Below are 57,671 nucleotides of genomic sequence, written 5' to 3'. Positions count from 1 at the left end.
GACGAGCGTGTAGTGGACGCGGGCGCGCGCCGGGACGGGGACGCCGGGGGCGTGGTAGCGGCGGTAGTACGTGCGGGCCCTGCGCAGGAACGCGGCCCGGCTGCGGCGCGGGAGACGGTCACGGCGGGCGAACACCACGATCAGGTGGTCCACCATCCGCCGGAACAACAGCGGCCGCCAGCGGGCGAGTTCGGGCCGGCCGGCCACGTACGCGAAGACCCGGTCGTACTGCTCGAAGATGTCGAAGTGCCGGACGCTGACCGTGCCGAGGATGCCGCCCCGCCGGCGCTGCCGGTAGTGCACGCACACCCGGTCCAGGGTCGCGATCGACTCAGCCGTCATCAGGACCGGGTAGGTCCACGGCGTGTCCTCGTAGTGGCCGGACGGGAAGGCGAAGCCCTCCGCCTCGACGAACTCCCGCCGGTACGCCTTGTTCCAGGCCACCATCAGCAGCCGCAGCAGGCCCGGCCGGTCCGCCAGCCGGAACGGGGCCGGGCCCTCTTCGCGGAGGTGCCCGGCGGCCTGGTTGCGGACCTCCTCGCCGGTCCAGTAGGTGCGCGCGTAGTCGTAGACCAGGACGTCCGGCTCGCCGGTCTCCTTCAGCCGGTCGGCGATGGCGTGCAGGCTGTCGGGGGTGAGGCTGTCGTCGCTGTCCAGGAAGATCAGGTAGTCGCCGGTCGCCTCCGCCATGCCGGCGTTGCGGGCGGGCCCCAGGCCCCGGTTCTGCGTGAGACGCACCGGGCGCACGCGCGGGTCGCGGGCCGCGAATTCGTCGATGATCGCTCCGCAGCCGTCCGGCGAGCAGTCGTCCACGGCGATCAGTTCCAGATCGGGATACGACTGTGTGAGCACCGATTCCAGGCACTCGTGCAGGTACGCCTGCACCTTGTACACGGGGACAATGACACTGAACCTGGGCAAGGGACATCCATCGATCGGTGCGGGCGTTCGGCCCGGGAACGGCCGATGGAGTGACTTGGTTACGGGTCCTACGGCATACGGGGGACCGTCCGTGAACGACCGGGGGCGGGCCGGTTCCGGACCGGCCCGCCCCCTCAAGCACGGTGCGCCTGCCGCTACTTGACGGCGCCCGCCATCACGCCGGACACGAACTGCCGCTGGAACGCGAAGAACACGACCAGCGGGATCACCATGGAGATGAACGCGCCGGGTGCCAGGACGTCGATGTTGTTGACGAACTGGCGTACCTGCGTCTGCAGGGCGACGGTGATCGGCTGGCTGTCGGCGTCCGTGAAGATCAGCGCGACCAGCATGTCGTTCCACACCCACAGGAACTGGAAGATGCCGAGCGCGGCGATCGCCGGACCGCCCAGCGGCATCACGACGCGGAAGAACAGCCGCAGTTCACCGGCGCCGTCCAGCCGGGCCGCCTCCAGAAGCTCCCGCGGGATCTCCGCGAAGAAGTTGCGCAGCAGGAACACCGCGAACGGCAGCCCGAAGCCGACGTGGAAGAGGATCACGCCGATCAGGGAGCCGAAGATGCCGATGGTGCCGAAGAGTTCGGCGATCGGGATCAGCGCCACCTGCACCGGCACGACCAGCAGACCGACCACGCCGAGGAACCACCAGTCGCGGCCCGGGAACTCCATCCACGCGAACGCGTAGCCCGCGAGCGCGCCGATCATGACGACCAGGACCGTCGCCGGGACCGTGATCAGCACGGTGTTGAGGATCGAGTCGGTGATGTCGCTGTTGCCCAGCAACTTGTCGTAGCTGTCGAAGGTGAGTTGGGAGGGCTTGCTGAAGACCTCCCACCAGCCGCTCGCGGACATCTCCTCCGGCGGCCGCAGCGACGACAGCAGCAGCCCGATCGTCGGGACCAGCCAGAACAGGCCCACCACGATCAGGAACACCCGCACCAGCCCGCCGCTGATGAAGGACGCGAGCCGGGCGCCGAGGGACTCCTTGCCCTTGACGACGGTGAGGGGCGGGGGAGCTGCCTCGGTGAGCCTGCCGGTATCCGCGCTCATCGCCTGACCTCCCGCCTGAGCCGACGAACGTTGAACCACATCACCGGGATCACCAGCAGCAGCAGGAACACCGAGATCGCGCTCGCGATGCCCGGCTGGTCCTCGGAGAAGCCCTTGCGGTACAGCTCCAGGGCGAGGACGTTCGCGTCGTCCTGGGAGGAGCCCGGGGCGATGATGAAGACCAGGTCGAAGATCTTCAGGACGTTGATCATCAGGGTGACGGCGACGACCGCGAGGACGGGCGCCAGCAACGGCACCGTGATCTTGCGGAACACCTGCCACTCGTTGGCGCCGTCGACCCGGGCCGCCTCCAGCAGATCGCGCGGGATGCCCGCGAGCCCCGCCGCGATCAGCACCATCGCGAAACCGGCCCACATCCAGATGTACGACCCGATGATGGACGGGGTGACGAGGGAGGGGCCGAGCCAGTCCAGGCCGTTGTACGGCTCCTTGAAGTTGTCCGCCGGGAGCTTCAGCCGGGCCCCGTCGGCCGCGGCCGGCAGCGTGAACGTGCCGTCGTCGGCCGCCTTCGTGGAGGCCACGACCTTGCCGTCCTTGACGGCCTCGATCTTCATCCCGGCATAGCCCAGCTCGGCCGGGTCGACCCCGCCGAGCGTGCCGACGCCCTTGCCGCGGGTGAAGTCCTGCCAGGTGGTGCCGGTGACCTTGCCGGATTCCGTCTTCGCCTCGGCGGCCCTGCTCGCGCCGTCCGGCATCTGGTCGGGGGCGACACCGACCAGGGGCAGGTCGACGGGGGTCCCTGCGCTGACGGTGGCCTTGGTGATGAAACCGCCGCCCGGCGCCGCTTCGAGGGGCGACTCACGGCCCGGGTGGGCCTTCGGGAACGCCGACGCCTGCGCGAAGGTGTCGTGGACGCCCACCCACACCGCGTTCGCGACGCCCTTGTCCGGGTCCTGGTCGTAGACGAGCCGGAAGATGATGCCGGCGGCCAGCATCGAGATCGCCATCGGCATGAAGACGACCAGCTTGAACGCCGTGCCCCAGCGCACCCGTTCGGTCAGCACCGCGAAGATCAGCCCGAGCGCGGTCGCGACGGTTGGGGCGAACACCACCCAGATGATGTTGTTCTTCAGGGCGGTGCGGATGCCGTCGTCCGTGAACAGGGCCTCGTAGTTGTCGAAACCGGCGAAGCCGTCGCCGGACTGGTCGTAGAAGCTGCGGATCACCGAGTACCCGATCGGGTACACCACGAGCGCGCCGAGCAGCACCAGGGCGGGCAGCAGGAAGAGCACCGCAACGGTCCTGCGGGTACCGGTCACGCTGCCCCGCGACTTGGGTGCGGCGGGGGGCGCGGTGCCCCCTGCCGCTTCCGCGGACGCCACGGCGTCAGTTTCCGTACGCCGCGGCCGCGTCGGCCTCCAGCCTCTGCTGGGTGCCCGCGATGTCCGTCGGGTTCTTCAGGAAGTCCTGAAGGGCCTTCCACTCGCCCTTGCCGGGAGTTCCGCCGAAGGCCTGCGGGGCCTGGTCGGACATGTCGAAGCGGAAGTCGTCACCGGAGTCGATGAGCGCCTTGGCGATCTTCCGCTGCACCTCGTTCGGATACGCCGAGTTCTCCACGTTCTTGTTCGGCGAGAGGTAGCCGCCGAGCTTCGCCTGGATCGTCGCCGCGTCCGGGGAGGCGAGCCAGGTGGCCAGCGCCTGCGCCGCCTTCGAGTCCTGGAGGATGACGGCCGCGTCGCCGCCGGAGACGACCGGCGCGGTGTCACCGACGGTCGGGAACGGGAACACCTTCGCGTCCGTGCCGACCGCGGCCTTGGCCTGGACGATGTTGACCTGCGCGAAGTCGCCCTCGTAGACCATGGCGGCCTTCGGCTGGTCGCCACCGGTGAAGACCTGGGTGACGGAGGTCGGGAAGTCCGTCTGGAGCGCGCCGTCGGCACCGCCCGCCACATAGTCCTTCTTGCCCCACACCTGGGCGAGCGTGGTGAGCGCGTCCTTCACGGACGCGTCGGTCCACTTGATCTCGTGCTTCGCCAGCTGGTCGTACTTCTCCGGACCGGCCTGCGAGAGATAGACGTTCTCGAACCAGTCCGTGAGGGTCCAGCCGTCCGCGCCGCCCACCGAGAACGGTGTGACACCGGAGTCGTAGACGGTCTGCGCGGTCGTGAGCAGTTCGTCCCACGTCTTGGGCTCGGCGGCCCCCGCGTTCTCGAAGACCTGGGCGTTGTACCAGATCAGGGACTTGTTGGCGGCCTTGTAGTAGACGCCGTACTGCTTGTCGTCGACCTTGCCGATGTCCTGCCAGCCCGCCGAGTAGTTCTGCTGCAACTCCTTGACCGCGTCGGCGCCCAGCGGCTTGGCCCACTTCTTGTCCACGGCCTGCTTGATGGCGCCGGGCTGCGGAAGCATCGCGACGTCCGGCGGCTGGCCGCCCGCGACCTTCGAGCCGAGGAAGTTGATGATCGGGTCCTGCGCGGGCACGAAGGTGACCTTGGCGCCGGTGCGCTTCTCGAACTCCGCGAGGACCTTCTTGAAGTTCTCCTGCTCGGCACCGGTCCACACGGCGGCGACCTCGAGGGATTCGCCGTTCAGCCGGGGAAGGGTGACGGTGCTCGCGGACTCCTCGGAGCCGCCCTGTTCATTGCCGCTGTCCTTGTCGTCCCCACCGCACGCGGTGAGCGAGAGGGCGAGGGCGCCCGCGCATACGGCTGCTGCGGTTCTGGCGGCCCTGTGTGTCCGGTTCTTGCTGCTCGTGCTGCGCATCACTGCCCCGTTCTTCGTGCCTCGTCGAACGTTCGAGCGCTGTCCCGTGCGATCTGGTCTACGCCCTGCCATGGGGGGCGGCAAGACCGCGTCCGCTGTCAACCGGGAGATCGTGACCGCGTCGTGACCAGGTGTGCTGCGTCGGGGTGAGCGTCGCTGGGGGCTGCCCCCAGACTCCTGCTATCGGCTTGGACGGCCTCGTCCTCAAACTCCCCCAGAGGGGGCACCCCCGGACAGGCTGAAATGTGCGGACCGGCGTCACAGGAGTGACGGCACCTCGGTCGCCGAGACCTCGCGCGCCGCCCGCTCCACGGCACTGGCCAGCAACGCCAGATCCGTAGGGCCGTTGCCCAGCTCCCGCACCTGACGCCGGGCCGGCGGATCGCCCATCCGGTGCCACTCCAGGGGCACGACCGTCGGCCGCAGCGTCGCCGTCCGCGGAATGCGTCCGGTGACCCGGCCGCCCTGGAACGGCATCACCCGTCCGTCCGCCCAGGCCAGCCGACCGCGCCCCGGCGCCGGTTCGTCCGGCCCCGCGGCGACCGCGTCCAACGTCACCCGCAGGGTCGCCCGGCGGGCCGTCTCCGACTCCGCCGTACGGCCGCCGACCGCGGCGGCGGCCACCAGGTGCACGCCGAGCCGCTCGCCCTCGCGGGCCACGGCCTCCAGTGCGCGCACCACCGAGCCGGCCGCCGGCCTGCCCGGCGAGCCCAACGCGGGCGAGACCAGGGCGTCCAGGTCGTCCACCACCACCACGAGCCGGGGCAGCGGCGGCACCGCCTCGGCCTGCCGGCGCCCGGCTCCCGGGCGCAGCCGCATGGTGGAGCTCGGCGGGCTCTCCAGGTCCCCGGTGTGGTCACCGGCTCCGGACCCGGCGCCGGATCCGGCCGCCGCCGCGCGCTGCGTGACCATCCGGCCCGTCAGCGCCCGCCCCGTGTGCCACTCGGTGAAGTCGGACCGCCCGAGGAGCTCGGCCCGCCGCTTCAGCTCGGCGGTCAGCGACTGGGCGAACTCCCGCATGCGGACCGGGTCGTTGGCGGTCAGGTGGGTGGTGACATGCGGTATGTCGGTGCACGCCCGCAGCCCGTCGCCGTGCCCGCCGCCCGCGCCGACGCTGTCCCGGCCGTCGATCAGCACGACGCCCAGCCGGTCCGGCCGCTCGGCCGCGGCGAGCGACGCGACGACGGCCCGCAGCAGCTCCGTACGCCCGCTTCCGGGCGGTCCCTCGATCAGCAGATGCGGCCCGTCCGCCCCGAGGTCCGCGCCGACCGGGCCGCGCGGTCCGGCCCCGAGCACGGCGCACGCGCGCCCGCCGAGGGCCTGGGGGTCGTCGGCCGCGTCCGCCCACCGCGCCATCAGCGAGGCGGGCGTGGCACGCGCCAGCCCCAACTCGTCGAGCAGCCGCGTCGCCTGGGGCAACGGCACGGACACGCGTGCGTGCCGCTCCCCGAAGCCGCCCGCCGTGCGCAACGGCGCCAGTGCCCGCGCGAACCGCTCCGCCCAGGCGAGCGAGACGGCGTCCACCGCGGCGACGGTGCCGTGTCCGACCGGGCCGCGGGCGGCGGTCCCGGAGGGCTCGTGCTGCCGGGCGGCGCCGTCCTGCGGCTGTTCGCGGTCGGCGGCGACCTGTTCGGCCGTCCCGCCGCGCGCCACCCGCATCAGCCGCAGCGCCGTCGCCACATCACCGCTGAGCAGCGCGACCGCGCCGCACTCCCGGAACGTCGGGGACACCGTGCACGCCGCCTCGTACGTCTCGGTCACCGGCGACGCGGGCGACGCCGAAGCCGTCTCCGCCAGGCACACGACATGTATGCCGGCCCGCGGTCCCTCCAGCGCCAGCCGTGCCACCGCCTCGCGCACATCGGCGCCCCCGGGATCGCCGTCCACGACGACCACGGTGTACGGCCCCGCGAACCCGTCCGTCACATCGGCCGGGTCGTCGTCCCGCGCCCACGAGGGCCGCCGCGCTCCCCGCTGACCGGGGAGTCGGCCGTCGGGTGCGGCGGGGACCCCGGCGCCCCCGCCTTCCGCCGTCACGTCCTGAAGCCGCCGCAGCAGCTCCTCCGTACGGGCCGTCGCCTGTTCCCGGTCGTAGGCGAGCAGCAGACGGCAGTCCTGGCCGTGCCCGGGGCGGACATGCGGGAGCCAGCCCAGCCAGGCCCACTGGGCGGTGCGCTCCTCCAGGGGGCGGGCGCGGTCCACGCTGAGCAGGACCACTTCCAGGGCATCGGGCGAGTGCAGCGCGGCGAGCTGGGCGAGCACCGCGCGGGCCAGCCCGGCGAGCCGATCGCGCGGACCGGCCAGGCCCAGCGCGCCGACCTCCCGCAGATCGGCGGTCACGGGGACGGCGGGCAGCAGGCCCGAGCCGTCGGGCGCCGAACGGTCGGCCGTACCGAGCCGCACCGTGAGCGCCTCCGCGTGACCCGGTGCGCGCTCCCACAGCCGGGGGCCGGGCCCCAGGGCCGTCAGCAGCAGCGACGCCGGGTCCGGCCAGGTCTCGGGCTGCCGGGGGCCGTTGGCCGTCGCGGGCCCGCCGGACGCCACCGGCTCGTCAACGTCGTACGCCCCGTCCCGCTCCGCCCCCGGCTCCGCGCGCCCGCCGGCCAGTCGCCGCGCCCACGCCGTGAGCCCGCCCCGCCTGCGCACTCCCTGCGGTACGTCGGTGCCGCGCAGCGGAGTGCCCTTACGGGTGCCGCCGGTCGCCGCGCCCTCGGCGGCGGTGGGAGCCGCGGGGGAGACGGGGGTACCGATCCTGCCCGGCGCCGGGGTGCCTTCACGGGTGCCGCCGGGCGCCGCGCCCTCTGGGGCGGTGGCGGCCGCAGGGGAGACAGGGGTACCGAACGTGCCCAGCCCGAAGCCCGTGCCGTGGGTGTCGCCGCCGCGCGGTGCCGGGAACTGCCGCTCGGCCCCGCCGTGCCGTTCGATCCGCGGTGCGCCGCCCTGGACCGGGACGATCGGCGGCTCGACGGGATCGTGTTCCTGGGCGGCCGACCGGTCAGCCGAGGGCGCGGCCGTATCGCCGCCGTCCGCCACACGCGCGTGGCGAACGGCCGGGTCCGCGGGCACCGGCGCACGGGCGCCACCGTCCTCGTCGCCCCCGCCGGGGACGCGTACATGCCCCTCGCCGTCCGGTTCCGTCCGCACCCGCGCGCCCGGGCCGCCGGCCGGGGTCAGCCGCAGGGCCGACTCGCCGATCCGCAGCAGGGCGCCCGGCGCGAACCGCACCGGGCGGGTGGTCAGCCGGGCGCCGTCCAGCGTGGTGCCGTTCGTCGAGCCGAGGTCGGCGACCGAGACCCGGCCGTCGCCGGCGACCGTGACCGCGCAGTGCAGCCGGGAGACGTCCGGGTCGTCGAGCGGGACGTCGGCGTCGGCCGAGCGGCCGATGCGGATCTCGCCGCCGTGCAGCAGATGGACGCCGCCCGCGTCCGGGCCCGCCACCACATGGAGCTGGGTGGGGGCGTCGTCCAGCTCGGGGTGGGGTTCCGGGGCCGCCGGGGCGCCCAGGGACAGCACCGCGCCGTCCGTCAGCGGGGGCTCACCGAGGGTGCTGCGCCGGTCGTCGAGCCGCTCCGCGCCCGCGTACAGCACGACCGGACCGCCGCCGCGGTCGGCCTCGCCCGTCCGGGAGGCGCCCGCGTCGCCGGCCACCGCCGACGCGAGCGCCGACGCCACCGCGGCCAGGGCCGTGCCGGCCGGTGCCGTGACCAGCACGTCGCAGCTCGCGGAGCGGCCACGCGCCGGGGCAGGCGGGGCCAGCGGGTCTACGACGGTCAGCCGGATCTGCATCGGCGTCAGCGGTCCCTTCTACGCGGGCGCGGGCACAGGGCCACCCCACACGAGCACATCGGCCAGTACTCCAGGCATCCTCGCACCTGCCACTGACAACGCGCCCCCCGCCCGAAGGCAAGTGATCTTGATTGGTCGGCTCTGCCCGCAAAAGTGCCTGACAGTTGACCTGTGGGCGATCGCTTGAGATCGGTCACGTCCGCTTGCGGCAACCACGAGACTGAGCCGAGCGTCTTTCCTTCGAACATGTACGGGAAGCCGTACGTAAGACGCACAGAATGACGACAGACCGGTGCCCGGGGGCACGGCACTACAGTGGGTCGGAACGTAGACAAGCAGCAGGGAGCGCGACGTGCGGCCGGTAGGCAGCAAGTACATCCTCGAGGAGCCGCTGGGCCGCGGCGCCACGGGGACCGTCTGGCGAGCCCGCCAGCGGGAGACCGCGGGTGCCGAGGCGGCCGTGCCGGGGCAGCCCGGCGAGACGGTCGCGATCAAGGTGCTCAAGGAGGAGCTCGCCAGTGACGCGGACATCGTCATGCGGTTCCTGCGCGAGCGGTCCGTTCTGCTCAGGCTGACCCACCCCAACATCGTCCGGGTCCGTGACCTGGTCGTCGAGGGCGAGCTGCTGGCCCTGGTCATGGACCTCGTCGAGGGCCCCGACCTGCACCGCTACCTGCGCGAGAACGGCCCCTTCACCCCGGTCGCCGCATCCCTGCTCACGGCACAGATCGCCGACGCGCTGGCCGCCAGCCACGCCGACGGCGTCGTCCACCGCGACCTCAAGCCCGCCAACGTCCTGCTCCAGCAGAACGGCGGCCAGATGCACCCCCTGCTGACCGACTTCGGCATCGCCCGCCTCGCCGACTCCCCGGGTCTGACCCGCACCCACGAATTCGTCGGCACGCCCGCGTACGTCGCGCCCGAGTCCGCCGAGGGCCGCCCGCAGACGTCCGCCGTCGACATCTACGGCGCCGGCATCCTCATGTACGAGCTGGTCACGGGACGCCCGCCGTTCGGCGGCGGCTCCGCCCTGGAAGTGCTGCACCAGCACCTGAGCGCCGAGCCGCGCCGCCCCTCCACGGTTCCCGACCCGCTGTGGACCGTCATCGAGCGCTGTCTGCGCAAGAACCCCGACGAACGGCCCAGCGCCGAGAACCTCGCGCGCGGCCTGCGCGTCGTCGCCGAAGGCATCGGCGTGCACGCCAACTCCGCGCAGATCGCCGCCGCCGAGGGCGTCGCCGCGCTGCTCGCCCCGGACCCGGCCCCGGCCACCGTGCCCGGCTCGGCCGACCCCACGCAGGTGATGCAGCACGGCGCGGGCTCGTTCGACCCGAACGCCGCGACCAACGTCCTGCCGCACACCGGCGCCCCCGGCGCCGCCGACCCCACGGCCGTCCTGCCGCACACCGGTGGCCCCGGCGCCGCGGACCCCACCGCCGTCATGCCGCCGATGCCGCAGGGACAGCCCGGCGGGCCCGGCCCCGAGGATCCGCACCCCTGGCAGAACCAGCTGCGCGCCGCCCGGGACCGCAACGAACAGACGCAGGTCCAGTACCTCGACCCCAACCAGGACCCGCTGCGCCGCCGCCCACAGCGCCAGGTGGCCCGCCCGCAGCAGCAGCCCCCGCAGCGCCCGCCGCAGCGCGGGCAGCAGGGCGGTTACGGCCAGCCGCAGCAGCACCAGCCGCAGCCGTACGCCCCGCCGCGCCAGCCGCAGCAGCCCCAGCGGTACGCCCCGCCGCCTCCGCAGGCCCCGCAGCGCGAGCCGCGTCAGCCGCGCCAGCGCGGCGCCAACCCGATGCGGATCCCCGGCCTGGGCTGTCTCAAGGGGTGCCTGTTCACGATCGTCATCCTGTTCGTCGCGGGCTGGCTGGTCTGGGAACTGAGCCCGCTGCAGGAGTGGATCGGCACCGGCAAGAGCTACTGGGAGCAGCTCTCCGCCTGGGTCGGCACCGTGACCGGCTGGATCGGCGACCTCGGCAGCAACTCCGGCGGAGGCACGGGCGGAGGCTCCGGCACCGGCTGACCGAGCCCCACGGTGTCGGCCGGTTTGGTTACTTGTCGACATCTGGCGGGTGATTTCCGCCTCCACAGTGAAGGTTGGCTCTTCGGACGCGTAGTTTTAGCGACACAACGCGTCGGTAGGAGCAGTCTTGGCACGGAAGATCGGCAGCCGGTACACCGCCAACCAGATCCTGGGGCGGGGCAGCGCCGGCACGGTGTGGCTGGGCGAGGGTCCCGAGGGGCCCGTCGCCATCAAGCTGCTGCGTGAGGATCTCGCGTCCGACCAGGAACTCGTCGGACGCTTCGTGCAGGAGCGCACGGCCCTGCTCGGCCTGGAGCACCCGAACGTCGTCTCCGTGCGCGACCTGGTGGTCGACGGCAACGACCTGGCGCTCGTCATGGACCTGGTCCGCGGCACCGACCTGCGCACCCGGCTCGACCGGGACCGGCGGCTCGCGCCCGAGGCCGCGGTGGCGATCGTCGCGGACGTCGCGGACGGGCTGGCGGCGGCACACGCCGCCGGCGTCGTGCACCGCGACGTCAAGCCGGAGAACGTCCTGCTGGACATGCAGGGCCCGCTCGGACCGGGCGGCTCCCACCCCGCTCTCCTGACCGACTTCGGTGTGGCGAAACTCATCGACTCGCCCCGCCGCACCCGCGCGACGAAGATCATCGGCACCCCGGACTACCTGGCACCGGAGATCGTCGAGGGCCTGCCACCCCGCGCCGCCGTCGACATCTACGCGCTCGCCACCGTCCTGTACGAGCTGCTGGCGGGCTTCACACCGTTCGGCGGCGGCCACCCGGGCGCGGTGCTGCGCCGCCATGTCACGGAGACCGTGGCACCGCTGCCGGGCATCCCCGACGAGCTGTGGCAGCTGATCGTGCAGTGCCTGGCGAAGGCGCCGGCCTCCCGGCTGCGGGCCTCGGAGCTCGGCACCCGGCTGCGGGAGCTGCTGCCGCTGGTCGCCGGGATGCCGCCGCTGGACGTGGACGAGCCCGACGCGGAACCGGCCGAGGACGAGACTCCGGCCGCCGAGGAGGCCGCCCCGCGGGACGAGGAGGTCCGGCGGCGGGGCGCGGTGCCGCTCGTGCCGGGCGCGAAGCCGGCCGACTCCAACCGGGACACGCATACGTCGATGAGGGTGCCGGCGCCTGATGAGCTGGCCGGCGGAGCACGCGGCACCGCCCGGGTCCCGAGGGCGGCGGGCGCCCCGCGGCCGGGTTCGGCACGGCACCGGGCGGTGGCACGGCGGCGCCGGGTGGCCCTGGGAGCGGCGGCGGTCGTGCTGGCGGCCGCGGCGGGCGTGGGGGCGTGGCTCGCCACCTCGGAGGACGACGCCGGGGCGACCCCGCAGGACATGAACAACACGGCCCCGGCGACGCCATGACCTGCCCCGGGGCGCACCGTCCGATGGCCCCGGGCGCCCCGGCCGCCGACGCCACCCGGACCTCGCCGCTTGGCGGAGCCGTTACGCTGGAGGCGTGGCAGTCGTCGATGTATCCGAAGAGCTCAAGTCCCTCTCCTCGACCATGGAGTCGATCGAGGCCGTTCTGGACCTCGACAAGCTGAGGGCAGACATCGCCGTGCTCGAGGAGCAGGCGGCCGCGCCGTCCCTGTGGGACAACCCGGACGAGGCGCAGAAGATCACCAGCAAGCTGAGCCACCTGCAGGCCGAGGTCAGGAAGGCCGAGGCGCTGCGGGGGCGGATCGACGATCTCGCCGTGCTCTTCGAGATGGCCGAGGAGGAGGACGACCCGGACGCCCGTGCCGAGGCCGAGTCCGAGCTCGCGGCCGTCAAGAAGGCGCTGGACGAGATGGAGGTCCGGACGCTGCTGAGCGGTGAGTACGACTCCCGCGAGGCGCTGGTCAACATCCGCGCCGAGGCGGGTGGCGTCGACGCCGCCGACTTCGCCGAGAAGCTGCAGCGGATGTATCTGCGCTGGGCGGAGCAGAAGGGCTACAAGACCGAGCTCATCGAGACGTCGTACGCGGAAGAAGCCGGCATCAAGTCGACCACGTTCTCCGTGCAGGTGCCGTACGCCTACGGCACCCTCTCGGTCGAGCAGGGCACCCACCGCCTCGTGCGTATCTCGCCCTTCGACAACCAGGGCCGCCGCCAGACGTCCTTCGCGGGCGTCGAGGTGCTGCCCGTGGTCGAGCAGACCGACCACATCGAGATCGACGAGTCCGAGCTGCGCGTGGACGTGTACCGGTCCTCCGGCCCCGGCGGCCAGGGCGTCAACACCACAGACTCCGCGGTGCGCCTCACCCACATCCCCACCGGCATCGTCGTCTCCTGCCAGAACGAGCGGTCGCAGATCCAGAACAAGGCCACCGCGATGAACGTCCTCCAGGCCAAGCTCCTCGAGCGGCGCCGCCAGGAGGAGCAGGCCAAGATGGACGCCCTCAAGGGCGACGGCGGCAACTCCTGGGGCAACCAGATGCGTTCGTACGTCCTGCACCCGTACCAGATGGTCAAGGACCTGCGCACGGAGTTCGAAGTCGGTAACCCCGAGGCCGTTTTCAACGGTGAGATCGACGGTTTCCTCGAGGCCGGAATTCGCTGGCGCAAGCAGCAGGAGAAGTAAGTTTGTCGACAAGGCAACTGCCGCCGACCAGGCGGTAGTTGCCTTTTCTGTGCCTGCATGTCTGGGTTTTACATCACACTCACAGCTTCCAACCCCTGGCAAAGAGCCCGTACTTGGACATCGCACGCGCAACGGCCTTGACGAAGACTTGAAAAATGGGAAGGGTAAAGCGTGGCATGCGTATCTCTGGGGCGCATGTGAACCGGGGGGGCTCAAGTTCTGTTACCTCCGTCGATCACGGCCTGCCCCTGAGCGCTGCCTCACTGACGATACGGCTACTGGGGGTAGCAACCACATGACCAACAAGACGCGGATCCGCATCGCGCGCCTCGCGGCCGGTGCCGTGATAGCGGCCGGTGCCTCGCTGACCGCCGCGGGTGCCGCTTCCGCCGCGGAGGCCGAGGACGACTGCCTGCTCGGCATCCTGTGCGCGGACGAGGACCCGACCGAGCCGCCGGTTCCCACCGACCCGCCGACGGACATCCCCACGGACATCCCGACGGACATCCCGACCGAGGAGCCCACGGACCCGACCGAGGAGCCGACGGAGCCGCAGGAGCCCACCGAGGACCCGACCGTCGACCCGACCGACCCGGGTAACGGGAACGGCAACGGTGGCGGGAACGGCAACGGCAACGGCAACGAGGGCGGCAACAACGGCGGGGGCAACAACACCGACCCCGACGGTGGCGCCTCCACCCAGGAGGAGGGTTCCTCCTCCCTGACCGAGACCGGCACCGACAGCGTCGGCTCGGGTGCCAACAGCTCCGCCCAGGGCGGCGGCGACGAGCTCGCCGAGACGGGTGCCGCGCAGACCACGTTCCTGCTGGTCGGCGCCGCCACCATGATCGCCGGTGGCATCGGCTTCCGCGTGCTGCCGCGCCTCGCCGGCGGCCGGGGCGGTGCGGCTGCCTGACGGTAGCCGAACGACTGCGCCGTGTGACCGAGGTCGTACGGCCGAGGGGCCCGGAGCGTGCTTCGCTCCGGGCCCCTCGGCATGTCCGCGTACGGTGTGCGGTGCCCTATGCGGTCTGGTGCGCCAGCAGGGCCACCGCCGCGATCAGTATCGCCAGCAGGGCGATCAGCGTCATCGGGTTCAGGCCCGCCAACGGGTTCTCCTGCTGAAGCCGCTCACGATTCGCCCGGCACACGGGGCAGCGGCCCTCACTCACGGGCGCGGCACAGTTCGCGCACACCAGCCGGTCGTACGTCATGCGCCACCCTCCTTGCGAGTCCCTCCGGGGGTTCAACGGGTTCAGCCCCGAGAACGTTCCCTCTCTCCACAATGCCAGCTTCTGCGGCAAAGGGCGCGGGCGCCCTCGGAGGGGTGGTCGTCATTGTCTCGCGGCTGCGGGCCCCATGTGGCTGGTCGCGCAGTTCCCCGCGCCCCTTTTGGGGCGTCACCTGATCCGGCACAAATGGGCACAACCCTTACGCAACCCCTTCTGGCGACTGCGCCCCCGCCCCCGGTTCGCGTATGGTCACGCTCATCTACCCCCGGCTACCCGTGGTGCATCCGTGATCCGATTCGACAACGTCTCCAAGGTCTACCCCAAGCAGACCCGCCCCGCACTCAGGGATGTGTCCCTGGAAGTGGAGAAGGGCGAGTTCGTGTTCCTCGTGGGGTCCTCCGGCTCCGGAAAGTCCACCTTCCTGCGGCTGATCCTCCGCGAGGAGCGGGCCAGCCACGGACAGGTGCACATCCTGGGCAAGGACCTCGCGCGCCTCTCCAACTGGAAGGTGCCGCAGATGCGCCGCCAGCTGGGGACGGTGTTCCAGGACTTCCGGCTCCTTCCGAACAAGACGGTCGGCGAGAACGTCGCCTTCGCCCAGGAGGTCATCGGCAAGTCGCGCGGCGAGATCCGCAAGTCCGTGCCGCAGGTGCTCGACCTCGTCGGGCTCGGCGGCAAGGAGGACCGGATGCCCGGCGAGCTGTCGGGTGGTGAACAGCAGCGCGTGGCCATCGCCCGCGCCTTCGTGAACCGGCCCAAGCTGCTCATCTGCGACGAGCCCACGGGCAACCTCGACCCGCAGACCTCCGTCGGCATCATGAAGCTGCTCGACCGGATCAACCGGACCGGTACGACGGTCGTCATGGCCACGCACGATCAGAACATCGTGGACCAGATGCGCAAGCGCGTCATCGAGCTGGAGAAGGGCCGCCTCGTCCGCGACCAGGCACGCGGCGTCTACGGCTACCAGCACTGACCGCCGACACGCTCCACGGAAAGGCTTAACCAGACGCCATGCGCGCCCAGTTCGTACTCTCCGAGATCGGTGTCGGTCTCCGCCGCAATCTGACGATGACCTTCGCCGTCATCGTCTCCGTCGCCCTGTCGCTCGCCCTGTTCGGCGGGTCGCTCCTGATGAGCGACCAGGTCAACACGATGAAGGGCTACTGGTACGACAAGGTCAACGTCTCGGTCTTCCTCTGCAACAAGAGCGACGCCGAGTCCGACCCCAACTGCGCCAAGGGCGCGGTCACCGAGGACCAGAAGAAGGAGATCCTCGGCGACCTGGACAAGATGTCGGTCGTCCAGAAGGTGACGTACGAGTCGCAGGACCAGGCGTACAAGCATTACAAGGACCAGTTCGGCGACTCGCCGCTGGCCGCCTCGCTGACGCCGGACCAGATGCAGGAGTCGTACCGGATCAAACTGAAGGACCCGGAGAAGTACGAGGTCATCGCGACCGCCTTCGACGGGCGCGACGGCGTGCAGTCCGTGCAGGACCAGAAGGGCATCCTGGACAACCTCTTCGGGCTGCTGAACGGCATGAACTGGGCCGCGCGGGCGGTGATGGCGCTGATGCTGGTCGTCGCGCTGATGCTCATCGTGAACACCGTGCGGGTCTCGGCGTTCAGCCGCCGGCGTGAGACCGGGATCATGCGCCTGGTGGGCGCCTCGGGCTTCTACATCCAGGCGCCGTTCATCATGGAGGCCGCGGTCGCCGGGCTCATCGGCGGCACGGTCGCCTGTGGCTTCCTGGTGGTCGCGCGGTACTTCATCATCGACCACGGGCTGGCCCTGTCGGAGAAGCTGAATCTGATCAACTTCATCGGCTGGGACGCGGTGTTGACGAAGCTGCCGCTCATCCTCGCGACAAGCCTGCTGATGCCGGCACTGGCGGCGTTCTTCGCGCTGCGCAAGTACCTGAAGGTGTGACCAACGCCAAGGGGGCCGTACGGGCAAGGCGCCGTACGGCCCCTTCGCGTTGTCCTAGACTCACCGGCATGTCAGGTCGTGACCTGTTCTGTCAGCCCCGCCGCTTCGGCCGCGGGGCCGCCCTGACATTGGTCTTCGCGAGCGTGCTCGCCGCCGGTGCCGCGACCGGCTCGCTGCCCGGCCCTGACCGGAAATCCCCGGCCGGTGCGTCCCGTTCGGCCGCCTCGGCGGGCCGGCACGAGGACGTCGCCGAGGCCGCCGCCAAGGCCATGGCAGCCGGCACCTCCCCCATGGAGGCCGCGCAGCGCGCGGTCAGCCGCAGCGGGGACCGCTGGGGCGCCGTCTACTCCCAAGGGGAGTACGAGGAGTTCGAGGAGGCCCTCGACGGCGCGTACACCGGCGTCGGGCTGTGGGCGCGGCGCGAGCGGGACGGCCGGATCGAGGTGACGAAGGTGCGGGCGGGGTCGCCCGCCGCCACCGCCGGGATCCGCGCGGGCGACCGGCTGCGCAGCGTCGACGGGGCGAAGGTCGACGGCCGCCCGGTCACCGAAGTCGTCTCTTTACTGCGGGGTGACGCCACCGACGCGCCCGCCGGCACACCGGTGAAGGTGGGCATGGAACGCGGCACGCGCGCGTGGGACCTCACCCTGCGACGCGCCCGGCTGTCCGTCGACCCGGTCACCGCCCGGGACCTCTCCGGCGGCATCACCGTCATCCGGATCGCCTCCTTCACCAAGGGCGCCGGCGCCGCGGTCCGGGACGCCGTGCGCCGGGTCCCGGCCGCCTCCGGCATCGTCCTCGACCTGCGGGGCAACTCCGGCGGCCTGGTCACCGAGGCCGTCACCGCCGCCTCCGCCTTCCTCGACGGCGGCCTCGTCGCCACCTACGACGTCGACGGCGACCAGCGCGCCCTGCACGCCGAACCCGGCGGCGACACCGGCAGACCCCTGGTGGCGCTCGTCGACGGCGGCACCATGAGCGCCGCCGAGCTGCTCACCGGAGCCCTCCAGGACCGTGGCCGCGCGGTCGTCATGGGCAGCCGCACCTTCGGCAAGGGCTCGGTCCAGATGCCGAGCCGGCTGCCCGACGGCTCCGTCGCCGAGCTGACCGTCGGCCACTACCGCACCCCCTCCGGGCGGGCCGTCGACGGGCGGGGCATCACCCCCGACCTGGAGGCCGACCGCGGTGTGCTGGAGCGGGCCGAGACGGTACTCAGCGGTCTCGGAGAGTCGTAAATCGGCTTTCCCCGCACCCCCTCCGTAGTGCGAAAATGGACGGCACTATGAGCAAGGGAATGTACGTACCGAAGGAGTCCCAGCCCAAGCAGGGCGGGTCGGCCGCGAAGGCCAGGGACGGCGAGAAGGGCGGCAAGCGCAAGATCGTCGCCCAGAACAAGAAGGCCCGCCACGACTACGCGATCATCGACACCTATGAGGCGGGCCTCGTCCTCATGGGCACCGAGGTCAAGTCGCTGCGCGAGGGTCGGACGTCGCTGACCGACGGCTTCGTCCAGATCGACCGGGGCGAGGCGTGGCTGCACAACGCCCACATCCCGGAGTATCACCAGGGCAGCTGGACCAACCACTCCGCGCGCCGCAAGCGCAAGCTCCTGCTGCACCGCGAGGAGATCGACAAGCTGGAGGCGAAGTCGCAGGAGACGGGTCACACGATCGTGCCCCTCGCCCTGTACTTCAAGGACGGCCGGGCCAAGGCCGAGATCGCTCTCGCGCGAGGCAAGAAGGAGTACGACAAGCGCCAGACCCTGCGGGAGAAGCAGGACCGGCGGGAGTCGGATCGGGCGATCGCGGCGGCCAAGCGGCGGCAGCGGGGCGCCTGACGGGCGGGAATACGGTGGCATCGGCGCGCGTTGGTCACGTACGATGGCACCAACACCGGCTGAACCCGGTGTGAGCATTGAAAACAAAACATGGGGATGATCGGTTTCGACAGCGGCTGTTGAAGCAGGGGAAGCGTGTCGAGGAAGCGGCAATGATCTCGTAAACCATATGTCGCAAAAAATAATCGCCAACACCAAGCGCGATTCCTTCGCCCTCGCTGCCTAAGTAGCGACTTGCGAAGTGTCAGCCCGGGGCTGTTCCCGACCCGGATCCTGGCATCAGCTAGGGAACTAAACCTTGATCCCGGTCACGGGGTGAAGAGGGAAACCAAACAGTGACTGGGCCCGTCGGCGACTTGTTCGCGTGATCGCCGGGGCCGAGAAAATCACAGCGAACTGCACACGGAGAAGCCCTGATTCTGCACCGTTGGACGCGGGTTCGATTCCCGCCATCTCCACGATCGGGAGGTTTCCGGACCTCCTCACCCATGTGGGCAAGGGCCCCGTCGCTCTCGAGCGGCGGGGCCTTTGTCATGCGGCCGCACGGGGCTGGAGTGATCAGTGGCACTGGAGTGATCTGTGACACGGCCGTGACCGGAGGTGTGGGTTCCACCACAGCCCGTGGGAGCGGTCCCTTGGTGAGGTGGGCGGATGCCGGAAGCCTTCCGTACGTTCGTCGCCGTCCTTGGGTGCGGGGCCGTGCTGTATCTGCTCGCCCTGCCGCGCATTCCGCCCGGCATCAAGGTGGTCGTCCTCACCACGCCCCCGGTGGCGGTGCTGATGTGGCTCCTGGAGGAGGTGCTCGACCGGCGGGCCGTCGCGGTCGGGGTCGGCGTGGTGTTCCTGGTCGTCCTCGTCGCGCTGAACGGTCTCCTCGGGCATCCCCGGCTGCCGCTGTGGGCGAAGCTGCCGGTGTTCGGGACGGTCCCGGCGGCGGCGCTGGCGTGGCTGCTGGTCGTCACCGCGGACGACACCCTCAAGGACCCCGGCGAGGACCCGTGCACCATGCGCTACGGCGGGGTCGGTGTGTCGGAGGTGTTCCCTCCCCAGGCCTACTGCCGCTACGACGGCGGCGGCACCCATGACCTCGCGACGGGCGCCCAGTTCGTGTTCTGGGTCTGCTTTCTCACCTCTCTGGCGCTGCTCACCCTCGGCCTGTGGCAGGTCGCGCGCGATCCAAGAACGCTGGTCCGGCAGTTCCGCAGGCCGAGCAACGGCTGAACAACCATGGTGAGCACGCCCGTTGTGGTGCCCCACGCCATATCGGAGGGTCGTTCACGCTTCTACGGTCCCTCCGCATGACACCGACCAGAGCCGCAAGCCGTCCTCTCCCCGTCCTGGCGACCCTGCTCGTCGCCCTGATCGCCGCTTTCCTCACCCCGGGCCGCGCCTCGGCCGCCTCCCTCCAGGAGGTGACCGGCTTCGGCACCAACCCCGGCGCGCTGCGCATGTTCCGCTACGTCCCCGACGGGCTGCCCACCGGCCGGCCCGTGGTCGTCGCGCTGCACGGCTGCACCCAGAACGCCTCCGGCTACGGCACCGGCAGCGGATGGCTCCAACTCGCCGACCGCTGGGGCTTCTCCGTCGTCCTGCCGCAGCAGCAGACGGCCAACAACGTCTCGTCCTGCTTCAACTGGTTCCAGACCGGCGACATCGCACGCGGCCAGGGCGAGGCCGCGTCCGTCGCGCAGATGGTCGACCGGCAGCTCGCCGACACCTCCGGCGACACCTCCCGCGTGTATGTCACCGGGCTGTCCGCCGGTGGCGCGATGACCTCCGTGATGATGGCGGCGTACCCGGAGAAGTTCGCCTCAGGCGGGATCGCGGCCGGGCTGCCGTACGGGTGCGCGCAGGCCGCCGGGTCGCCGTACGTGTGCATGTACGTCGGCGCCACGCAGAGCGCGAAGCAGTGGGGCGACCGGGTGCGTGCCGCCCGGCCCGGTTTCAGCGGTCCCTGGCCCACGCTGGTCGCCTTCCAGGGCACGGCCGACTACACCGTCAAGCCCGTCAACATGACCGACCTGATGCGGCAGTGGACCGATGTGCACGGGGCCGACCAGAGCGCCGACGTCAGCGACACGGTCGCCGCCTATCCGCACCAGGTCTTCCGGGACGCGGCCGGGCGGGCGGTCGTGGAGACGTACAGCATCACCGGGATGGGACACGGCCAGCCCGTCGATCCGGGCAGCGGGAGCGAGCAGTGCGGAACCGCCGGGGCGTACGTCCTCGACGTGAACCTGTGCGGCGCGTACCGGATGGGGCGGGCCTGGGGGCTGGGCTGAGCCGAGGTGCTCTGTCGCCGCGGCCCGTTCTCCGGGATGCTGCTGAGGCATGAGCAGACCCGTGAGCGATTCCGGGAGACGACCCAACTCCCGTAGCAGACTGTGGACTTGGCCCCTTGCCATGGCGCTCGCCGCCGCCGTCCTGGGGCCCGGCGCGCAGGCCGGTGCGGACTCCGACCGGACCGGCCTGCCCGAGGCCGTCGACACGATCCTCGGCGATCCGCGGATGGAGGGCGGCGTGGCGGGCGTCGTGATCGCCGACGCCCGCAGCGGTGACCTCCTCTACCAGCACCTGCCCTCCACCCGGCTCATGCCCGCCTCCAACACCAAGCTCGCCACCTCGGCCGCCGCGATGGAGATCCTCGGCCCCGACCACCGGTTCGGTACGGACGTCCTGGCCACCGGGCGGCAGTACGGCTCCCGGCTCAAGGGCGATCTGTATCTGCGCGGCACCGGGGACCCCACCCTGCTCGCCGCCGACTACGACGCGCTCGCCGGGCGGATCGCGGCGGCCGGGATCACCCGGGTCGAGGGACGCCTCGTCGCCGACGACACCCGCTTCGACGACCGTCGGCTGGGCCGCTCCTGGGCCGCCGACGACGAGTCCTCGTACTACTCCGCGCAGATCAGCGCGCTCGCCGTGGCACCCGACACCGACTACGACACCGGAACCGTGATCGTGACGGTCCGGCCGGGGGCGGCGGCCGGGGACGCACCCGTCGTCACCGTCACGCCCGACACCGACTACGTCGACATCGAGGTGGACGCCACCACCGTCGCCGCCGGCGGGGCGAACGACCTCACCGTCGAGCGGGAGCACGGCACGAACACCGTCGTCGTCAGCGGTACGACACCGGTCGGCGGCGCCGGCGCCAAGGAGTGGGTGACCGTGTGGGAGCCCACCGGATACGCCGCAGCCGTCTTCCGGGACGCGCTCGCGGAGCACGGCGTCAAGGTCACCGGACCCACCCGGACCGGCCTCCCGGCCCCCGCGACCGCACGCCGACTGGCCTCGCACGCCTCCATGCCGCTGAAGGACCTGCTCGTCCCGTTCATGAAGCTCTCCAACAACATGCACGCCGAGATCCTCACCAAGGCCATGGGCCACAAGGTCTCGGGCGAGGGCAGCTGGGACGCCGGGCTCGCGGCGATCGGCGGCTACCTCAAGGGCATCGGCCTCGACACCGGCAAGCTGCGGCAGGTCGACGGCTCCGGGCTCTCCCGGATGGACAACTTCACGGCCGGACAGCTCGTCCAGCTCCTCCTCGCCGTGCGCTCCGAGCCCTGGTACGCCGACTGGCACCGCTCCCTGCCCGTCGCCTGCGCCCCCGACCGGTTCGTCGGAGGCACCCTGCGCTCACGCATGTGCGGCACACCCGCCGCCCTCAACGCCCGTGCGAAGACGGGTTCGTTGACGGGCGCCTCGGCCCTGTCCGGATACGTCACGGACGCCGGGGGCCGCGAACTCGTCTACGGCATCGTCCTCAACAACTACATGGCCTCGTCCGTGAAGCCACTGGAGGACGCGATCGTGGTGTCGCTGGCCGGGTCGACGGCGGAGGCGGCCGGTTCGGCGGCGGTGCGTGGCGGTGGGACGAAGGCCGACATCGAGTGCAGTTGGCGTAAACCGGATGTGTGCTGATTACGCACGGCGAGTGATCCGGTACCGGTAGTATCTGACGCTGTGACGCACCTCTGGGTGCGTCCTCCCTTCATGACCGGGCCTCGCTCCTCGGGGCCCGGCCCGACGAGAGCGGTCCCGGGTCTGTGAGAGGCCGCCTCACGTAGAAGGGAGGACGCCTCAGCATGTGCTGTCACGAGGAGCGGAAACTGACTCTCGTCATGCGGCTGATCCGGCTGTTGCCGGAGCGAGCGGCTAGGCACGCGAGGAGGTGGCTGCTCTGGTGGCTGACCAGGTAGTCGGATATCCCCATACAGGCTGGGGACATCCGACAAACACCTGCTGAGCCGGGGCCCCGCTCGGAGTTACAGCTCCGAGTGGGGCTCCATCTGTTCCCAACGAAGCGGGCGCCGAAGCTGGATGTCCCTAAATAGGCTAGGGGCATCCGGCACCCGCCGGAGCAGGTGGTGAAGCAGATACAAGTACAGCACACGAGCCTTCCTCCGGCACCGAGATCAGCCCCTCTTCACGCCACCATCCGTCGAGTCCTGCTCCCCAGTTCCGTCCTCCCCGGCGCCCGGTGTCGTCAGGGCGATCAGCAGGGCCACCGCCGCCGCCGTGACCGGCACTCCGTAGGCGGCCGTGGGTGCGAGGTGTTCCGCTGCCCATCCGCCGGCCGCGCTGCCGCACGCGATGCCGCCGAGCAGGGCCGTCACCGCGAGGGTCATGCCCTCGTTCAGGCGGCCGTCCGGGGTGCGGCGCTGGACCAGGGTCATGTTGGTGATCATGGTCGGTGCCGTGGCCATGCCGGCGATCAGCAGCGCGGCGGACAGGAGCAGGAGCGAACCGGTCAGGGACGCGGCGAGCAGCGGGAGGAGCAGCAGCGCCGTCATCGCGGCCACGCACCACGGGTAACGGTCCTCGGCGGGACCGGCGAACCGGAACCTGCCGTACAGCAGACCCGCCGCGCAGGACCCGGCCGCCTGGAGCGCGAGCACGAAGCCCGCCGCAGTGCGGTGGCCCTGCGCGTCGGCGAAGGCGATGGTGACGACCTCCGTCGAGCCGAACACGGCACCCAGCGCGAGGCAGACGGCGAGGAGTGGGGGCATGCCGGGGGAGCGCACCGGTGACCGTGACGATGTGGGTGTGGCGGTCGTCGTACGGCCCGACGGCGGGGGCTCGGTCGAGCGCTGGGCCGCGAAGACCAGGATGCCCGTCACGAGGAGCGCCACCCCGACCAGCGTCCCCGCCTCCGGGAAGAACGTCCCGCACAGGAAGGCCGCGAGCACCGGGCCCAGCATGAAGCACAGTTCGTCGGCGGACTGCTCGAAGGAGTTGGCGGTGTGCAGGGCGTCGGGGTCGCCGTCCAGGAGGTGGGCCCAGCGGGCTCGGGACATGCCGCCGGTGTTGGGGGTGGTCGCGGTGGCGGCGTACGCGGCGAAGAGGGTCCAGGCCGGGGCGCCGGTGTGCACGCACAGCACCAGCGCGAGGCTGCCCAGTGCCGCGCAGAGCGTGGCGGGTACGGCGACGCGAGCCTGTCCGTACCGGTCGACGAGCCGCGCGGTCCAGGGCGCGACCAGCGCCGTCGCCGCGAGGCCGGTCGCGGTGACGGCACCGGCGAGGGCGTACGACCCCCTCGTCCCGGCGATCATCACGACCGCGCTCACGCTGAACATGCCCATGGGGAGGCGGGCGAGAAGGTTCGCCAGGGTGAAGGCGCGGGTGCCGGGCCGGGCGAAGAGACGGCCGTACGGGCCGGGCGGGCGGCGCCGGGTGCGGGGGCCGAAGTCGACGGCGACGAGGGTGTCGGCGGTGACGGTGAACAGGCGGGTTCCTCGGACGGGCTGATGCGGCATGGCTCCACCGTCGCCGGAAGCCGATCAAGGGGTCCAACACCTGTTCGATGCGGATTCACGCATCCGCGTTGTAAGTTCGGCGCATGCCCGCTCCCGCCCACCTCGACCCGCGCCTGCTGCGCGCCTTCCTCGCCGTGGCGGAGGAACTGCACTTCACGCGTGCCGCGGCCCGGCTGTACGTCGCCCAGCAGGCGCTCAGCCGGGACGTACGGCGGCTGGAGCGGGAGTTGGGCGCCGAGCTGTTCGTGCGGACGACCCGGCAGGTCACCCTGACCGGCGACGGCGAGCGGCTGCTGCCGTACGCGCGCCGCGCCCTCCAGGCGCAGGACGACCTGCTCGCCGCCTTCGGCCAGGCCCGCCCGCTGCTGGTGGACCTGAACTCGCCGGGCCTGGTCACCGCCCGCCGCGTGCTGCACCGGGCCCGCGCGCTCGCCCCCGAACAGGAGCTCATGGCCCGCTACGAGAGCGGTCTGACGGGCGCCGCCGCCGAGATCGTGGCGGGCCGGCTGGACTGCTCGTTCGGCCGGTTCGCCGGCCTGGACCCGGCGCTGCGGGCCGGCCTCGACCACCAGCCCGTCCGTTTCGAGCCGATGGCGATCCTGCTGCCCGAGGACCATCCGCTGGCCGAAATGCCGCGGGTGCCGCTGGCCGCGCTGGCCGGTGAGACCGTGTACGCCGGGGCTGGAAATCCCCGCACACCGGAGTGGACCGACCTCGCGCGCCGGCTGTTCGAGGGGCGGGGCATCGAGCTCGCCGCGCCCGCGCCGCTCGCGGTCGGTGACGAGGAGTTCCAGCGGATCATGGCCAAGACGCGGAACCCGATCCTCGCCGTGGTGGACTTTCCGGCCATGCCGTCGACGGTGCGGCGCCCGCTCGTCGATCCCGTGCCGCTGTCGCCCGTGTCGCTGGTGTGGCGGAAGGCGCTGGTACACCCCGCATTCGACGCTCTTCGACGGGCGGCGGCCGAGGTCTCGGCGGCGGAGGGATGGCTGCGCCGACCTGTCGAAGGATGGGTTCCAGCCATGGATTCGGCCGCTATGGGAGTGCACAATTGACACCCTGGAACCACGAAACCTCCGCGTGCGCTACATTCATGCCCTGAGCACGTTGTGGTAATGGGGGGCGCTCGGCCGGGTGGGGGCTCGGTACGGCGACGGGTGCTCAGTGTCGTACGCGCACCCGGAACGGTCCCGTGGGGGGATGTGCGTGCGTGTGAAGAATTGGCGAGAAGACGCCCAACCGGAGTGGCCCGATGTCGTATCGGCGTCCGGGTCCGGCGGCTCTTCCGTGGGGGGTTCGAGGGGTGACACCCAGGCCTTCCCGGCCACCGGCGAGACAGCCGTGGCCGGTGCGTCTGGTCCCAGCCATCGCTCCCGGTCCGAAGCAAGGGAGACGGAGATACTCCACGGTGGCGGGCGTGCCTTCTCGGACGCCGATGAGACACAGGTCCTGCGCGGCGGCCCCGGCACGCCCGCGACCGACGCCGACCAGACCGCGGTCCTGCCCTCGGTCGGAGCGGCAGGCACACACAGACCCGGTGGGGACGGGGCGGACGTACGCCGGCCCGGCGCCGCCGACTCCGGTGGCCGCTCCGCCGCACCCGCTGCCGACCCCGGCCGGGCGAACGGCTGGTCCGCCTTCGACCGCCCCTCGGCACGCCGTGCCGACGCCTTCCCGGCGGCCGGTGAGACGCGTCCCGCGCCCACCGCGCGCGACCCGTGGGCCGAAGCGCCGGAGGAGACCGAGCGGTCGGAGCGACCGGAGCGGTCGGAGCGGTCGGAGCGGTCGGTAGGGGCCGCGCGGTCCGACGGCCCCGGTGCGACCCACGACCCGCACGAGGTCACCGTCCAACTCGACGGCGTGGGCCTCCACCTCGACAACATGCTGCGCGCGGCCAAGGACGCCCCGCGCGGCGGCGAGAGCTCCGACGGACCGGTGTTCGTCGACGAGTCGGGCCGCCGCAGCCGCCGGTTCCGCCGTATCGGCATGGCCGTGGGCCTCGCCTGCGCGGTCTACGCCGTGGTCATCGTCGCCACCCTGCTCTCCGGCAACTCCGACGCGCCGTGGCTGCCGGTCGAGAACCCCAAGGAGAACCCGGCCGGCAAGGTCGACACCCCGCCGCTGCCGGCGGAGTCGGCACCGCAGCCCTCCGCCACCGGCAGCGTGTCGCCGGGCACTTCGCCGACCGCCGGCACGGACGCGACCGCGTCGCCGGGCGCCGACGCCAGCGCACCGGGCGCCTCGGCCACCGCCGAGAACCCCGCCGCCTCCGCCGACCCGAAGCCGAGCGCCACCAAGAGCACCCGCAACCCGGGCACGAACACCACGCCGGATCCCGATCCGACCACCGAGCCCACCAGCGACCCCGATCCCGACCCGAGCCCGACGGACGGCGGCGGCCCCACCGAGGAGCCGACCGATCCCGCGACCACCGACGAACCCGCCACCGGGACGGTCGCGAACGGCCCGAGCGACCCCTCTCCCGTCGCGCAGGAGCCCGGCACCAACGCCTCCGCGCCCGCCGACCCGTCCCCGGAGTACACCTTCTGATGGCATCCCGCACCCGCCGTCACAGGGCCGCGACCGGAGCCCCCGACGGCTCCCGGCGCCGCCGCGTGCCCATGCGCCTGCTGCTGCCCTCGCTCGTTCTCGTCGCGCTGATGGCGATGTTGATGCTGCGGGGGTATGTGCACAGCGAGATCCTGGCCGACCACCGGGTCCGTCCGCCCGCCTCCTCCGACCAGGTGCCGGAGAAGATCCTGAACGGCGGCCCGGTCATCGACACCCGCAGCGGCCGTACCGAGAGCCTCAGCCTCCAGGACCACCGGCTCGTCCTCACCTTCGACGACGGCCCGGACCCGACCTGGACCCCCAAGGTGCTGGACGTGCTCAAGAAGCACCAGGCGCACGCGGTCTTCTTCGTCACCGGCACCATGGCCTCCCGCCACCCGGACCTGGTCCGGCGGATGGTCGAAGAGGGCCACGAGATCGGCCTGCACACCTTCAACCATCCCGACCTGTCCTTCCAGTCGAAGAAGCGCATCGACTGGGAGCTGTCCCAGAACCAGCTGGCGATCAGCGGCGCGGCCGGCATCCGCACCTCCCTGTTCCGTCCGCCGTACTCCTCCTTCGCCGACGCCATGGACAACAAGTCCTGGCCGGTGACCGAGTACATCGGCAAGCGCGGCTACATCACGGTCGTCAACAACACCGACAGCGAGGACTGGCGCAAGCCCGGCGTCGAGCAGATCATCCGCAACGCCACGCCCAAGGGCGGCAAGGGCGCGATCGTCCTGATGCACGACTCCGGCGGCGACCGGCACCAGACCGTCCAGGCCCTGGACACGTTCCTGCCGGACATGAAGGCCGACGGCTACGAGTTCGACAACCTCACCGAGGCCCTCGGCGCCCCCAGCGCCCACACCGAGGTCACCGGCCTCGACCGGTGGAAGGGCAAGGCCTGGATCTTCCTGGTCCAGGCGTCGGACAACATCACGGGCGTGCTGGTCGTCGGCCTGGCGGTGATCGGCTTCCTGGTCATCAGCCGGTTCGTGCTGATGCTGCTGCTGTCGGGCGTCCACGCGCGCCGGGTGCGCCGAAAGGGCTTCCGCTGGGGCCCGACGGTCACCGAACCGGTGTCGGTGCTGGTCCCCGCGTACAACGAGGCCAAGTGCATCGAGAACACCGTCCGGTCGCTGATGGCGAGCGAGCACCCGATCGAGGTCATCGTCATCGACGACGGATCGAGCGACGGCACGGCCCGCATCGTGGAGGCGATGGGCCTGCCGAACGTGCGCGTCGTGCGGCAGATGAACGCGGGCAAGCCCGCCGCCCTCAACCGCGGCCTGGCGAACGCCCGCTACGACATCATCGTGATGATGGACGGCGACACCGTCTTCGAACCGGCGACGGTACGGGAACTGGTGCAGCCCTTCGGCAACCCCGAGGTGGGCGCCGTCGCCGGCAACGCCAAGGTCGGCAACCGTGATTCGCTGATCGGCGCCTGGCAGCACATCGAGTACGTGATGGGCTTCAACCTCGACCGCCGGATGTACGACATGCTGCGCTGCATGCCGACCATCCCGGGCGCCGTGGGGGCGTTCCGCAGGTCGGCCCTGGAGCGGGTCGGCGGCATGAGCGACGACACGCTCGCCGAGGACACCGACATCACCATGGCGATGCACCGCGACGGCTGGCGCGTCGTCTATGCCGAGAACGCGCGTGCCTGGACCGAGGCGCCGGAGTCGGTCCAGCAGCTGTGGTCGCAGCGCTACCGGTGGTCGTACGGCACGATGCAGGCGATCTGGAAGCACCGCAAGGCGCTGGTGGAGAAGGGCCCGTCGGGCCGCTTCGGCCGCGTCGGACTGCCCCTGGTCTCCCTCTTCATGGTCCTGGCGCCGCTCCTGGCCCCGCTGATCGACGTCTTCCTTCTCTACGGCCTGTTCTTCGGCCCGACGCAGAAGACCATCGTCGCCTGGCTGGGCGTCCTGGCCATCCAGGTGGTCTGCGCCGCGTACGCCTTCCGCCTGGACAAGGAACGCATGACCCACCTCATCTCCCTCCCGCTCCAGCAGATCCTCTACCGCCAGCTCATGTACGTCGTCCTGCTCCAGTCCTGGATCACGGCCCTCACCGGCGGCCGCCTGCGCTGGCAGAAGCTGCGGCGCACCGGCGTGGTCGAGGCGCCCGGCGGACCCGTGCCGCGGCAGCGCTCGGCCGGCACGCGCGAGGGCGATCGGAGGCCGGTCGGATGACGCACGGACCTCAGCCGACGGGCATGGGCGCGGGTGCGCCGGCCGGCCCGTCGGATCCCGTATGGCAGACGGCGCCGTACGCCGTACCGCAGCAGCGGGCGGCGGGACTGGCCGCAGCGTTCGACGAACCATCCGCGGCTCCCGAGGAACCGGCCCCGCCCGCGCCCAGGAAGCCGGGCCGGGACCGCTATCTGGACCTGCTGCGCTCCATCGCCCTGGTCCGCGTCGTCGCCTACCACCTCTTCGGCTGGGCCTGGCTGACGGTGCTGTTCCCGTCCATGGGCGTGATGTTCGCGCTGGCCGGCTCGCTGATGGCGCGCTCCCTGAACCGCCCGGCATGGGGGGTGATCAGGGGCCGTGTCCGGCGCCTCCTCCCTCCCCTGTGGGTGTTCAGCGCGGTGGTCCTGGCGATGATGTTCGCGGGCGGCTGGAACCCGGTGAAGGACCCGGACCACGGCGGCACGTGGGCCCTGGTCGACCTGATCAACTACATCGTCCCCATCGGCGCACCGCCGTTCCCCTGGCACATCGGCTCACAGTCGGGCCTGCTGGAGGACACGTGGGCGGTGCAGGCGGCGGGTGTGCTGTGGTACCTGCGCGCCTACCTGTGGTTCGTCGTGGCGTCCCCGCTGCTGCTGTGGGCGTTCCGCAGGGCGCCATGGCCGACGCTGCTCGCGCCGCTCGGTCTGACGGCGGTGGTGGGCACGGGACTCGTCTCCATCCCCGGCGAGACGGGCAACGCGGTCACCGACTTCGCGGTCTACGGCAGCTGCTGGGTCCTGGGCTTCGCCCACCACGAGGGCTTCCTCGCGAAGATCCCGCGCTATGTGGCCGTCTCCTGCGCGGCCCTCGTGATGGCCTTCGGCCTGTGGTGGGCCTCGGGCCATCTTGGCCCGGACGGCTGGGACCTCAACGACATCCCGCTGGCCCAGGCCACCTGGTCCTTCGGTTTCGTGGTGATCCTGCTCCAGTACTCCCCGTCCTGGCAGGAACTGCCCGGCAGGCTCGCCAAGTGGGACAAGCTGGTGACCCTCTCCAACAACCGGGCCGTCACCATCTACCTCTGGCACAACCTCCTGATCATGGCCACGGTCCCGATCCTGGACCGCCTCTACGAACTCCCCTTCATGCAGGACGAACGAGCCACGGCAGCCCTCGACTCGACCTACATGATCTGGATGTTCTTCCTCGTCTGGCCCCTGATCGGCCTGGCGATCCTGGCCGTGGGCTGGGTGGAGGACATCGCGGCGAAGCGAAGCCCGCGGCTGTGGCCGAACGGCACAAAGCCCAAACGAAGGACCTCGTCCCGAGCGGGCCACCGCGCGAAGTAAGGTGCCGACGCCGGGCCGGCCCCCGCAGAATGCGGGCATGTTCACGGACGTGAGCGCAATGCAACGGGGCCGACCGGCGTTCCCGGTGTCGGGACCTCGTGGAACACTGGCCGGGTTGCGCAAGTGAACGGGGTGGCCCAGGGGCCTCTTGGCCCGGTGGTCGGTGGGGAGCAGTGCTGATGAGCAAGCGGCAGGTGCAGAAGATGCTGCGGTTGATCGCGACCGGGGAGCCCGTCGAGCTCACCAGTCCGATGGCCTCCGTGAAGAAGCTCGCCAAGCTCGCCTTCATCGCCCAGCAGTTCGGCTATGAGTACATGGACGTACGGCAGAGCGGTGGGCGCAACAACGCGCTCGTGATGCTGATCGTGCCCGACCCCAGCCCCCACGCCCGTGCCCGCGCCGCGCAGAACTGGGCGCAGTACCCGAACGCCGGTGACGGGGTGTCCGTACCGGCCCTCGTGCCCGACGCGCACGAACTCCTCAAGGCCCGCATCAACTTCGACCTCACCGGCAAGCACGCCGAGAAGAGGATGTACTGGGCGGCGGGTGGCATCACCCTCGGATTCGTGATCGCCATCGCCCAGGCCGGAGGGGACAGCGATGCCGTTCTCTTCGCCGGCCTCGGCTGGGCCGGGCTCATCGCCCTGCTCGGGATCGGGCTCGTCGTGACGCGCAAGCGCAACGCCAAGTTCGCGGCCCGGCTCCAGGCCGCCGGCTTCATGCCGGTCACCGACGAGAGCGGACGGGTGCGCTATCTGCCGCCGGGCGGGCAGCTGCCGGGGCATGGGAATCCGTTCGGCGGCGGCGGCGCCACCACCACCGGTCCCTACGGCCATCAGCCCACGCCGGGCGGGTATGGACATCAGCCCACGCCGGACGCGCATGGACATCAGCCCACACCGGGCTCCTACGGTCATCAGCCCGCCCCCGGCCCCTATGGCAACCAGCCCGCCCCGGCTCCCGGCCCCTACGGCAACCAGCAGCCCGCCGTCCCTTACGGCAACCAGCCCGCCCCGGCTCCCGGCCCCTACGGCAACCAGCAGCCCGCCGTCCCTTACGGCAACCAGCCCGCCGCCCCCGGCCACTACCCGCCGCCGCAGCAGCAGCCGTACGGCTACCCCCAGCAGGGTGCCCCGCAGCCGCCGTACCCCCAGCAGAACCCCCACTGGCAGCCGCCGCAGCAGTAGTGACGGCCGTGCGGGAGCTCTCCGTACGGGTCCGTATATAGGGGCACGGGCAGCAAAACCTCTCATCCCACCTCCCCACCCGGTGAGAGCAAAGTTCCTTTCCGGTCACTCGGTGCCACAGGGCGGAAACGCGTCCTCCCTACCTTCGGGGTCAGCCACTCGTAGTGCGTGCGTGGTGCGACCGAGCCCCGAAGACCGTGGAGGCGTCATGACAGCCCCTAGTACAGCCCCCGTCGCGAACAGGGGAGGCCGCTGGATCGACCACTGGGACCCCGAGGACGAGACCTTCTGGAACACGACCGGGGAGAAGACCGCCCGGCGGAACCTGTTCTTCTCCGTGCTCTCCGAGCACATCGGGTTCTCGATCTGGACCCTGTGGTCCGTGATGGTGCTCTTCATGGGACCGGAGTACGGGCTCACCCCGGCCGACAAGTTCTTCATCGTCTCGATGGCCACGCTGGTCGGCGCCATCGTCCGGGTGCCGTACACCTTCGCCGTCGCCGTCTTCGGTGGCCGGATGTGGACGGTCGTCTCGGCGAGTCTGCTGCTCGTGCCGACGGTCGCCGCGTTCGTGGTCATGGAGCCGGGGACGTCCTTCAGCACCTTCCTGGTGTGCGCGATGCTGGCCGGCGTCGGCGGCGGCAACTTCGCCTCCAGCATGACCAACATCAACGCCTTCTTCCCGCTGCGGAAGAAGGGCTGGGCGCTCGGACTCAACGCCGGCGGCGGCAACATCGGCGTACCGGTCGTGCAGCTCGTCGGTCTCGCGGTCATCGGAGCCAGCGCGGGCCCGCGCGTCCTGCTCGGGATCTACATCCCGTTCATCGTGATCGCCGCCGCCCTCGCCTGGCTGAAGATGGACAGCATCTCGTCCGTCAAGAACGACACCGGCGCCGCCAAGGACGCCGTGAAGGACGCCCACACCTGGATCATGTCCTTCCTCTACATCGGGACCTTCGGTTCGTTCATCGGGTACAGCTTCGCGTTCGGGCTGGTCCTTCAGACGCAGTTCGGCCGTACGCCGCTCCAGGCCGCCTACGTCACCTTCATCGGCCCGCTGCTCGGCTCCCTGATCCGCCCCGTCGGCGGCTCGCTCGCCGACCGGTTCGGCGGCGCGAAGATCACGCTGTGGAACTACGTCGCCATGGCCGCCGCGACCGCCGTCATCGTCGTCGCCTCGATGCGGGAGTCGCTGCCGCTGTTCACCACCGCGTTCATCGCCCTGTTCGTGCTGACCGGCCTGGGCAACGGCTCGACGTTCAAGATGATCCCCGGCATCTTCCACGCCAAGGCCCTCGCCAAGGGGCTCGAAGGGGAGGAGGCCGCCGCCTACGGCCGCCGGCTCTCCGGCGCCTCCATGGGGCTCATCGGCGCGGTGGGCGCACTCGGCGGCCTCGGCATCAACCTCGCCTTCCGGCAGTCCTTCCTCACCGTGGGCTCCGGCACCGGCGCCTTCGTCTCCTTCCTCGCCTTCTACGGCGCCTGCTTCGTGGTCACCTGGGCCGTATACCTTCGCCGCCCGGCCGCCGCCGAGACCCACGCCACATCGGCGACGGAGGCAAAGCCGCAGCTCAGCTACGCCGAGGTGTGACGTAACACCGCCGACATCAAGCCGAACCGAGCCTGTCACGCACCGTTGACAGGCTCGATCGGCATGCAGGTGTAGCGACCATGGGTGCGATCAGGAGCACCGACGGTGTGATCACCTGAGGCAAGCAACACGACTCGAGTGCGGGACGAGAGTTATGTACGACGAACAGCAGCAACCCCAGCACGGGCCCCTGGCGGGGTTCACCGTGGGAGTGACCGCCGCGCGCCGCGCCGACGAGCTCGGGGCCCTGCTCCAGCGGCGCGGCGCCGTCGTGCTGCACGCCCCTGCCCTGCGGATCGTGCCGCTCGCCGACGACAGCGAGCTGCTCGCGGCCACCAAGGAGATCATTCAGCGGACGCCGGACGTCGTGGTCGCCACGACCGCGATCGGCTTCCGGGGCTGGATCGAGGCCGCCGACGGGTGGGGGCTCGGCGAGGACCTGCTGGCCCGGCTGGGCGAGGTCGAGCTGCTCGCGCGCGGACCCAAGGTCAAGGGCGCGGTGCGGGCCGCCGGGCTGACCGAGGAGTGGTCGCCGTCCAGCGAGTCCATGGCCGAGGTGCTGGACCGGCTGCTGGAGGAGGGCGTCGAGGGGCGCCGCATCGCCGTACAACTGCACGGTGAGCCGCTGCCCGGGTTCGTGGAGGCGCTCCGGGCCGGGGGAGCGGAGGTGCTCGGGGTGCCGGTCTACCGGTGGCTGCCGCCGGAGGACATCGGGCCGGTGGACCGGCTGCTGGATGCCGCGGTCTCCCGTGGACTCGACGCCGTCACCTTCACCAGTGCGCCCGCCGCGGCGTCGTTGCTGTCGCGGGCGGAGAAGCGAGGGCTGCTGCCGGAACTGCTCGCCGCCTTCGCCCACGATGTCGTTCCCGCCTGCGTCGGGCCGGTCACCGCCCTGCCCCTCCAGGCGCTCGGCGTCGACACGGTCCAGCCCGAGCGCTTCCGGCTCGGGCCGCTCGTCCAGCTGCTGTGCCAGGAACTTCCCGGCCGGGCCCGCTCGTTCCCGGTCGCCGGTCACCGGGTGGAGATCCGGGGGCACGCGGTTCTGGTGGACGGCGCGCTGCGCCCGGTGCCGCCCGCGGGGATGTCCCTGCTGCGGGCCCTGTCGCGGCGGCCGGGGTGGGTCGTCGCCCGTGCCGAGCTGTTGCGTGCGCTGCCGGGTGCCGGGCGGGACGAGCATGCGGTGGAGACGGCGATGGCCCGGCTGCGGACGGCTCTCGGGGCGCCGAAGTTGATCCAGACGGTGGTGAAGCGGGGGTATCGGCTGGCGTTGGATCCGGCGGCGGACGCGAAGTACGCGGACGTGTAGGTTTTCGCCCCCGCCGCCCCTACCCGTCCCGTCCTGAAGGGGCTCCGCCCCTTCGACCCCCGCCTGGGGGCTCCGCCCCCAGGCCCCCCGTCGGCCTGAACGGCCTCGTCCTCAAACGCCGGACGGGCTGATGGGTGCGGACCGGCCAGGAGATGGCGACCGGCCGTATCCCACCAACGCCCGTCCCAGACACCCCACCGCCACCGTCGACAACACCGCCCGCACCACGTTCCACGTCACCCACGGATCCTCGAACTCCTCCCGCAGCGCGGACGGATCCCCGGTGTCCTGAAGGCCGTTGTTCAGCGGGATGTTGAAGGCCACCGTCACGAGGAACGCCAACCCGTACGCCACCAGCGCTCCCCACACCCACCACCGGTAGGGCCGTCCGCGCAGTTGCCACGCCGCGACCGCCGTCAGCGCCGGCGCCCCGAGGAAGCCGAGCAGGAACACCGGGTTCTGGATGACGTCGTTGATGTCGCGCATGACCTGGACGAACACCCGGTCGTCGCTGCGTGCCAGCGCCGGCATCACGGCGCAGGCGAAGATGTAGAAGGCCCCGGCGATCAGGCCCGTGGCGACCATGGCCGCGCCCAGTACGGTTCCGGCGATCGTGTCGTTTCGTGTCATGTCCCTCAGTCAACGGCCGCGCCGGCCCACCGAACATGGCCGTCACGCGCAGGCCCATAAGCGGTCGTCCAGCGCCAACCTCCGGTACGAGGGGTTCCGGCCCCGCCACCGGGCAGGCACTGTGGGAGGGAGACGGTTGACCCCTGGGCGGTGACTGGCACATGGCACTGGGTACGGCCACGGACCCGTACGAACTGCGGTTCGACGCCGGGCGGATCTCGCTGGATCTCCTCGCGACCACACACCCGGAGGAACGGTTCGACTCCATCGACGTGCTGTGTGCCTGGATCGTCGGCGCCGGCCTCGTCCCACCCGGCACCCCGCTGGCCCACGCCGGCCCGCCCTGGCTGGTGGAGTTCCGTGAACTGCGCGGACTCATCGGACAGTTGGTGCGCGGCTCACTCGCCCCCGAGCCCTGGCCGTCGTACGACATCGCGCTCGCCCGGGTGAACGACGTCGCCCGCGCCGCGCCCCCGGCCCCGCGTGCGGTGCGAGGCGAGGACGGCACGCTGGTGCGGGAGTTGGACCATCCGCCGGAGTGCGCCGCGCTGCTCGGGGCGGTCGCTCGGGACGCCCTGGAACTGCTCACCGACCCCGTCGCGCGGGCCGCGCTCAGAGAGTGCGAAGGGGACAACTGCCCCATCGTCTACCTCGACACATCGCGGGGACGCAGGAGGCGCTGGTGCTCCAGTGAGGTCTGCGGGAACCGCGAAAGGGTGGCCCGGCATCGTCGCCGCGTGGCACTCACTCGAGCCTGACAGTCCGTTATGCGGCTTCTGTGGAACGGCTGTCGAAGTGATTTCGATTACATGCCGTTTACCTACGCGACCGTAGGGAAGCGTGGAGATGATCTTGCCGATGTGACGGAAATGTAAAGATCGCGCGGTGGGAATGTGCTGCCATGTCCCGCTCGTCACGTCACTCCGAAGAAAACTGTCGCCTCACTTTGAACATTCAACGCGCCCCTTGCGTACGGGTGGTCGAGCGACCGACTGGGGGAACCCCCGGACATCGGAGGTGGGCGTGCGCAAGGATTCCGTCGTGGCCAATGAACGTGGATCGAGGGCCCGACATCGCATGTCCCAGCCCTCGGAACCTGATGAGGAGCTGATGCGTGCGCTGTACAGAGAGCACGCCGGACCCCTCCTCGCGTATGTCCTTCGACTGGTCGCCGGTGACCGGCAACGAGCAGAGGACGTTGTGCAGGAGACGCTCATCCGTGCCTGGAAGAACGCCGGACAGCTCAATCGAGCGACCGGATCGGTACGCCCCTGGCTGGTGACGGTCGCACGTCGCATCGTCATCGACGGCCACCGCAGCCGGCAGGCCCGGCCGCAGGAGGTCGACCCGTCGCCGCTGGAGGTCATCCCCGCGGAGGACGAGATCGACAAGGCGCTGTGGCTGATGACGCTGTCGGACGCACTCGACGACCTGACCCCCGCCCACCGGGAGGTTCTCGTCGAGACGTACTTCAAGGGGCGTACCGTCAACGAGGCGGCCGAGACGCTGGGCATACCCAGCGGCACCGTTCGCTCAAGGGTTTTCTATGCCCTGCGGTCGATGAAGCTGGCTCTGGAGGAGCGGGGGGTGACGGCGTGATGAGTGTTTACGGGGGAAACCAGGGATTCGGGATGGGCGGTTCGGGTATGTCTGGGTCCATGAGCCCCACGCAGGGACGACCGGGCCCGAGCGAGCACGAAACCGTCGGCGCCTACGCCCTCGGGATCCTCGACGACGCCGAGGCAACCGCTTTCGAGGCTCACCTCGCGACCTGCGAATGGTGCGCCCAGCAACTGGACGAACTCGCCGGAATGGAGCCGATGCTGGCCGCGCTCGCGGACCTGCCCGGTTCCGGTTCGCCCGCGATCGGTGAGTCCCTCTCGGCGAAGCCCAGCCCGCGCATGGTGAACAACCTCGTCGACGAGGTCGCCGAGCGGCGCGCCCAGAAGCGCCGGCGCAGCTTCTACATGGTGGCCGCGGCGGCGGCGCTGATCGTCGCCGGTCCGTTCGCGGCGATCGCGACGACGGGCAGCGACTCGGACGGCGGCCCCGGCACCAGTACGACCCTCGCGGCGAGCCCCGCCAAGGACCTGTTCAACGGGATCGAGGACAAGATCTCGGGGACCGGCTCGGACGGCCAGGTCACCGCGACCGTCGCCATGCGGGAGAAGCCCTACGGCACCGAGACAGCCCTTGAGCTCAAGGGCGTCAAGGGTCCGCTCAAGTGCTCCATGATCTTCGTCAGCAAGGACGGCGAGCGCGAGACGGCCTCCTCCTGGTCGGTCCCGAAGTGGGGCTACGGCATCCCGGACGCCAAGACCGAGCAGGCCAGGAACCCGCTCTACGTCAGCGGCGGCGTGTCCATGGCCCCGAGCGATGTCGACCATGTCGAGATCATGACCTTCGACGGAAAGAAGATCGCTGAGGTCGACGTGTAGTCGACGTAGCTTTTCCGGGTCCCCTTCGCGTACGGTTGACGGCTGCCCAGCACGTCAGAAGGGGGCCCGGTGGCCGCTCAGGCTCAACAGGAAACCGCGCTCGACTCCCTGCGAGACCGAGAGATCGGCGTCGAACAGGAACACCTGGACCGGGTGTACCGACGCCTCGAGGAGAAGATCCACGAGGCCGAGTTCCTGATGAACGACGCGGCCAAGCGCGGCCAGGTCGGCACACCCGGCGCGCTCGCCGAGCGGGACGCGCAGGTCTTCCGGGCCGGCGTACACCTCAACCGGCTCAACAACGAGTTCGAGGACTTCCTCTTCGGGCGGATCGACCTGCTTCTCGGCAAGGACGGCAAGAAGGGGCCCGACGGCGCCTACACCGCCGTCGAGCCGGCCGAGGGCGCGGTACGCGACGACAGCACCGCCGACATCGCCGAGACCCTGCACATCGGCCGCATCGGTGTGCTCGACTCGGACTACTCCCCGCTGGTCATCGACTGGCGGGCCCCTGCCGCGGCACCCTTCTACCGCTCCACCCCGGTCGACCCCGGGCGGGTCGTACGGCGCCGGGTCATCCGCTCCAAGGGCCGCAAGGTCCTCGGCGTCGAGGACGACCTGATGCGCCCCGAGCTCAAGGCGTTCCTCGGCGGGCACGAGCTGCCCGTCATCGGTGACGGCGCCCTGATGGCGGCCCTCGGGCAGGCCCGCGGCCACACCATGCGCGACATCGTGGCGTCCATCCAGGCCGAGCAGGACCTGGTCATCCGCGCCCCCGCCGCCTCGGTGACGTACGTCGAGGGCGGCCCGGGGACCGGAAAGACGGCCGTGGCGCTGCACCGCGCCGCCTACCTGCTCTACCAGGACCGGCGCCGCTACGCGGGCGGCATCCTGATCGTCTCGCCGACCCCGCTGCTGGTGGCGTACACCGAGGGTGTGCTCCCGTCGCTCGGCGAGGAGGGCCAGGTCGCCATCCGCGCGATCGGCTCCCTCGTCGACGGCGTCGAGGCCACGCTCTACGACTCCCCGGCGACGGCCCGCGCCAAGGGCTCGTACCGCATGCTCAAGGTGTTGCGGAAGGCGGCGCGGGGCGCGCTGGAGCTGGGGCCCACGGGAGACGCACGCGGGAGCGGCGCCGGGCAGCTCGCCTTCGGCGACGACGACACCGACGTACCCGCACACGCCCCCGCCGGAACTCCCACCCGGCTGCGCGTCGTCGCCTTCGGGCGCCGGCTGGAGCTGGAGGCCGACGCGCTGGAACGCATCCGCCGCACCGCCCTCGGCGGCACCGCACCCGTGAACCTGCTGCGCCCGCGCGCCCGCAAGCTGCTGCTCGACGCCCTGTGGGCGCAGTCCGGCGGCGCCACCCGGCACACCGACCCGGAACTCGCCGCCGAGCTGCGCTCCTCCTTCGACGAGGACGTGGCCTCGGAGGACAGCTTCCTCGCCTTCCTCGACGCCTGGTGGCCGGAGCTCACCCCGAAGGCGGTCCTCGCGGCGATGGCCGACGAGCGCCGTCTCGGCCGCTGGGCGCGCCGGATCCTCAACCCCGGCGAGGTGCGCAAGGTGGCCCGCTCGCTCAGGCGGGACGGCCTCACCGTGCACGACATCGCCATGCTGGACGAGCTCCAGGCGATCCTCGGCACCCCGGCCCGCCCCAGGAAGAAGCGCGACCTGGACCCGCTGGACCAGCTCACCGGCCTGGAGGAGCTGATGCCGGTGCGCGAGGAGTCGCAGCGCGAACGCGCCGAACGGCTCGCGGCCGAGCGCACCGAGTACGCCCACGTCATCGTCGACGAGGCCCAGGACCTCACGCCCATGCAGTGGCGCATGGTCGGCCGCCGCGGCAGGCACGCCACCTGGACGGTCGTCGGCGACCCGGCCCAGTCCTCGTGGTCCGACGTGGACGAGGCGGCCGAGGCGCGCGACGAGGCCCTCGGCACCCGCCCGCGCCGCCGCTTCCAGCTCACCGTGAACTACCGCAACCCGGCCGAGATCGCCCAGCTCGCCGCGAAGGTGCTGGCCCTGGCCATGCCGGGCTCGACGTCCCCGACAGCGGTCCGCTCCACCGGGGTGGAGCCCCGCTTCACGGTCGTACGGGAATCCCTCGCGCAGACCGTCCGGGAGGAGGCCGCCCGGCTGCTCGACCGCGTCGACGGCACGGTCGGTGTCGTCGTCGCGATGAACCGCCGGGCGGAGGCCGCGCGCTGGCTCGCCGGGCTCGGCGACCGGGTCGTGGCGCTCGGCAGCCTGGAGGCGAAGGGCCTGGAGTACGACGCCACGGTGGTCGTCTCCCCGGCCGAGATCGCGGACGAGTCACCGGCCGGGCTGCGGGTGCTGTACGTCGCGCTGACCCGGGCCACCCAGCAGCTGACGGTGGTGTCGGGGGACCGTGACGAGCCGGACGCCACCGGAGTGCCGGATCTCCTCAGAGATTGACCCGGATGCACTCGCGGCACGGGAATGGCCGTAGGAGAACTGTTTGTTAGCCTGGGTGTGGCACCGGCTCGATCCAAGCCCCCGGGCCCAACCTTCGTCGCTACGAGCGACCACTTGCCGCGAGGCGAGCATGGCGGGTCGGTGTCATGAACGAAGGAAAGAGACCCACGTCATCCTGTGACGTGGGTCTCTTTTCATGCGAAGGCGTGGCGAACAATACGTTCGCAATTCAAGCCCGGCTAACTCCTACTCAGCGGTAGGTGCGACGATCGGACGGCATACCAGCGACACACGGTGAAAGCAGAGGAAGTCGGCCATGGCAACGGCGCCCAGCGTCTCCTACTCGATGACGGTCCGGCTGGAGGTGCCCGCGAGCGGAACCGCGGTCTCCCAGCTCACCACGGCCGTGGAGTCCCACGGAGGCTCGGTCACCGGCCTCGACGTCACCGCCTCCGGACACGAGAAGCTCCGGATCGACGTCACCATCGCCGCCACCTCCACCGCGCACGCCGACGAGATCGTGGAGCAGCTGCGCACCATCGAGGGCGTCACGCTGGGCAAGGTCTCCGACCGTACGTTCCTCATGCACCTCGGCGGCAAGATCGAGATGCAGTCCAAGCACCCCATCCGCAACCGTGACGACCTGTCCATGGTCTACACGCCGGGTGTGGCCCGTGTCTGCATGGCGATCGCCGAGAACCCCGAGGACGCCCGCCGCCTCACCATCAAGCGCAACTCCGTTGCGGTTGTGACGGACGGCTCGGCCGTGCTGGGCCTGGGCAACATCGGCCCGAAGGCCGCGCTGCCCGTGATGGAGGGCAAGGCGGCCCTGTTCAAGCGGTTCGCCGGTATCGACGCCTGGCCGATCTGCCTGGACACCCAGGACACCGACGCGATCGTCGAGATCGTCAAGGCGATCGCCCCCGGGTTCGCCGGCATCAACCTCGAGGACATCTCCGCCCCGCGCTGCTTCGAGATCGAGGCCCGGCTGCGCGAGGCCCTCGACATCCCCGTCTTCCACGACGACCAGCACGGCACCGCGATCGTCGTCCTCGCCGCCCTGACCAACGCACTTCGCGTGGCCGGCAAGGCCATCGAGAACATTCGCGTCGTCATGTCCGGTGCCGGCGCCGCCGGTACGGCCATCCTCAAACTGCTGCTCGCCGCCGGTGTGAAGAACGCCGTCGTGGCCGACATCCACGGTGTCGTGCACGCCGGGCGCGAGGACCTGGTGGACGCCGCGGCCGACTCGCCGCTGCGCTGGATCGCCGACAACACCAACCCCGAGGGCCTGACCGGCTCGCTGAAGGAGGCCGTGCGCGGCGCGGACGTCTTCATCGGCGTCTCCGCCCCGAACGTCCTCGACGGCACCGACGTGGCCGCCATGGCCGAGAACGCGATCGTGTTCGCGCTCGCGAACCCAGACCCCGAGGTCGACCCCGCAATCGCCCGTCAGACGGCCGCAGTTGTGGCCACCGGCCGCTCCGACTTCCCGAACCAGATCAACAACGTGCTGGTCTTCCCGGGTGTCTTCCGCGGTCTGCTGGACGCGCAGTCCCGCACCGTCAACACGGACATGATGCTCGCGGCCGCGAAGGCGCTGGCGGACGTGGTGACCGAGGACGAGCTGAACCCGAACTACATCATCCCGAGCGTGTTCAACGACAAGGTCGCGGGCGCGGTCGCCGGCGCGGTGCGGGAGGCCGCGAAGGCGGTGTCCGCGGTGACGCCGGGCGAGTAATCAGCCGGGTTCGGTGCCTCACAGCCCCGAAAAGTGTGCGTGGGCTGTGAGGATCGCCACGGCAAGCCCTTGTAACGGCGCGTCGTGGAACCTGGGGCCTTGGGACGCCGTTTATCGTGACGGCCAAGCTCAGGCCCTCTCTTCGTGTGACACCCACGGGTGTTCTCACGACTCCTCCGGGCGCCGGATTGGCTTTCCCGCCGCAGGTAGGGGCAGGATGCGTCTCTGGGCGCGAGGGTCTGACGACGGACCCGGGTCCCGGGTCGAACCGAGGACCCTGGCAGCATCGACATCGCTGTGCCCGACATGCGGCTCCGCCGCGTGGCACGCCTCAAGGCAAATGAACACGGGAGTAACAACATGAACCGCAGTGAGCTGGTGGCCGCGCTGGCCGACCGCGCCGAGGTGACCCGCAAGGACGCCGACGCCGTGCTGGCCGCGTTCGCCGAGACCGTCGGCGAGATCGTCGCCAAGGGCGACGAGAAGGTCACGATCCCCGGCTTCCTGACCTTCGAGCGCACCCACCGTGCCGCTCGCACCGCCCGCAACCCGCAGACCGGCGACCCGATCCAGATCCCCGCCGGCTACAGCGTGAAGGTCTCTGCGGGCAGCAAGCTCAAGGAAGCGGCCAAGGGTAAGTAGGGCGCCTGATCGCCGCGCTGGCTCGGCGCGGTGGGCGACTGCGGGTTCGTCGTGGTTTCTCGCGCCCACGCGGCGGAGCCGCATATTGATACGGCCCCGCGCCCCTGAGCAGCGTTGCAGTAACGCCGATGGGGCGGCCAACCGGACTTCGGTTGGCCGCCCCATCGGCGTTCTGCTTGCCGTCTGTCAGCCGAGTGCCTTGCCCGGCAGTTCGACCTTCGCGCCGAGTTCCACGAGCTTCTCCATGCTGTGTCTGTCCGGGGGATAACCCCCGGACCCCCAGCCGAAGGCGGGCGTGTGCCGGGCCGGAGTCAAGCGATCGCCGTCAGCCGAGTGCTTTGCCCGGCAGTTCGACCTTCGCGCCGAGTTCCACGAGCTTCTCCATGCTGTGTCTATCCGGGGGATAACCCCCGGACCCCCAGCCGAAGGCGGGCGTGTGCCGGGCCGGAGTCAAGCGATCGCCGTCAGCCGAGTGCTTTGCCCGGGAGTTCGACCTTCGCGCCGAGTTCCACGAGCTTCTCCATGAAGTTCTCGTAGCCGCGGTTGATGAGGTCGATGCCGTGGACACGGGACGTGCCCTGGGCCGCCAGGGCCGCGATGAGGTACGAGAAGCCGCCGCGCAGGTCGGGGATGACCAGGTCGGCGCCCTGGAGCTTCGTCGGTCCTGAGACCACCGCGGAGTGCAGGAAGTTGCGCTGGCCGAAGCGGCAGTCGGAGCCGCCGAGGCACTCGCGGTAGAGCTGGATGTGGGCGCCCATCTGGTTCAGCGCGGACGTGAAGCCGAGGCGGGACTCGTAGACCGTCTCGTGGATGATGGACAGGCCCGTGGCCTGCGTCAGGGCGACCACCAGCGGCTGCTGCCAGTCCGTCTGGAAGCCCGGGTGCACGTCCGTTTCGAGGGCGATGGACTTCAACTGGCCACCGGGGTGCCAGAAACGGATGCCCTCGTCGTCGATCTCGAAGGCACCGCCCACCTTCCGGTAGGTGTTGAGGAACGTCATCATCGAGCGCTGCTGGGCGCCGCGGACGTAGATGTTGCCCTCGGTCGCGAGCGCGGCGGACGCCCAGGAGGCGGCTTCCAGACGGTCCGGCAGGGCGCGGTGGTTGTAGCCGCCGAGCCGGTCCACACCGGTGATGCGGATCGTGCGGTCGGTGTCCATCGCGATGATGGCGCCCATCTTCTGCAGCACGCAGATGAGGTCCTCGATCTCCGGCTCCACGGCCGCGTTCGAGAGCTCGGTGACGCCTTCCGCGAGGACGGCCGTCAGCAGCACCTGCTCGGTCGCGCCGACGGACGGGTACGGCAGCTTGATCTTGGTGCCGCGCAGCCGCTGCGGAGCCTCCAGGTACTGGCCGTCGGCCCGCTTCTCGATCTTCGCGCCGAACTGCCGCAGCACCTCGAAGTGGAAGTCGATGGGCCGGCCGCCGATGTCACAGCCGCCGAGTCCGGGGATGAAGGCGTGGCCGAGGCGGTGGAGGAGGGGGCCGCAGAAGAGGATCGGGATGCGGCTCGACCCGGCGTGGGCATCGATGTCAGCGACGTTCGCGCTCTCCACGTGCGAGGGATCCATCACCAGTTCGCCCGGTTCCTCACCCGGACGGACCGTCACCCCGTGCAGTTGCAGCAGACCGCGTACGACACGCACGTCACGGATGTCCGGCACGTTGCGCAGTCGACTCGGCTCACTGCCCAGCAGGGCGGCGACCATTGCCTTCGGTACGAGGTTCTTCGCACCTCGGACACGGATCTCGCCCTCCAGCGGGGTTCCGCCGTGGACAAGCAGGACATCGTCGTTGACGGTCATGTATCTCGCGTTCCGATGAGTTGGGCAGGGGCCAGGAGGGAAAGGGTAATCGCCGTCGACCCCCCTTCAGTAAGCCCAAGTACGGCTCAGGAACGTCATAGCTCTGTCACAACACGAACGGTTCACCGCCGGGCACGAGCGGTCACCACGACGGGCCGTGCGCCGGGGGGCGCTCCTGTCCGCCCTGAGCTGCATTCACTCCCGAACAGGCATTGCCTCCCCACACGAAGGGAAGATGCGGGATCATGTCTGGCATGACCGAGGTGTCCTCGCTCACAGGGCGGCTGCTCGTGGCAACGCCCGCCCTGGCGGACCCGAACTTCGACCGCGCGGTGGTGCTCCTTCTCGACCACGACGAGGAGGGCTCCCTCGGCGTCGTCCTCAACCGTCCGACGCCCGTCGACGTGGGCGACATCCTGGAGGGCTGGGCGGATCTGGCCGGCGAGCCGGGTGTCGTCTTCCAGGGCGGCCCGGTGTCCCTGGACTCGGCGCTCGGCGTGGCCGTCATCCCCGGTGACGCGAACGGCGAGAGCGCCCCGCTGGGCTGGCGTCGGGTGCACGGCGCGATCGGGCTCGTGGACCTGGAGGCACCGCCGGAGCTGCTCGCCTCGGCCGTCGGATCCCTGAGAATCTTCGCCGGATACGCCGGCTGGGGCCCCGGCCAGCTGGAGGACGAGCTGGTGGAGGGCGCCTGGTACGTCGTCGAGTCCGAGCCGGGCGATGTGTCCTCGCCGTCCCCGGAAGGGCTCTGGCGCTCGGTACTGCGCCGCCAGCGCAACGAGCTCGCGATGGTGGCCACGTACCCGGACGACCCATCGCTCAACTGATGCAAGTGAGCTTCAGTACTCTTGGCGGTATGAGCACTCTCGAGCCCGAGCGCGGGACTGGTACGGGGACCCTCGTCGAGCCCACGCCGCAGACTTCCCACGGCGACGGCGACCACGAGCGCTTCGCCCACTACGTCCAGAAGGACAAGATCATGGCGAGCGCCCTCGACGGCACCCCCGTCGTGGCGCTGTGCGGCAAGGTCTGGGTGCCGGGCCGCGACCCGAAGAAGTACCCCGTGTGTCCCATGTGCAAGGAGATCTACGAGTCCATGGGCGCCGGCGGCGACGACAAGGGCAAGGGCGGCGACAAGAAGTAACCCCGCTGCCTTCGGCCTGAGCTTCCCAAGGCCCCCGGGTGCGTTTCGACGCGCCCGGGGGCCTTCGCGTTGTCACGAAGTGGTTGAGACCTCTTGTGGACCTGTTCACGTAGTCCCTAGGCTCCGATGCGTTGTGCAGAGCGAAATAGCCATTGCATATGTTGCAACACACGCTCGGAGGAACACTCCATGAAGCTCCCCTCTCGACTGGCCGCACTCCTGGCTGCGGCAGCGGTCGTCACCGCCTGCGCCCCCCAGACTTCCGACAACGCCTCCTCCGACAAGGACGAGCAGACCGGCACCCTGCGGGTCTGGCTCTTCCAGGAGGTCGGCAACCAGCCGAAGGAGAAGGTCGTCGACTCCGTCGTCGCCGCCTTCGAGAAGGAGCACAAGGGCGCGAAGGTCGACGTCGAGTACATCCCGGTCGAGACCCGCGCCCAGCGCGTCAAGGCCGCCTTCAACGACCCGAAGTCCGCCCCCGACGTCATCGAGTACGGCAACACCGACACCGCCGGCTATGTGAAGGACGGCGGACTCCTAGACGTCACGAAGGAGTTCGGCGACTGGAGCGAGGCGAAGGACACCGACCCCACGGCCAGGCAGTCCGTCACCGTGGACGGCAAGATCTACGGCGCGCCCTTCTACGTCGGCGTCCGCGCCCTGTACTACCGGACGGACGTCTTCGAGGAACTCGGCCTCGAAGTGCCGAAGACCATGGCCGAGTTGGCGACGACGGCCCGCAGGATCCGCGCCGAGAAGCCCGAGCTGTACGGCCTCGTCGTCGGCGGGGCGTACACCTACGGCGCGATGCCGTTCGTCTGGGCCAACGGTGGTGAGCTCGCCACCGGCAAGGGCGGCTCGTACGCCTCGGCGATCGACAGCGAGGCCGCGCAGAAGGGCATCAAGGAGTACACGTCCCTCTTCTCCGACGACAACTGTCCCGCCGCCAAGTGCGCGGGCATGGGCGGCAACGACACGGTGACCGCGTTCGCGGCCGGCAAGGCGGGCATGGCGATCGGCGGCGACTTCAGCCACGCGGCCGTGGAGGCCGGGAAGGTCAAGGGCAAGTACGCGGTCGTGCCGCTGCCGGGGGTGAAGGCCGGGTCCGTCGCGCCGGCGTTCGCCGGGGGCAACAACATCGGCGTCCTGAAGAGCACGTCGCACCGGACGCTGGCGGTTCGGCTGATGGAGCAGCTGGCCTCGAAGGAGACGCAGGCGTCGATGTTCGAGGCGATGGGGTTCCTGCCGACGTTCGGGGACGTGCGGGAGAAGGCGGCGGCGGAGAAGCCGTACGTGAAGCCGTTCGTGCAGACCCTGGCCTCGGGTACGAAGTTCGTTCCCGCGTCGCCCGCGTGGTCGGAGATCGACTCTTCTCTTGTGCTGCCGACGATGTTCCAGGAGGTCATCAGCGGTAAGAAGGATGTGGCCGGGGCCTCGGGGGACGCCGCGAAGAAGATGGATGAGGCGTTTGGGTCCGTGGGATGAGTGCGCCCAGTAGCTCGGGGGTGGTCGAGCGTGGGCGGGTGCCGGTGGATCGTGGTTTCTCGCGCAGTTCCCCGCGCCCCCAAGGGGGTCGTCGTGCCCTGCGCCAGAAAACACCCTGGCTTTATCTCGCTCCCGCCCTCCTCGTGCTCGGCGGACTGCTCGTCTACCCCGTCTACCAGCTCGGGCTGATCTCGTTCTTCGAGTACACGCAGGCGCAGGTCAGCGGTGGGGAGCCGACCACCTTCCAGGGGTTGGAGAACTACTCGGAGCTGTTCTCGGACTCGCAGTTCTGGCAGGTGCTGCTCGCCACCGTCGTCTTCGCGGCCGCGTGTGTCGTCTCGACGCTCGCCGTGGGGTGTGCGCTCGCCGTGTTGCTCACGCGGGTGCGTGCCGTGCCGCGGCTGGCGTTGATGCTGGCCGCGCTGGGGGCCTGGGCGACGCCGGCCATCACCGGGTCGACGGTGTGGCTGTTCCTGTTCGACCCGGACTTCGGGCCGGTGAACCGGATGCTGGGGCTCGGGGACTACTCCTGGACGTACGGGCGGATCAGTGCCTTCTTCCTGGTGCTGCTCGAAGTGGTGTGGTGCTCCTTTCCGTTCGTGATGGTGACGGTGTACGCGGGGATCAGGGCCGTTCCGGCCGAGGTGCTGGAGGCCGCCGCGCTGGACGGTGCCTCGCAGTGGCGGATCTGGCGGTCGGTACTGGCGCCGATGCTGCGGCCGATCCTGGTGGTCGTCACCATCCAGTCGGTCATCTGGGACTTCAAGGTCTTCACGCAGATCTATGTGATGACCAACGGCGGCGGCATCGCGGGCCAGAACCTGGTCCTGAATGTGTACGCCTACCAGAAGGCGTTCGCCTCCTCGCAGTACAGCCTGGGCTCGGCGATCGGGGTGGTGATGCTGCTGATCCTGCTGGCCGTGACGCTCGTGTATCTGCGGCTGCTGCGCAGGCAGGGGGAGGAGCTGTGAGTTCCATGAATCCGATGAATCTCGTACGGCGTCCCTGGCGGCTGCTGGCGGAGACGTCCGCGCTGCTGATCGCCGTGGTGGTGGCGTTTCCGCTGTACTGGATGGTGCTCGGCGCCTTCAAACCGGCCGGGGAGATCGAGTCGAGCGAGCCGCGGCCGTGGACGCTGCAGCCTTCCCTGGATTCCTTCCGGCGGGTCTTCGAGCAGAACGAATTCGGCCGTTACTTCGTCAACAGTCTTGTCGTCGCGTGCACCGTCGTGATCGCCTCGGCGCTGATCGCGTTTCTCGCGGCGACCGCGGTCACGCGATTCCGGTTCCGCTTCCGGACCACGCTGTTGATCATGTTTCTGGTGGCCCAGATGGTGCCGGTCGAGGCCCTCACGATCCCCCTGTTCTTCCTCATGCGGGACTTCGGCCAACTGAACACGCTCGGGTCGCTGATCCTGCCGCACATCGCCTTCTCGCTGCCGTTCGCGATCTGGATGCTGCGGGGGTTTGTGAAGGCCGTTCCGGAGGCTCTGGAGGAGGCCGCGTACATCGACGGGGCGAGCCGGTCGCGATTCCTGTGGCAGATCCTTTTCCCGCTGGTCTTCCCGGGGTTGGTGGCCACCAGCGTTTTCTCCTTCATCTCCGCCTGGAACGACTTCCTGTTCGCCAAGTCCTTCATCATCAGCGACACTTCACAGTCCACCCTGCCGATGGCCCTGCTCGTCTTCTACAAGCCGGACGAGCCGGACTGGGGCGGGGTGATGGCGGCCTCCACGGTGATGACGATTCCGGTACTGATCTTCTTCGTGCTCGTGCAGCGCCGGCTGGTGTCGGGGCTGGGCGGAGCGGTAAAGGACTGACGTGACTGAACTGATTCCGCTGCCCCGCGATGTCGTCGCCGGTTCCGGCGAGGTAAGGCTGACGGCGTACTCCCAGATCTATGCCGGCCCCGGAGTGGAGGGCGTGGGTCACTGGCTCAGCGGCGTGCTGCGCCAGGCCACCGGACTGCCCCTGCGCGAGGGGTGGGAACTCGACGACACCGACGACGACGGCATCGGCCTCCAGCTCGGGACGGGGCTCGGCCCGGAGGAATACCGCCTCGTCAGCGACTCGACCGGCGTCCTGATCGAGGGCGGCAGCGCGGCCGGGGTCTTCTGGGGAGCGCAGACGCTGCGTCAGCTCCTCGGCCCCGACGCCTACCGCAGGGCCCCGGTCGACCGCGACCGCATCTGGGCCGTGCCGCACGTCACCATCGAGGACGCCCCGCGATTCCGCTGGCGCGGCGTCATGCTCGATGTGGCCCGGCACTTCATGCCCAAGGACGGTGTGCTGCGCCACCTGGACCTGTTGGCCGCACACAAACTGAACGTCTTCCACTTCCATCTGACGGACGACCAGGGCTGGCGCGTCGAGATCAAGAAGTACCCCCGGCTCACCGAGGTCGGCTCCTGGCGGGCGCGCACGAAATTCGGCCATCGGGCATCCCCGCTGTGGGAGGAGAAGCCGCACGGTGGTCACTACACCCAGGACGACATCCGCGAGATCGTCGCGTACGCCGCCGAGCGGCATATCACCGTCGTCCCGGAAATCGACGTACCCGGCCACTCGCAGGCCGCCATCGCCGCGTACCCGGAACTCGGCAACACCGACGTCATCGACACCTCCGCGCTCTCGGTCTGGGACACCTGGGGGATCAATCCGAACGTACTCGCCCCCACTGACAACACCCTGCGCTTCTACGAGGGGGTGTTCGAGGAAGTCCTGGAGCTGTTCCCCTCGGAGTTCATTCACGTCGGGGGCGACGAATGCCCCAAGGACCAGTGGCGGCAGTCGGCCACCGCACAGGAGCGCATCCGGGAACTCGGTCTGAAGGACGAGGACGAGCTCCAGGCGTGGTTCATCGGCCACTTCGACACCTGGCTCACCGCGCGCGGGCGACGGCTCATCGGCTGGGACGAGATTCTGGAGGGCGGGCTGGCGAAAGGCGCGGCCGTGTCGTCCTGGCGCGGATACGCGGGCGGTGTCGCGGCGGCCCGCGCGGGCCACGACGTCGTCATGTGCCCCGAGCAGCAGGTGTATCTGGACCACCGTCAGGACGCGGGAGCCGACGAGCCGGTACCGATCGGCTATGTGCGCACTCTGGAGGACGTCTATCGGTTCGAGCCCGTTCCCGCCGAGTTGACGCCGGACGAGGCCGGGCATGTGCTCGGCACCCAGGCCAACCTGTGGACCGAGGTGATGGAGGACCCGGCGCGGGTGGACTACCAGGCGTTTCCGCGCCTGGCCGCCTTCGCCGAGGTGGCCTGGAGCGGCCTGCCCGCCCCGGCGCGACGGGACTTCGCGGACTTCGAGCGCCGACTGGCCGCCCACTACGGGCGACTTGACGCCCTCGGGGTCGCGTACCGGCCACCCACGGGACCGCGGCCCTGGCAGCGGCGCCCCGGGGTGCCGGGCCGTCCGATCGACGGGCCGCCCCCGAACAGATAATGGAAAAAAACCGGCAAGGGGTCACCGAAGAGTGTCAATCGGTACGCACTGGTGATGCCGGGTGATGCCGTGCGAAAACGGACCATCTCCCTGATCAGGTGGGCGAATGCCTCCTAGCGGACCCCTGTCCTCGTGCCCTGCGAAGATGTGCCAGAGTTGCCACGTCCGCCCTGTCAGCACGTACCGTACGGCAACACAGGTGGGACCAGGTGGGGCAGCGGGAAGGGGCAGCCGGTTTGACCACGCACGCACCGCAGGCGGCGCAGGCCGTCACGCTGCCCACGACGCTGGACGAGGCCGTGGCGGCACTCGCGGCCATGCCCGCCGCCGTGCCCGTGGCGGGCGGCACCGACCTGATGGCCGCCGTCAACTCCGGGCAGCTCAGGCCCGCCGCACTGGTCGGCCTCGGCAAGATCAGCGAGATCCGCGGCTGGCAGTACCAGGACGGCCACGCGCTGCTCGGCGCGGGCCTCACGCACGCGCGCATGGGCCGCCCCGACTTCGCGGCCCTCATCCCGGCGCTCGCCGCCGCCGCACGCGCCGCGGGCCCGCCGCAGATCCGCAACGCCGGGACCCTCGGCGGCAACATCGCCTCGGCGTCCCCGACCGGTGACGCGCTGCCGGTGCTCGCCGCCCTCGAAGCGACCCTGATCGTCGCGGGCCCGGGCGGAGCCCGCCGGGAGATCCCGGTGTCACACCTGCTGGCGGGCATGGAGATGCTGCGCGCCGGCGAACTCATCGGCTACGTGCGCGTGCCGCTCCTGCACGCCCCGCAGGTCTTCCTCAAGGCCACCGGCCGCACCGGGCCGGGACGCGCCATGGCGTCCGTCGCGGTCGTGCTCGACCCCGCACGGCGCGGAGTCAGGTGCGCCGTGGGCGCCATAGCGCCGATGCCGCTCAGGCCCCTGGAGGCCGAGCAGTGGGTCGCCCAGCTGATCGACTGGGACAACAACCGCGCGATCGTCCCCGAGGCGCTCAACGCCTTCGGCGAGTACGTCGCCGCCGCCTGCATCCCCGACCCGGCCCCGGCCGAGGACGGATCCGTGACTCAGCATCCGCCCGCCGTACTGCACCTGCGGCGCACCGTCGCCGCGCTGGCCCGACGAGCACTGGGGAGGGCGCTGTCGTGACCGACGACCAGCACGCAGAGGGCAGGCCCCAGGGCCCGGGCCGCTGGGACCCGCTGCCCCAGGGCGAGTACGACGACGGCGCCACCGCCTTCGTCAAGCTCCCCGAAGGGGGCATCGACGCCCTTCTGGCCGGCTCCGACAGTCCGCTCGCCGCGCCGGGCCACGGGTACGTCCCGCCGCAGATAACGGTCGCGCCGGGCACCGACCCCTCGGCCCCCGGCGGCTGGCCGGCCGCGGGCACGCCCGCCGAGGGCGCCGGGTGGCCCGACCCGAACGCCCCGCAGGAGCAGGGCGGCGACCGGTTCACGTACAACCCCGGCGCCACCCAGCAGTGGAACTTCTCCGAGACCGCGGCGGGCCCGGACACCGGCGCGCCGGGGCAGGACGTCACCGGGCAGTGGTCGATCCCCGTCGCCGACGGTGACCTTCCGGACGAATCGGGCGAGTTCACCACGTCGTCGCTCGTCGAGCAGTGGGGCGGCGGCACCCCGCCGGCCACGCTGCCCGGCGGTGCGGCCGCACCCTGGGCGACGCAGGCGACCGGGCAGCCGTGGGGACAGCAGGCCGAGGCCGCGGCCGGCGAGGCGCTGGGTACCGCGCCCGCGCCCGGGCGGCCCGCCGATGCCGGGCACGTTCCCGGACGTCCGGGGCAGCCGGGACCGCACGCCGGCGACCCGCATGCCGCACCCGCCGGCGGGCGCCCCGCCCGGCGGCCGGTCGGGACCGGGCCCGCGTCCGCCGCGCTCGGCCGGGACGCCGACCCGTCCGCGACGCCCGGTGCGGAGCCCCACGCGCGCGTGCAGCCCGGCGCGTTCGCCCCGAGCCGCTCCGAGCGCCCCGCCGAAGAGTCCGCCGAGAGCGCTTCAGAGGCCTCACAGGCCGCTCCCGGGAGCGGTGAGCCCGGCACGGACGGCGCGGACGCCCGAGGCGTCACAGAGGCCCCCCAGGGCCCCGCAGAGCCCTCCGCCGAGAGCGCACCCGCCGACGGCGCGTCGGGCACCGAGGCCGCCGAGGACTCCGGGCAGTCCGACGACGCGCCGCCGCTGCCCGGCGAGGAACACCCCCTGGCTTCCTACGTCCTGCGCGTCAACGGCGTCGACCGGCCCGTCTCGGACGCCTGGATCGGCGAGTCGCTGCTCTACGTGCTGCGCGAGCGGCTCGGTCTCGCGGGCGCCAAGGACGGCTGCTCGCAGGGCGAGTGCGGCGCCTGCAACGTGCAGGTCGACGGACGGCTCGTCGCGTCCTGCCTGGTGCCCGCCGTGACCGCCGCAGGCAGCGAGGTCCGTACCGTCGAGGGCCTCGCCGTCGACGGACAGCCCTCGGACGTGCAACGGGCGCTCGCGCGCTGCGGCGCCGTTCAGTGCGGCTTCTGCGTGCCGGGCATGGCGATGACCGTGCACGACCTGCTGGAGGGCAACCCGGCCCCGACCGAGCTGGAGACCCGCCAGGCACTGTGCGGCAACCTGTGCCGCTGCTCCGGCTACCGGGGCGTGGTGGACGCCGTCAAGGAAGTCGTCGCCGAGCGCGAGGCGCACAGCGGATCCGACGACGAACAGGACGGGGACGAGCCGCGTATCCCTCACCAGGCGGGCCCGGGGGCCGGCGGGGTCAACCCGTCGGCGTTCGAGGCACGGGGCGTCAGGGGACCGCATGACCAGGCGTACGGCCAGGACGGAGGCCAGGCGTGAGCAACGAAGCCGCCACCGCGACCACAGCCGCGGAGGCAGCACCCGCCCCCGAGCCGATCCCGCACGGCCTCGGCGCCTCACTGCAGGCCGCCGACGCCCGCGCCAAGACCGAGGGCACGTTCCCGTACGCGGCCGACCTGTGGGCCGAGGGCCTGCTGTGGGCGGCCGTCCTGCGCTCGCCGCACCCGCACGCGCGCATCAAGTCCATCGACACCGCCCACGCGCGGGAGATGCCCGGCGTCCGTGCCGTCGTCACGCACGAGGACGTGCCGGGCAGCCCGCTGCTCGGCCGCGGCAAGGCCGACCGCCCGGTCTTCGCCTCCGAGGTCGTACGCCACCACGGTGAGCCCATCGCCGCCGTCGCCGCCGACCACCCGGACACCGCACGCCTGGCCGCCGCGGCCGTCATCGTCGAGTACGAGACGCTCGACCCGGTGACCGACCCCGAGCAGGCCTTCGAGGCCGAGCCGCTGCATCCCGACGGCAATCTGATCCGGCACATCCCGCTGCGCCACGGCGACCCGGACGCGGCCGGCGACATCGTCGTAGAGGGCCTCTACCGCATCGGCCGCCAGGACCCGGCCCCCATCGGCGCCGAGGCGGGCCTCGCCGTGCCGCGCCCCGACGGCGGCGTGGAGCTGTACCTCGCCTCCACCGACCCGCACACCGACCGCGACCGGGCCGCCGCCTGCTACGGCCTTGAGCCCGAGCGCGTCAAGGTCGTCGTCACCGGCGTACCCGGCGCCACCGCCGACCGCGAGGACCAGGGCTTCCAGCTCCCGCTCGGCCTGCTGGCGCTGAAGACCGGCTGCCCGGTGAAGCTGACGGCCACGCGCGAGGAGTCCTTCCTCGGCCACACCCACCGCCACCCGACCCTCCTGCGGTACCGCCATCACGCGGACGCCGAGGGCAAGCTGGTCAAGGTCGAGGCACAGATCCTGCTGGACGCGGGCGCCTACGCCGACACCTCCGCCGAGGCCCTGGCCGCCGCCGTCGGCTTCGCCTGCGGCCCGTACGTCGTCCCGAACGCCTTCATCGAGGGCTGGGCCGTACGCACCAACAACCCGCCGTCGGGCCATGTGCGCGGCGAGGGCGCCATGCAGGTGTGCGCCGCCTACGAGGCGCAGATGGACAAGCTGGCCAAGAAGCTCGGCATGGACCCGGCGGAGCTGCGCCTGCGCAACGCGCTGGCAACCGGCGACGTACTCCCGACCGGCCAGACGGTGACCTGCCCCGCCCCGGTGGCGGAGCTGTTGCAGGCCGTACGGGACCACCCGCTCCCCGCTCTGCCCAAGGACACCCCCGAGGACGAGTGGCTGCTGCCCGGCGGCCCCGAGGGCGCGGGCGAACCGGGCGCGGTGCGCCGCGGCGTGGGCTATGGCCTGGGCATGGTGCACATGCTCGGCGCCGAGGGCGCGGACGAGGTCTCCACGGCGACCGTGAAGGTCCACGACGGCGTGGCGACGGTGCTCTGCGCGGCCGTCGAGACCGGCCAGGGCTTCACGACCCTGGCCCGGCAGATCGTCCAGGAGACCCTCGGCATCGACGAGGTGCACGTGGCACCCGTGGACACCGACCAGCCGCCGGCGGGCGCGGGCTGCCGCGGCCGGCACACCTGGGTGTCGGGCGGCGCGGTGGAGCGGGCGGCCAGGATGGTCCGTACGCAGCTGCTCCAGCCCCTGGCGCACAAGTTCGGCATGTCCACCGAGCTGCTCCAGATCACCGACGGCAAGATCACGTCGTACGACGGCGTCCTGTCGACCACCGTCACCGAGGCCCTGGACGGCAAGGAGCTGTGGGCGACGGCCCAGTGCCGCCCGCACCCGACCGAACCGCTGAACGACGCCGGCCAGGGCGACGCCTTCGTGGGCATGTCCTTCTGCGCGATCCGCGCGGTCGTCGACGTCGACATCGAGCTGGGCTCGGTGCGCGTGGTCGAGCTGGCCCTCGCCCAGGACGTCGGGCGGGTGCTGAACCCGGCGCAGCTGGAGGCGCGCATCGAGGCGGGCGTGACGCAGGGCGTGGGCATAGCGCTCACGGAGAACTTGCGTTCGGCACGCGGCCTGATCCGGCACCCGGACCTGACGGGTTACTCCCTGCCGACGGCCCTGGACGCCCCCGACATCCGGATCGTGAAGCTGGTCGAGGAGCGGGACGTGGTCGCGCCCTTCGGTGCGAAGGCGGTCAGCGCGGTTCCGGTGGTGACGTCACCGGCGGCCATCGCGTCGGCCGTGCGGGCGGCGACGGGCCGTCCCGTGAACCGGCTGCCGATCCGGCCGCAGGCCGCGGTGGTCAACGCGCAGTGAGCGGGGCCCGGCCGGAGGGCCGGGTCGTCCTCCCTCTCCTCGACCGGATGTCGCGGGCGCTCGTGGGAGCGATTCCAGCGAGAAGGGAACGTTCGGGGGTGCGTTGAACGTCTACTGATGTGAAGCGCTGTCAGTGGGCGAGCTGGTCCAGGGGCGTTGTCAGTGGTGGCGCGTAGTGTTCTGGGCAGTGGGGACGGCAGCCGGGTCCGGTGGGCCGGTCGGTCGGCCGTGTCGTGCCCGGGAGTGGCGAGAAAGCGCATGCGGGGGAGCCATGAGCACGACGACCACGACGCACGTCGCCGATACGGCGATCGTCCTGACCGAAGCAGAGCTGGATCCGTACGTCACGCACGCGTCGACGCGACGCTGGCTGACCGGACCCGGACTGCCCGGCGACAGCGGTGTGCTGACCTTCGCCGAGCTCGGCCGCGACGGGCTGCGGACGGTCGCGGACTCGACGGGCGACCCCGGTGACCGACTGGCGGACGGGCTCAGGGACCAGCTGGTGATAGGCGGACTGCTCGGCCCCGGCGGCCTGGAGACGGAGTCCGTCCTGCTCGACGGCACCACGGGCGAGATCTCCACGACACACTTCCTGCACGACCGCCCCGACCTGATGGACCGCCGCCCCCTGGCGCCCTCCCTGCGCACGCTGGTGCGCTTCGCGGAGGTCACGGACGAACTGGCGGGCCTGCGCGGCCAGTTCGCCTCCTACGTCGGCCGGTACGGCCCCAAGGCGGTGGCGGAGGCGACCCGGCATCTGCTGGCGGTGTTCGAGGAGGGCACGGACGGTGAGCCGGCGCCGTTCTGGAAGATGGCCGCGCTGATCCGGCCGCTGGCGCTGGTCGCCGGGCGGGCCGGGGCGTCGGGGCTCGCCCTGGACCTGCCGTCACGTCTGCTGGACGAGGAGTTCGGCCGGCGCCAGGTGGTGCGCTTCGAGGACGTCGACTTCCCCGGCACGCTCACGCACGAGCCGACCCGCCGCTTCCTGCGCGAAGTGGGCCTGCCCGAGGACGGCTTCCTGTTCTCCCTCGACCCGGACGTCTCACTGCCGACGCTCGCCGAGTACTACGCCGACGTCGACCCCACGGCCGAACTCCCCGCCCGCGCCGACCACTTGATCCGCCTCGGTCATCTCGTCGACGACAACAGCCTCGTCGTCGACGGGGAGTCGGGGGCGGTGCTGAACTGGAGCGAGTCCGAGGCGCGGCTGTTCCCGCTGAACACGGACGTCTCGACCCTCGCCTTCACGCTCTGGCTGCTGCACCGCGAGCAGGCGATAGACCGGGAGTCGGGCCACGCGCTGACCAGCGACACCTACGACCAGCTCGCCATGACCATGCTCCAGGTCCTGTCGACGGTCGACCCGACCGGCACCAGGGCGGGCCGGGACGGCCGGCACTACTGGACCGAGGTGTTCCAGGACGAGGCCAGCGGGGTGCTCGAATCGGCGGGCGGGGTGCGCTGAACCCGGCCGGCGGCCGGCGCGGGCAGCGACCCTGTAACACCCAGCAACTCCGTACCACCGACGGCTGACCGGGAGCGGCCGGCCGTCGGCGTCGGGGAAAGGGCCGTAAAGGGCCGTCAGGAGGACTTGACGGTCGCGCGGCGTCGGCGCACGGCCAGGATCAGACCGCCGCCGAGGGCCGCCGCGGCCGCTGCGGCACCGGCGATCAGCGGGGTGCCGTCGGAGCCGGTGCTCGCCAGGTTGCCGTCGACGGAGCCGGTGGTGGAACCGCCTGTCGAGGAGCCGGCCGACGTGGCGCCGGTGCCGCCGGTGGAACCCGTGCCGCCGGTGGACTGGCCCTCGGGGTCGTTGCCGTCGCCGCCCGTGGTGGCGCCGCCGTCCGTCGAGCCGCCGGTGGTGGAACCGCCCGTGGTGGGGCCCTCCTCGTAGTCGGTCGGGATGGCGACGCGGATCGGGGCCTTGTCGTTGGCCGGGTTCTTGTCGAACTCCGGGTGGATGTCGTAGACGGAGGTCGCCTTCACCTCCCCGGTCGTGGTCTTGGCGTCCTCGTCGATCTCCAGCATGAAGGTGAAGGAGACGGACTCGCCGACATCGATGGTGTGGTCGGCGGGCCAGCACACATACGTGGACTTGCCCGGCGTACCACCCGGAGCGGACGGGCCGTCGATGCCGAACGGCGCGCACTCCTTGGGCACTTCACTGGCGACCGTGTCCTTCGGGATCCGCACCATGAGGGCGGGCTGGTCGTCGCTCTCCTGGTTCTGGATCCAGCCGGGACCGTCGTTGCGGAGCTGCACCGTGATCGACTGCCGGTCGCCCGCGAGGGCCTCGGTGTCCTCGCCGACGGCGACGAGGTCGGCGGAGCTGTCGGCGGTCAGGGTCATACGGCGGTAGCTGTCGTCGTAGCCCTCGCCCGGGGCATCGCCGGTGGCCGAGGTGCCGTACTCGACGGCCTCCATCAGCGCGCTGGGCAGCGCCTTGAACCGCACGGGCGTCTCGACGGAGGCGCCGGGCTCGACGACGAGGTCGAGTTCGCACACGGCCTGGCGGACCTGGTCCTGGACGGTGGAGTAGGTGCAGCCCTTCGCCTCCTCGGCGAAGTCGAGGCCACGGGTGAGCCGGACCCGGAAGGTGACGCCGTCCGCGGCCGCTCTGCCGTTGTTGGTGATGACGACGTTCTCGTCGTACACATCGCCCGGCTTGGGAGACGTACTCGGCAGATTCGAGATCACCAGGGCGGGCGCGCCCTCCTCGGCATACGCCGTGGGAGCGGCGACCGCGGG

44 protein-coding genes and 1 other RNA gene (2 of these 45 running past the window's edge) are annotated in these 57,671 nt (G+C 71.1%); 35 read left to right on the top strand and 10 right to left on the bottom strand.

Annotated features, from left to right (window positions below):
- The 5 genes from ACFPQ9_RS27260 to ACFPQ9_RS27240 all read right to left on the bottom strand — a co-directional run.
- On the bottom strand, positions 1–921 hold the 5' portion of the coding sequence (locus tag ACFPQ9_RS27260; RefSeq protein WP_380858518.1) for a bifunctional glycosyltransferase/CDP-glycerol:glycerophosphate glycerophosphotransferase. Its footprint begins 1,344 nt before the window's first position; only the first 921 of its 2,265 coding nucleotides appear in the window; it begins with the start codon at positions 919–921; the stop codon falls past the left edge of the window.
- 155 nt (positions 922–1,076) lie between these two features.
- Positions 1,077–1,991, bottom strand: coding sequence for a carbohydrate ABC transporter permease (locus tag ACFPQ9_RS27255; protein ID WP_380858515.1), 915 nt, complete (start codon positions 1,989–1,991; stop codon positions 1,077–1,079).
- Positions 1,988–3,271 (bottom strand): carbohydrate ABC transporter permease, encoded by a 1,284-nt coding sequence (locus tag ACFPQ9_RS27250; protein ID WP_380858710.1) that lies wholly within the window; start codon positions 3,269–3,271, stop codon positions 1,988–1,990. Before ACFPQ9_RS27250 ends, ACFPQ9_RS27255 begins: the two co-directional genes overlap by 4 nt.
- Positions 3,272–3,338: 67 nt before the next feature.
- The gene (locus tag ACFPQ9_RS27245; RefSeq protein WP_380858512.1) at positions 3,339–4,715 is read right to left on the bottom strand and encodes an ABC transporter substrate-binding protein; all 1,377 of its coding nucleotides are present in this window, start codon (positions 4,713–4,715) and stop codon (positions 3,339–3,341) included.
- A gap of 258 nt (positions 4,716–4,973) precedes the next feature.
- A complete protein-coding gene (locus ACFPQ9_RS27240) occupies positions 4,974–8,501 on the bottom strand; it encodes an FHA domain-containing protein (RefSeq protein WP_380858509.1) in 3,528 nt (1,175 codons plus the stop codon).
- A gap of 352 nt (positions 8,502–8,853) precedes the next feature.
- Between ACFPQ9_RS27240 and ACFPQ9_RS27235 the strand changes: the two genes are divergently transcribed.
- From ACFPQ9_RS27235 to ACFPQ9_RS27220, 4 genes are all read left to right on the top strand, one after another.
- On the top strand, positions 8,854–10,527 hold the full coding sequence (locus tag ACFPQ9_RS27235; RefSeq protein WP_380858506.1) for a serine/threonine-protein kinase: 1,674 nt from the start codon (positions 8,854–8,856) through the stop codon (positions 10,525–10,527).
- A 127-nt stretch (positions 10,528–10,654) separates the two neighbouring features.
- On the top strand, positions 10,655–11,896 hold the full coding sequence (locus tag ACFPQ9_RS27230) for a serine/threonine-protein kinase (RefSeq protein ID WP_380858503.1): 1,242 nt from the start codon (positions 10,655–10,657) through the stop codon (positions 11,894–11,896).
- A gap of 94 nt (positions 11,897–11,990) precedes the next feature.
- The gene (gene prfB, locus ACFPQ9_RS27225) at positions 11,991–13,097 is read left to right on the top strand and encodes a peptide chain release factor 2 (RefSeq protein WP_380858500.1); all 1,107 of its coding nucleotides are present in this window, start codon (positions 11,991–11,993) and stop codon (positions 13,095–13,097) included.
- Positions 13,098–13,392: 295 nt separating this feature from the next.
- On the top strand, positions 13,393–14,013 hold the full coding sequence (locus ACFPQ9_RS27220; protein ID WP_380858497.1) for an LPXTG cell wall anchor domain-containing protein: 621 nt from the start codon (positions 13,393–13,395) through the stop codon (positions 14,011–14,013).
- A 106-nt stretch (positions 14,014–14,119) separates the two neighbouring features.
- Here the strand turns inward: ACFPQ9_RS27220 and ACFPQ9_RS27215 are convergent, their stop codons facing one another.
- Positions 14,120–14,311, bottom strand: a complete 192-nt coding sequence (locus ACFPQ9_RS27215) for a hypothetical protein (RefSeq protein ID WP_030952754.1) — start codon at positions 14,309–14,311, stop codon at positions 14,120–14,122.
- Between the two features lie 304 nt (positions 14,312–14,615).
- Between ACFPQ9_RS27215 and ftsE the strand changes: the two genes are divergently transcribed.
- The 8 genes from ftsE to dacB all read left to right on the top strand — a co-directional run bounded on the left by ftsE (position 14,616) and on the right by dacB (position 22,022).
- Positions 14,616–15,305 carry a cell division ATP-binding protein FtsE gene (gene ftsE, locus ACFPQ9_RS27210; protein ID WP_030952755.1) on the top strand — a complete coding sequence of 230 codons (690 nt, stop codon included), beginning with the start codon at positions 14,616–14,618 and terminating at the stop codon, positions 15,303–15,305.
- A gap of 38 nt (positions 15,306–15,343) precedes the next feature.
- Positions 15,344–16,261 carry a permease-like cell division protein FtsX gene (gene ftsX, locus ACFPQ9_RS27205; protein WP_380858492.1) on the top strand — a complete coding sequence of 306 codons (918 nt, stop codon included), beginning with the start codon at positions 15,344–15,346 and terminating at the stop codon, positions 16,259–16,261.
- A gap of 68 nt (positions 16,262–16,329) precedes the next feature.
- Positions 16,330–17,496: a S41 family peptidase gene (locus ACFPQ9_RS27200; protein WP_380858489.1), complete on the top strand. Its 1,167-nt coding sequence runs from the start codon at positions 16,330–16,332 to the stop codon at positions 17,494–17,496.
- Positions 17,497–17,555: 59 nt separating this feature from the next.
- The gene (smpB, locus tag ACFPQ9_RS27195; protein WP_380858707.1) at positions 17,556–18,098 is read left to right on the top strand and encodes an SsrA-binding protein SmpB; all 543 of its coding nucleotides are present in this window, start codon (positions 17,556–17,558) and stop codon (positions 18,096–18,098) included.
- 92 nt (positions 18,099–18,190) lie between these two features.
- Positions 18,191–18,559, top strand: a transfer-messenger RNA (tmRNA) gene (gene ssrA / locus ACFPQ9_RS27190).
- Between the two features lie 190 nt (positions 18,560–18,749).
- Positions 18,750–19,319, top strand: a complete 570-nt coding sequence (locus ACFPQ9_RS27185; protein WP_380858486.1) for a hypothetical protein — start codon at positions 18,750–18,752, stop codon at positions 19,317–19,319.
- Positions 19,320–19,396: 77 nt separating this feature from the next.
- The gene (locus ACFPQ9_RS27180) at positions 19,397–20,380 is read left to right on the top strand and encodes an extracellular catalytic domain type 1 short-chain-length polyhydroxyalkanoate depolymerase (protein ID WP_380858483.1); all 984 of its coding nucleotides are present in this window, start codon (positions 19,397–19,399) and stop codon (positions 20,378–20,380) included.
- A 49-nt stretch (positions 20,381–20,429) separates the two neighbouring features.
- On the top strand, positions 20,430–22,022 hold the full coding sequence (gene dacB / locus ACFPQ9_RS27175) for a D-alanyl-D-alanine carboxypeptidase/D-alanyl-D-alanine endopeptidase (RefSeq protein ID WP_380858480.1): 1,593 nt from the start codon (positions 20,430–20,432) through the stop codon (positions 22,020–22,022).
- Between the two features lie 494 nt (positions 22,023–22,516).
- On the opposite strand, the gene ACFPQ9_RS27170 is transcribed toward dacB, so the two are convergent.
- Positions 22,517–23,857, bottom strand: coding sequence for an MFS transporter (locus ACFPQ9_RS27170; protein ID WP_380858477.1), 1,341 nt, complete (start codon positions 23,855–23,857; stop codon positions 22,517–22,519).
- 83 nt (positions 23,858–23,940) lie between these two features.
- On the opposite strand from ACFPQ9_RS27170, the gene ACFPQ9_RS27165 reads away from it, so the two are divergent.
- From ACFPQ9_RS27165 to ACFPQ9_RS27135, 7 genes are all read left to right on the top strand, one after another.
- Entirely contained in the window at positions 23,941–24,912 is a 972-nt protein-coding gene (locus ACFPQ9_RS27165; protein WP_380858474.1) for a LysR family transcriptional regulator, read from the top strand.
- 286 nt (positions 24,913–25,198) lie between these two features.
- Positions 25,199–26,407 carry a hypothetical protein gene (locus tag ACFPQ9_RS27160; protein WP_380858471.1) on the top strand — a complete coding sequence of 403 codons (1,209 nt, stop codon included), beginning with the start codon at positions 25,199–25,201 and terminating at the stop codon, positions 26,405–26,407.
- Positions 26,407–28,611 (top strand): bifunctional polysaccharide deacetylase/glycosyltransferase family 2 protein, encoded by a 2,205-nt coding sequence (locus tag ACFPQ9_RS27155; protein ID WP_380858468.1) that lies wholly within the window; start codon positions 26,407–26,409, stop codon positions 28,609–28,611. The genes ACFPQ9_RS27160 and ACFPQ9_RS27155 overlap by 1 nt, the downstream gene beginning before the upstream one ends.
- Entirely contained in the window at positions 28,608–29,942 is a 1,335-nt protein-coding gene (locus ACFPQ9_RS27150) for an acyltransferase family protein (RefSeq protein WP_380858465.1), read from the top strand. The genes ACFPQ9_RS27155 and ACFPQ9_RS27150 overlap by 4 nt, the downstream gene beginning before the upstream one ends.
- Before the next feature lie 179 nt (positions 29,943–30,121).
- On the top strand, positions 30,122–31,129 hold the full coding sequence (locus tag ACFPQ9_RS27145) for a hypothetical protein (protein ID WP_380858462.1): 1,008 nt from the start codon (positions 30,122–30,124) through the stop codon (positions 31,127–31,129).
- Positions 31,130–31,337: 208 nt separating this feature from the next.
- The gene (locus tag ACFPQ9_RS27140; RefSeq protein WP_380858460.1) at positions 31,338–32,720 is read left to right on the top strand and encodes a nitrate/nitrite transporter; all 1,383 of its coding nucleotides are present in this window, start codon (positions 31,338–31,340) and stop codon (positions 32,718–32,720) included.
- 154 nt (positions 32,721–32,874) lie between these two features.
- Positions 32,875–34,026 carry a uroporphyrinogen-III synthase gene (locus tag ACFPQ9_RS27135; RefSeq protein WP_380858457.1) on the top strand — a complete coding sequence of 384 codons (1,152 nt, stop codon included), beginning with the start codon at positions 32,875–32,877 and terminating at the stop codon, positions 34,024–34,026.
- A gap of 111 nt (positions 34,027–34,137) precedes the next feature.
- On the opposite strand, the gene ACFPQ9_RS27130 is transcribed toward ACFPQ9_RS27135, so the two are convergent.
- Positions 34,138–34,656 carry an anthrone oxygenase family protein gene (locus ACFPQ9_RS27130; RefSeq protein WP_380858454.1) on the bottom strand — a complete coding sequence of 173 codons (519 nt, stop codon included), beginning with the start codon at positions 34,654–34,656 and terminating at the stop codon, positions 34,138–34,140.
- A gap of 161 nt (positions 34,657–34,817) precedes the next feature.
- On the opposite strand from ACFPQ9_RS27130, the gene ACFPQ9_RS27125 reads away from it, so the two are divergent.
- The 6 genes from ACFPQ9_RS27125 to ACFPQ9_RS27100 all read left to right on the top strand — a co-directional run bounded on the left by ACFPQ9_RS27125 (position 34,818) and on the right by ACFPQ9_RS27100 (position 41,916).
- Positions 34,818–35,414: a CGNR zinc finger domain-containing protein gene (locus ACFPQ9_RS27125; RefSeq protein WP_380858451.1), complete on the top strand. Its 597-nt coding sequence runs from the start codon at positions 34,818–34,820 to the stop codon at positions 35,412–35,414.
- 319 nt (positions 35,415–35,733) lie between these two features.
- Positions 35,734–36,255 (top strand): sigma-70 family RNA polymerase sigma factor, encoded by a 522-nt coding sequence (locus ACFPQ9_RS27120; RefSeq protein WP_010039908.1) that lies wholly within the window; start codon positions 35,734–35,736, stop codon positions 36,253–36,255.
- A 59-nt stretch (positions 36,256–36,314) separates the two neighbouring features.
- Positions 36,315–37,094: an anti-sigma factor family protein gene (locus ACFPQ9_RS27115; RefSeq protein ID WP_380858444.1), complete on the top strand. Its 780-nt coding sequence runs from the start codon at positions 36,315–36,317 to the stop codon at positions 37,092–37,094.
- A 69-nt stretch (positions 37,095–37,163) separates the two neighbouring features.
- Entirely contained in the window at positions 37,164–39,533 is a 2,370-nt protein-coding gene (locus tag ACFPQ9_RS27110) for a HelD family protein (RefSeq protein ID WP_380858441.1), read from the top strand.
- Between the two features lie 316 nt (positions 39,534–39,849).
- Positions 39,850–41,274, top strand: coding sequence for an NAD-dependent malic enzyme (locus ACFPQ9_RS27105; protein WP_380858438.1), 1,425 nt, complete (start codon positions 39,850–39,852; stop codon positions 41,272–41,274).
- Positions 41,275–41,634: 360 nt separating this feature from the next.
- On the top strand, positions 41,635–41,916 hold the full coding sequence (locus ACFPQ9_RS27100; RefSeq protein WP_007382399.1) for an HU family DNA-binding protein: 282 nt from the start codon (positions 41,635–41,637) through the stop codon (positions 41,914–41,916).
- 464 nt (positions 41,917–42,380) lie between these two features.
- On the opposite strand, the gene murA is transcribed toward ACFPQ9_RS27100, so the two are convergent.
- Complete coding sequence (murA, locus tag ACFPQ9_RS27095) at positions 42,381–43,721, bottom strand: UDP-N-acetylglucosamine 1-carboxyvinyltransferase (RefSeq protein ID WP_380858428.1); 1,341 nt, start codon at positions 43,719–43,721, stop codon at positions 42,381–42,383.
- Positions 43,722–43,975: 254 nt separating this feature from the next.
- Here murA and ACFPQ9_RS27090 point away from each other — a divergent pair, with 254 nt between their 5' ends.
- The 10 genes from ACFPQ9_RS27090 (at position 43,976) to ACFPQ9_RS27045 (ending at position 56,388) form a co-directional block, all read left to right on the top strand.
- A complete protein-coding gene (locus ACFPQ9_RS27090; protein WP_030946849.1) occupies positions 43,976–44,548 on the top strand; it encodes a YqgE/AlgH family protein in 573 nt (190 codons plus the stop codon).
- Between the two features lie 29 nt (positions 44,549–44,577).
- Positions 44,578–44,865, top strand: a complete 288-nt coding sequence (locus ACFPQ9_RS27085; RefSeq protein WP_030054422.1) for a DUF3039 domain-containing protein — start codon at positions 44,578–44,580, stop codon at positions 44,863–44,865.
- A gap of 189 nt (positions 44,866–45,054) precedes the next feature.
- Positions 45,055–46,350: an extracellular solute-binding protein gene (locus ACFPQ9_RS27080; RefSeq protein WP_380858423.1), complete on the top strand. Its 1,296-nt coding sequence runs from the start codon at positions 45,055–45,057 to the stop codon at positions 46,348–46,350.
- Positions 46,347–47,321, top strand: coding sequence for a carbohydrate ABC transporter permease (locus ACFPQ9_RS27075; protein WP_380858420.1), 975 nt, complete (start codon positions 46,347–46,349; stop codon positions 47,319–47,321). Before ACFPQ9_RS27080 ends, ACFPQ9_RS27075 begins: the two co-directional genes overlap by 4 nt.
- 14 nt (positions 47,322–47,335) lie before the next feature.
- Entirely contained in the window at positions 47,336–48,169 is an 834-nt protein-coding gene (locus ACFPQ9_RS27070; protein WP_380858704.1) for a carbohydrate ABC transporter permease, read from the top strand.
- 1 nt (position 48,170) lies between these two features.
- Positions 48,171–49,796 carry a beta-N-acetylhexosaminidase gene (locus ACFPQ9_RS27065; RefSeq protein WP_380858417.1) on the top strand — a complete coding sequence of 542 codons (1,626 nt, stop codon included), beginning with the start codon at positions 48,171–48,173 and terminating at the stop codon, positions 49,794–49,796.
- Between the two features lie 236 nt (positions 49,797–50,032).
- Positions 50,033–50,926: an FAD binding domain-containing protein gene (locus ACFPQ9_RS27060; RefSeq protein ID WP_380858414.1), complete on the top strand. Its 894-nt coding sequence runs from the start codon at positions 50,033–50,035 to the stop codon at positions 50,924–50,926.
- The gene (locus ACFPQ9_RS27055; protein WP_380858411.1) at positions 50,923–52,614 is read left to right on the top strand and encodes a 2Fe-2S iron-sulfur cluster-binding protein; all 1,692 of its coding nucleotides are present in this window, start codon (positions 50,923–50,925) and stop codon (positions 52,612–52,614) included. The genes ACFPQ9_RS27060 and ACFPQ9_RS27055 overlap by 4 nt, the downstream gene beginning before the upstream one ends.
- Complete coding sequence (locus ACFPQ9_RS27050) at positions 52,611–54,920, top strand: xanthine dehydrogenase family protein molybdopterin-binding subunit (RefSeq protein ID WP_380858408.1); 2,310 nt, start codon at positions 52,611–52,613, stop codon at positions 54,918–54,920. Before ACFPQ9_RS27055 ends, ACFPQ9_RS27050 begins: the two co-directional genes overlap by 4 nt.
- A 271-nt stretch (positions 54,921–55,191) precedes the next feature.
- Positions 55,192–56,388, top strand: a complete 1,197-nt coding sequence (locus tag ACFPQ9_RS27045; protein ID WP_380858405.1) for an SUKH-4 family immunity protein — start codon at positions 55,192–55,194, stop codon at positions 56,386–56,388.
- A 116-nt stretch (positions 56,389–56,504) separates the two neighbouring features.
- Here ACFPQ9_RS27045 and ACFPQ9_RS27040 read toward each other — a convergent pair whose 3' ends face one another.
- Positions 56,505–57,671, bottom strand: the 3' portion of a protein-coding gene (locus ACFPQ9_RS27040) for an LPXTG cell wall anchor domain-containing protein (protein WP_380858402.1). The gene runs 78 nt beyond the window's last position; the window shows 1,167 of its 1,245 coding nt (coding positions 79–1,245); the start codon falls outside the window, past its right edge — the gene reads right to left on this strand; it ends in the stop codon at positions 56,505–56,507.

The sequence above is a fragment of the Streptomyces coerulescens genome (assembly GCF_042657965.1).
Lineage (GTDB): Bacteria > Actinomycetota > Actinomycetes > Streptomycetales > Streptomycetaceae > Streptomyces > Streptomyces coerulescens.
This window is presented reverse-complemented; position numbering and strand designations above follow the sequence as displayed.

What these genes read in the sequence shown, in the direction of transcription:
- ACFPQ9_RS27255 (WP_380858515.1), bottom strand. Translation starts at nt 1,991, where the DNA reads ATGAGCGCGGATACCGGCAGGCTCACCGAGGCAGCTCCCCCGCCCCTC.
- ACFPQ9_RS27245 (WP_380858512.1), bottom strand. Translation starts at nt 4,715, where the DNA reads ATGCGCAGCACGAGCAGCAAGAACCGGACACACAGGGCCGCCAGAACC.
- ACFPQ9_RS27240 (WP_380858509.1), bottom strand. Translation starts at nt 8,501, where the DNA reads ATGCAGATCCGGCTGACCGTCGTAGACCCGCTGGCCCCGCCTGCCCCG.
- ACFPQ9_RS27220 (WP_380858497.1), top strand. Translation starts at nt 13,393, where the DNA reads ATGACCAACAAGACGCGGATCCGCATCGCGCGCCTCGCGGCCGGTGCC.
- ACFPQ9_RS27215 (WP_030952754.1), bottom strand. Translation starts at nt 14,311, where the DNA reads ATGACGTACGACCGGCTGGTGTGCGCGAACTGTGCCGCGCCCGTGAGT.
- ftsX (WP_380858492.1), top strand. Translation starts at nt 15,344, where the DNA reads ATGCGCGCCCAGTTCGTACTCTCCGAGATCGGTGTCGGTCTCCGCCGC.
- ACFPQ9_RS27200 (WP_380858489.1), top strand. Translation starts at nt 16,330, where the DNA reads ATGTCAGGTCGTGACCTGTTCTGTCAGCCCCGCCGCTTCGGCCGCGGG.
- smpB (WP_380858707.1), top strand. Translation starts at nt 17,556, where the DNA reads ATGTACGTACCGAAGGAGTCCCAGCCCAAGCAGGGCGGGTCGGCCGCG.
- ACFPQ9_RS27185 (WP_380858486.1), top strand. Translation starts at nt 18,750, where the DNA reads ATGCCGGAAGCCTTCCGTACGTTCGTCGCCGTCCTTGGGTGCGGGGCC.
- ACFPQ9_RS27180 (WP_380858483.1), top strand. Translation starts at nt 19,397, where the DNA reads ATGACACCGACCAGAGCCGCAAGCCGTCCTCTCCCCGTCCTGGCGACC.
- dacB (WP_380858480.1), top strand. Translation starts at nt 20,430, where the DNA reads ATGAGCAGACCCGTGAGCGATTCCGGGAGACGACCCAACTCCCGTAGC.
- ACFPQ9_RS27170 (WP_380858477.1), bottom strand. Translation starts at nt 23,857, where the DNA reads ATGCCGCATCAGCCCGTCCGAGGAACCCGCCTGTTCACCGTCACCGCC.
- ACFPQ9_RS27165 (WP_380858474.1), top strand. Translation starts at nt 23,941, where the DNA reads ATGCCCGCTCCCGCCCACCTCGACCCGCGCCTGCTGCGCGCCTTCCTC.
- ACFPQ9_RS27155 (WP_380858468.1), top strand. Translation starts at nt 26,407, where the DNA reads ATGGCATCCCGCACCCGCCGTCACAGGGCCGCGACCGGAGCCCCCGAC.
- ACFPQ9_RS27150 (WP_380858465.1), top strand. Translation starts at nt 28,608, where the DNA reads ATGACGCACGGACCTCAGCCGACGGGCATGGGCGCGGGTGCGCCGGCC.
- ACFPQ9_RS27145 (WP_380858462.1), top strand. Translation starts at nt 30,122, where the DNA reads ATGAGCAAGCGGCAGGTGCAGAAGATGCTGCGGTTGATCGCGACCGGG.
- ACFPQ9_RS27140 (WP_380858460.1), top strand. Translation starts at nt 31,338, where the DNA reads ATGACAGCCCCTAGTACAGCCCCCGTCGCGAACAGGGGAGGCCGCTGG.
- ACFPQ9_RS27135 (WP_380858457.1), top strand. Translation starts at nt 32,875, where the DNA reads ATGTACGACGAACAGCAGCAACCCCAGCACGGGCCCCTGGCGGGGTTC.
- ACFPQ9_RS27130 (WP_380858454.1), bottom strand. Translation starts at nt 34,656, where the DNA reads ATGACACGAAACGACACGATCGCCGGAACCGTACTGGGCGCGGCCATG.
- ACFPQ9_RS27125 (WP_380858451.1), top strand. Translation starts at nt 34,818, where the DNA reads ATGGCACTGGGTACGGCCACGGACCCGTACGAACTGCGGTTCGACGCC.
- ACFPQ9_RS27120 (WP_010039908.1), top strand. Translation starts at nt 35,734, where the DNA reads ATGTCCCAGCCCTCGGAACCTGATGAGGAGCTGATGCGTGCGCTGTAC.
- ACFPQ9_RS27115 (WP_380858444.1), top strand. Translation starts at nt 36,315, where the DNA reads ATGAGCCCCACGCAGGGACGACCGGGCCCGAGCGAGCACGAAACCGTC.
- ACFPQ9_RS27105 (WP_380858438.1), top strand. Translation starts at nt 39,850, where the DNA reads ATGGCAACGGCGCCCAGCGTCTCCTACTCGATGACGGTCCGGCTGGAG.
- ACFPQ9_RS27100 (WP_007382399.1), top strand. Translation starts at nt 41,635, where the DNA reads ATGAACCGCAGTGAGCTGGTGGCCGCGCTGGCCGACCGCGCCGAGGTG.
- murA (WP_380858428.1), bottom strand. Translation starts at nt 43,721, where the DNA reads ATGACCGTCAACGACGATGTCCTGCTTGTCCACGGCGGAACCCCGCTG.
- ACFPQ9_RS27090 (WP_030946849.1), top strand. Translation starts at nt 43,976, where the DNA reads ATGACCGAGGTGTCCTCGCTCACAGGGCGGCTGCTCGTGGCAACGCCC.
- ACFPQ9_RS27085 (WP_030054422.1), top strand. Translation starts at nt 44,578, where the DNA reads ATGAGCACTCTCGAGCCCGAGCGCGGGACTGGTACGGGGACCCTCGTC.
- ACFPQ9_RS27080 (WP_380858423.1), top strand. Translation starts at nt 45,055, where the DNA reads ATGAAGCTCCCCTCTCGACTGGCCGCACTCCTGGCTGCGGCAGCGGTC.
- ACFPQ9_RS27075 (WP_380858420.1), top strand. Translation starts at nt 46,347, where the DNA reads ATGAGTGCGCCCAGTAGCTCGGGGGTGGTCGAGCGTGGGCGGGTGCCG.
- ACFPQ9_RS27070 (WP_380858704.1), top strand. Translation starts at nt 47,336, where the DNA reads ATGAATCTCGTACGGCGTCCCTGGCGGCTGCTGGCGGAGACGTCCGCG.
- ACFPQ9_RS27045 (WP_380858405.1), top strand. Translation starts at nt 55,192, where the DNA reads ATGAGCACGACGACCACGACGCACGTCGCCGATACGGCGATCGTCCTG.